This window comes from Ochrovirga pacifica (assembly GCF_000220525.1).
Lineage (GTDB): Bacteria > Bacteroidota > Bacteroidia > Flavobacteriales > Flavobacteriaceae > Ochrovirga > Ochrovirga pacifica.
On record NZ_AFPK01000046.1, the window covers coordinates 1 to 50,487 of the forward strand.

46 protein-coding genes are annotated in these 50,487 nt (G+C 35.2%); 22 read left to right on the plus strand and 24 right to left on the minus strand.

Annotated elements, in window-relative coordinates; genetic code table 11:
* Positions 1-214 precede the first annotated feature (214 nt).
* Genes FS85_RS0110145 through FS85_RS0110175 form a run of 7 tightly spaced genes read right to left on the minus strand, consistent with a single transcriptional unit; the run spans position 215 to position 7,873 of the window.
* Complete coding sequence (locus FS85_RS0110145) at positions 215-1,519, minus strand: TRAP transporter large permease (RefSeq protein WP_010136148.1); 1,305 nt, start codon at positions 1,517-1,519, stop codon at positions 215-217.
* On the minus strand, positions 1,516-2,022 hold the full coding sequence (locus FS85_RS0110150) for a TRAP transporter small permease (RefSeq protein WP_010136149.1): 507 nt from the start codon (positions 2,020-2,022) through the stop codon (positions 1,516-1,518). The genes FS85_RS0110145 and FS85_RS0110150 overlap by 4 nt, the downstream gene beginning before the upstream one ends.
* 1 nt (position 2,023) lies before the next feature.
* Positions 2,024-2,989 (minus strand): TRAP transporter substrate-binding protein, encoded by a 966-nt coding sequence (locus FS85_RS0110155; protein WP_010136150.1) that lies wholly within the window; start codon positions 2,987-2,989, stop codon positions 2,024-2,026.
* A 50-nt stretch (positions 2,990-3,039) separates the two neighbouring features.
* Positions 3,040-4,452 (minus strand): glucuronate isomerase, encoded by a 1,413-nt coding sequence (gene uxaC, locus FS85_RS0110160; protein ID WP_010136151.1) that lies wholly within the window; start codon positions 4,450-4,452, stop codon positions 3,040-3,042.
* Position 4,453: 1 nt separating this feature from the next.
* Entirely contained in the window at positions 4,454-5,614 is a 1,161-nt protein-coding gene (uxuA, locus tag FS85_RS0110165; RefSeq protein WP_010136152.1) for a mannonate dehydratase, read from the minus strand.
* A 1-nt stretch (position 5,615) separates the two neighbouring features.
* Positions 5,616-7,055, minus strand: a complete 1,440-nt coding sequence (locus FS85_RS0110170; RefSeq protein WP_010136153.1) for a sulfatase — start codon at positions 7,053-7,055, stop codon at positions 5,616-5,618.
* Between the two features lie 2 nt (positions 7,056-7,057).
* Positions 7,058-7,873, minus strand: a complete 816-nt coding sequence (locus tag FS85_RS0110175; protein ID WP_010136154.1) for an SDR family oxidoreductase — start codon at positions 7,871-7,873, stop codon at positions 7,058-7,060.
* A 129-nt stretch (positions 7,874-8,002) separates the two neighbouring features.
* Between FS85_RS0110175 and FS85_RS0110180 the strand changes: the two genes are divergently transcribed.
* The 6 genes from FS85_RS0110180 to FS85_RS15490 all read left to right on the plus strand — a co-directional run bounded on the left by FS85_RS0110180 (position 8,003) and on the right by FS85_RS15490 (position 13,733).
* Positions 8,003-9,043, plus strand: coding sequence for a LacI family DNA-binding transcriptional regulator (locus tag FS85_RS0110180; RefSeq protein WP_010136156.1), 1,041 nt, complete (start codon positions 8,003-8,005; stop codon positions 9,041-9,043).
* Positions 9,044-9,124: 81 nt separating this feature from the next.
* Positions 9,125-10,291: a tetrahydrodipicolinate N-succinyltransferase N-terminal domain-containing protein gene (locus FS85_RS0110185; RefSeq protein WP_010136157.1), complete on the plus strand. Its 1,167-nt coding sequence runs from the start codon at positions 9,125-9,127 to the stop codon at positions 10,289-10,291.
* 139 nt (positions 10,292-10,430) lie between these two features.
* Entirely contained in the window at positions 10,431-10,685 is a 255-nt protein-coding gene (locus FS85_RS0110190) for a GlsB/YeaQ/YmgE family stress response membrane protein (protein ID WP_010136158.1), read from the plus strand.
* A gap of 78 nt (positions 10,686-10,763) precedes the next feature.
* Positions 10,764-11,027 carry a GlsB/YeaQ/YmgE family stress response membrane protein gene (locus FS85_RS15485; RefSeq protein ID WP_010136159.1) on the plus strand — a complete coding sequence of 88 codons (264 nt, stop codon included), beginning with the start codon at positions 10,764-10,766 and terminating at the stop codon, positions 11,025-11,027.
* Between the two features lie 58 nt (positions 11,028-11,085).
* Entirely contained in the window at positions 11,086-12,645 is a 1,560-nt protein-coding gene (locus FS85_RS0110200; protein ID WP_010136160.1) for an NAD(P)/FAD-dependent oxidoreductase, read from the plus strand.
* A gap of 152 nt (positions 12,646-12,797) precedes the next feature.
* Positions 12,798-13,733 carry a DMT family transporter gene (locus FS85_RS15490; protein ID WP_010136161.1) on the plus strand — a complete coding sequence of 312 codons (936 nt, stop codon included), beginning with the start codon at positions 12,798-12,800 and terminating at the stop codon, positions 13,731-13,733.
* 9 nt (positions 13,734-13,742) lie between these two features.
* On the opposite strand, the gene FS85_RS0110210 is transcribed toward FS85_RS15490, so the two are convergent.
* The 11 genes from FS85_RS0110210 to FS85_RS0110260 all read right to left on the minus strand — a co-directional run bounded on the left by FS85_RS0110210 (position 13,743) and on the right by FS85_RS0110260 (position 23,941).
* The gene (locus FS85_RS0110210; protein WP_010136162.1) at positions 13,743-14,804 is read right to left on the minus strand and encodes a CNNM domain-containing protein; all 1,062 of its coding nucleotides are present in this window, start codon (positions 14,802-14,804) and stop codon (positions 13,743-13,745) included.
* Between the two features lie 95 nt (positions 14,805-14,899).
* Entirely contained in the window at positions 14,900-15,952 is a 1,053-nt protein-coding gene (locus tag FS85_RS0110215; protein ID WP_010136163.1) for an NAD(P)/FAD-dependent oxidoreductase, read from the minus strand.
* 81 nt (positions 15,953-16,033) lie between these two features.
* Positions 16,034-16,630, minus strand: a complete 597-nt coding sequence (locus tag FS85_RS0110220; protein ID WP_010136164.1) for a precorrin-2 dehydrogenase/sirohydrochlorin ferrochelatase family protein — start codon at positions 16,628-16,630, stop codon at positions 16,034-16,036.
* A 1-nt stretch (position 16,631) separates the two neighbouring features.
* The gene (gene cobA, locus FS85_RS0110225) at positions 16,632-17,387 is read right to left on the minus strand and encodes a uroporphyrinogen-III C-methyltransferase (protein WP_010136165.1); all 756 of its coding nucleotides are present in this window, start codon (positions 17,385-17,387) and stop codon (positions 16,632-16,634) included.
* A 145-nt stretch (positions 17,388-17,532) separates the two neighbouring features.
* On the minus strand, positions 17,533-19,632 hold the full coding sequence (locus FS85_RS0110230; protein ID WP_010136166.1) for a HEPN domain-containing protein: 2,100 nt from the start codon (positions 19,630-19,632) through the stop codon (positions 17,533-17,535).
* A gap of 143 nt (positions 19,633-19,775) precedes the next feature.
* Positions 19,776-21,017, minus strand: a complete 1,242-nt coding sequence (locus FS85_RS0110235) for a sulfate adenylyltransferase subunit 1 (protein WP_010136167.1) — start codon at positions 21,015-21,017, stop codon at positions 19,776-19,778.
* Positions 21,018-21,193: 176 nt separating this feature from the next.
* A complete protein-coding gene (gene cysD, locus FS85_RS0110240) occupies positions 21,194-22,093 on the minus strand; it encodes a sulfate adenylyltransferase subunit CysD (protein WP_010136168.1) in 900 nt (299 codons plus the stop codon).
* A gap of 116 nt (positions 22,094-22,209) precedes the next feature.
* On the minus strand, positions 22,210-22,836 hold the full coding sequence (locus FS85_RS0110245) for a phosphoadenosine phosphosulfate reductase domain-containing protein (protein WP_010136169.1): 627 nt from the start codon (positions 22,834-22,836) through the stop codon (positions 22,210-22,212).
* Entirely contained in the window at positions 22,833-23,093 is a 261-nt protein-coding gene (locus tag FS85_RS0110250; protein ID WP_010136170.1) for a DUF2061 domain-containing protein, read from the minus strand. The genes FS85_RS0110245 and FS85_RS0110250 overlap by 4 nt, the downstream gene beginning before the upstream one ends.
* A gap of 163 nt (positions 23,094-23,256) precedes the next feature.
* Positions 23,257-23,463 (minus strand): putative signal transducing protein, encoded by a 207-nt coding sequence (locus FS85_RS0110255; RefSeq protein ID WP_010136171.1) that lies wholly within the window; start codon positions 23,461-23,463, stop codon positions 23,257-23,259.
* Between the two features lie 61 nt (positions 23,464-23,524).
* On the minus strand, positions 23,525-23,941 hold the full coding sequence (locus tag FS85_RS0110260; RefSeq protein ID WP_010136172.1) for an RrF2 family transcriptional regulator: 417 nt from the start codon (positions 23,939-23,941) through the stop codon (positions 23,525-23,527).
* 207 nt (positions 23,942-24,148) lie between these two features.
* Between FS85_RS0110260 and FS85_RS16735 the strand changes: the two genes are divergently transcribed.
* The gene (locus tag FS85_RS16735; protein WP_160162395.1) at positions 24,149-24,304 is read left to right on the plus strand and encodes a hypothetical protein; all 156 of its coding nucleotides are present in this window, start codon (positions 24,149-24,151) and stop codon (positions 24,302-24,304) included.
* 128 nt (positions 24,305-24,432) lie between these two features.
* On the opposite strand, the gene nirD is transcribed toward FS85_RS16735, so the two are convergent.
* Both nirD and nirB read right to left on the minus strand, forming a co-directional pair.
* Positions 24,433-24,807: a nitrite reductase small subunit NirD gene (gene nirD / locus FS85_RS0110270; protein WP_010136173.1), complete on the minus strand. Its 375-nt coding sequence runs from the start codon at positions 24,805-24,807 to the stop codon at positions 24,433-24,435.
* A 31-nt stretch (positions 24,808-24,838) separates the two neighbouring features.
* Positions 24,839-27,358, minus strand: a complete 2,520-nt coding sequence (nirB, locus tag FS85_RS0110275; protein ID WP_029489401.1) for a nitrite reductase large subunit NirB — start codon at positions 27,356-27,358, stop codon at positions 24,839-24,841.
* 102 nt (positions 27,359-27,460) lie between these two features.
* Between nirB and FS85_RS0110280 the strand changes: the two genes are divergently transcribed.
* The 14 genes from FS85_RS0110280 (at position 27,461) to moaCB (ending at position 43,322) form a co-directional block, all read left to right on the plus strand.
* A complete protein-coding gene (locus FS85_RS0110280) occupies positions 27,461-28,174 on the plus strand; it encodes a Crp/Fnr family transcriptional regulator (protein ID WP_029489402.1) in 714 nt (237 codons plus the stop codon).
* 165 nt (positions 28,175-28,339) lie between these two features.
* Entirely contained in the window at positions 28,340-29,713 is a 1,374-nt protein-coding gene (locus FS85_RS0110285) for a CmpA/NrtA family ABC transporter substrate-binding protein (RefSeq protein WP_010136176.1), read from the plus strand.
* A gap of 109 nt (positions 29,714-29,822) precedes the next feature.
* A complete protein-coding gene (locus tag FS85_RS0110290) occupies positions 29,823-31,058 on the plus strand; it encodes an ABC transporter permease (RefSeq protein ID WP_010136177.1) in 1,236 nt (411 codons plus the stop codon).
* Between the two features lie 20 nt (positions 31,059-31,078).
* Positions 31,079-31,930, plus strand: coding sequence for an ABC transporter ATP-binding protein (locus tag FS85_RS0110295; RefSeq protein ID WP_010136178.1), 852 nt, complete (start codon positions 31,079-31,081; stop codon positions 31,928-31,930).
* A 14-nt stretch (positions 31,931-31,944) separates the two neighbouring features.
* Positions 31,945-32,751, plus strand: a complete 807-nt coding sequence (locus FS85_RS0110300; RefSeq protein ID WP_010136179.1) for an ABC transporter ATP-binding protein — start codon at positions 31,945-31,947, stop codon at positions 32,749-32,751.
* 80 nt (positions 32,752-32,831) lie between these two features.
* Complete coding sequence (locus FS85_RS0110305) at positions 32,832-34,106, plus strand: alginate export family protein (protein ID WP_010136180.1); 1,275 nt, start codon at positions 32,832-32,834, stop codon at positions 34,104-34,106.
* 192 nt (positions 34,107-34,298) lie between these two features.
* Positions 34,299-34,772, plus strand: a complete 474-nt coding sequence (locus tag FS85_RS0110310; protein ID WP_010136182.1) for a globin domain-containing protein — start codon at positions 34,299-34,301, stop codon at positions 34,770-34,772.
* Between the two features lie 105 nt (positions 34,773-34,877).
* Positions 34,878-38,405 carry a nitrate reductase gene (locus FS85_RS0110315; protein WP_010136184.1) on the plus strand — a complete coding sequence of 1,176 codons (3,528 nt, stop codon included), beginning with the start codon at positions 34,878-34,880 and terminating at the stop codon, positions 38,403-38,405.
* Between the two features lie 6 nt (positions 38,406-38,411).
* Entirely contained in the window at positions 38,412-39,848 is a 1,437-nt protein-coding gene (locus tag FS85_RS0110320; protein ID WP_010136185.1) for a rubredoxin, read from the plus strand.
* Positions 39,849-39,883: 35 nt separating this feature from the next.
* The gene (locus FS85_RS0110325; protein WP_010136186.1) at positions 39,884-41,077 is read left to right on the plus strand and encodes a molybdopterin molybdotransferase MoeA; all 1,194 of its coding nucleotides are present in this window, start codon (positions 39,884-39,886) and stop codon (positions 41,075-41,077) included.
* A gap of 3 nt (positions 41,078-41,080) precedes the next feature.
* Positions 41,081-41,647 carry a molybdenum cofactor guanylyltransferase gene (mobA, locus tag FS85_RS15495; protein WP_010136187.1) on the plus strand — a complete coding sequence of 189 codons (567 nt, stop codon included), beginning with the start codon at positions 41,081-41,083 and terminating at the stop codon, positions 41,645-41,647.
* A complete protein-coding gene (locus FS85_RS15500) occupies positions 41,644-41,883 on the plus strand; it encodes a MoaD/ThiS family protein (protein ID WP_010136188.1) in 240 nt (79 codons plus the stop codon). Before mobA ends, FS85_RS15500 begins: the two co-directional genes overlap by 4 nt.
* 70 nt (positions 41,884-41,953) lie before the next feature.
* Complete coding sequence (locus tag FS85_RS0110340; RefSeq protein WP_010136189.1) at positions 41,954-42,382, plus strand: molybdenum cofactor biosynthesis protein MoaE; 429 nt, start codon at positions 41,954-41,956, stop codon at positions 42,380-42,382.
* Positions 42,383-42,413: 31 nt separating this feature from the next.
* The gene (gene moaCB, locus FS85_RS0110345) at positions 42,414-43,322 is read left to right on the plus strand and encodes a bifunctional molybdenum cofactor biosynthesis protein MoaC/MoaB (protein WP_010136191.1); all 909 of its coding nucleotides are present in this window, start codon (positions 42,414-42,416) and stop codon (positions 43,320-43,322) included.
* Positions 43,323-43,349: 27 nt separating this feature from the next.
* Here moaCB and FS85_RS0110350 read toward each other — a convergent pair whose 3' ends face one another.
* From FS85_RS0110350 to FS85_RS0110365, 4 genes are all read right to left on the minus strand, one after another.
* A complete protein-coding gene (locus FS85_RS0110350; RefSeq protein ID WP_010136193.1) occupies positions 43,350-44,870 on the minus strand; it encodes a sulfatase family protein in 1,521 nt (506 codons plus the stop codon).
* A 16-nt stretch (positions 44,871-44,886) separates the two neighbouring features.
* Positions 44,887-46,647: an arylsulfatase gene (locus FS85_RS0110355; RefSeq protein WP_010136194.1), complete on the minus strand. Its 1,761-nt coding sequence runs from the start codon at positions 46,645-46,647 to the stop codon at positions 44,887-44,889.
* A 255-nt stretch (positions 46,648-46,902) separates the two neighbouring features.
* The gene (locus tag FS85_RS0110360; RefSeq protein WP_010136195.1) at positions 46,903-48,312 is read right to left on the minus strand and encodes a glycoside hydrolase family 28 protein; all 1,410 of its coding nucleotides are present in this window, start codon (positions 48,310-48,312) and stop codon (positions 46,903-46,905) included.
* A 108-nt stretch (positions 48,313-48,420) separates the two neighbouring features.
* Entirely contained in the window at positions 48,421-49,845 is a 1,425-nt protein-coding gene (locus FS85_RS0110365; protein WP_010136196.1) for a sulfatase family protein, read from the minus strand.
* 71 nt (positions 49,846-49,916) lie between these two features.
* Between FS85_RS0110365 and FS85_RS0110370 the strand changes: the two genes are divergently transcribed.
* Positions 49,917-50,165, plus strand: a complete 249-nt coding sequence (locus FS85_RS0110370) for a hypothetical protein (RefSeq protein WP_010136197.1) — start codon at positions 49,917-49,919, stop codon at positions 50,163-50,165.
* Positions 50,166-50,487 lie beyond the last annotated feature (322 nt).

Genomic DNA, 50,487 nt, shown 5'->3' on the forward strand with positions numbered 1-50,487 from the left:
TTTGATAGCATACAACACGCCAAAAAAGCAACAAAAAGTGCTATTAATCTATACAACCAAATAATATTACACGCATTTTTAGATTATAAAACACCAAATAGGATGTGTTTAAAAACAGCCTAAATTCAATTTTAACCTGTAGCCATATTTTAGGACTAGACATTATGAGGCTGAACTTTAGTCCTCTTTTTATTCACAATAAAAGCCCTCTGTACTATTTCCCCATCAAACCGGGTAAAAACATGCTTATTTGTGGAATAAAAGTAACTAAGAGTAAAACAATAACCATAACCGCTAAAAAAGGCAATAAGGGCTTAATAACTTTACTCACTTCTACACCAGCAACTCCACTACCAATAAACAGCAGGGTTCCCACTGGAGGAGTACATAGGCCAATACATAAATTAAGTACCATTACAATACCAAAATGTACAGGATCCATCCCTATTTCTGTAACAATTGGCAAAAAGATAGGTGTAAAAATTAACACCGCTGGAGTCATGTCCATAAAAGTTCCTACAATTAGCAAAGTAATATTAATGGCCACCAGCATCATAACAGGATTGTCAAAACTAGAAAGCATAAATCTTGATATCATTTGCGGAATTTCATTATAAGCAAATAGCCAAGACAAAGCCATAGAAGTACTAATTAAAAACATGACAACAGCTACGGTTTTAGAACTTTTTACAATAACAGTTCCCAAATCCTTTATTTTCATTTCTTTGTAAGCAAAACTCAACACCAAAGCATAAACTACGGCAATTACTGCACCTTCTGTAGCTGTAAACACACCAAATACAATTCCGCCAACTACCACAATAATCATTAAAATACTTAAAATAGCTTTTCTAAAATCTTCCCATAATTGAGAAAAAGGTACACGATCTTCTTTAGGAAATTTGTTTTTTACAGCTACCATAGCAGCCCAAACAATAAAAGCCAACCCTAATAAAATCCCTGGCAAATATCCTGCTAAAAACAGGGCTTCTACAGAGGCTGTTCCTGCACTTGCCAAAGCAAAAACAATCAACACATTACTTGGTGGAATAATCAGTCCTACCGTAGAAGAAGTAATATTTAACGAAGCACTAAAAGGCTTTGGATAGTTTTCTTTTTCCATTCGTTTAGACAAAATACCTCCAATAGCCGAAGCCGATGCTGCTGCTGAACCTGAAACAGCACCAAAGAACATGGCCGAAATAATATTTACATACAGCAATCCTCCGGGAAAACTTCCTACCAAAGATTTGGAAAAATTCACCAAACGATTGGCAATACCTCCACTATTCATTATATCCCCTGCCAATATAAAAAAAGGAATAGCTAACAAAGCAAAACTATCAATACCTGTAGTCATTTGTTGCATAATAGTAGTAACAGCAGGCAACCAAGGCAAACTAATTAACAAAGTAATGGTGGTGGCAATACCTACACTATAAGAAACAGGTACTTTTAACATCAATAAGGCAAACAATATCACAAATAAAGTGATAACTCCTACAACGGCAATACTCATAATGATCTATTTTTTGGGTTAGAAATCTCTTTCTTATGATTTCTTGTATAATGAATAATATGGAAACTACTAAAGAATAATATTACGAAGCCACAAATAGGCACTATGCTATACACATAACCTACTGGTAAACCTAACGATGGTGATAACTGACCTAATTTAAGTGTAATGTTTACCAAATTGACCCCTCCTATCACCATTACAAACAAAGCAAAAAACATAATGCTAAACTCAATAAACAAACTCAACACATATTTGCCTTTAACACTAAACTTTTCATAAAAAAAATCTATCGCCATTTGTCCTTTGTAACTTCTAGAATAGGCCGTAGCAATAACTGCCAACCAAATAAGTAAAAAACGAGATAGCTCTTCTGTAAATCCAGAGCTAATTTTTGCATAACGAGCAATAACTTGCCATACCACATCTATAACCAAAACAATGAATATAGCTACCAATAGCAGTTCCAATACTCTTTTTATTCCGTTAAATAACTTTTCCATTTTACTTTGTGTTTTGAATTGCTTCTACCAGGTTTCCAAAAGATTTCTTTTTAAACTCTTCAATAATTAATTGAGTTTTTTCTCTAAACGGTGCTTTGTCTGGTCGATAAATATGCACCCCGGCTTTTTCTATGATGCTTAGCCCTTGGTTTACGGATGCTTCCCAAAATTTCTTTTGCGCTTGAGCTGATGTATTTGCTGCTTTATACACCCATCGTTTTTCTTGCTCAGACAATCTTTCTAAGGTTTTAGTTCCTATAATTAACACATCGGGTATGTAAGTGTGCTCATCATAACTGTAATGCTTACACACCTCAAAATGACGAGACGTAACGAAGGAAGGAATATTGTTCTCTGCACCATCTACCACCCCTTGTTGCAAAGCCGTATAAAGCTCTCCATAAGCCATTGGGGTAGGCGAAGCATTTAATGCACTTACCATTTTTACCGCTGTAGGGTCATTCATTACTCTAATTTTTAACCCTTTTACATCTTCTGCCGAGTTTAAAGGTTTGTTTACCGTATAAAAACTTCGAGCTCCAGCATCGTAAAAACACAAACCTCTTAACCATCTATCATCACCTTTAGCTAAAAGTGTTTTGCCTATATCACCTTCTAATACTTTAAAGCAATGTTCTTTGTCTCTAAAAATGTAGGGAATACTTACAGCTCCGTATTCTGGCACAAAGTTGGCCATGGTAGCAGCACTTACTTTAGTCATGGCAATACTTCCTATTTGAAGTAACTCTAACGCTTCTCGTTCTCCTCCTAATTGTCCATCAGGATAAATTTTTACCGTTAACTTACCCTTTGAAGCTTTGGCTAATTCTTGTTGAAAAACCACAATTCCTTTGTGTACAGGGTGCGAAATCGGTAAACTGTGAGCTAAGGTCAGCGTTTTGGTATCTTTTAGCTCCGAACAGGAGACCAAAAAAAACACACAAATCAAATAAAAATATACTCTCATAACTATGTTTTAAGTAGCTGCATGGGCAACTTTTTTGAATATTTATACTCTTAAAATTTAAAATAATTTACAGCGTTGTTAAAGCAAATATCTTCAACCATTTTTCCTAAAAACTCCATGTCATTTGGCAATTCTCCATTGATAACATCTTGGCCTATTAGTTGACATAAAATTCTTCTAAAATATTCGTGCCTAGGAAAAGATAAAAAACTTCTACTATCGGTCAACATCCCAACAAAGCGACTTAACAAACCAATATCTGATAAAACTTGTAATTGTTTTTCCATTCCGTTTTTCTGATCTAAAAACCACCAAGCTGCTCCCCATTGCATTTTACCCGGCACATCACTGCTTTGAAAATTCCCCATCATGGTTGCAAAAACCTCGTTATGTGCTGGGTTTAGATTGTAAGTAATAGTTTTAGCCAATTGATTTTCACTATCCAACCGATTAAAAAATTTAGATAATTGACTGGCAAAATTGTAATCTCCTATAGAATCACATCCAGCATCGGCTCCAAAAGAAGCTATCAATCTAGAGTTGTTATTTCTGATAGGCCCCAAATGAAATTGTTGTGTCCAATCTTTATCAGCATACATTACAGACAAGCTGTATAAGATACAAGAACGATACTGGTTGTTTTCTTCTGTTGATAAGTTTTCTCCTTTGATTCTTTTTAAAATAGCATCATTTACAATAGCTTCATCAAAATCATCAAAGATCAAAGGGCCTGTTAGTCCAAAATCTGACAAACGACATCCTACCTCAGCAAAAAAGTCTACTCTTTGTTGTAATGCTTCTTTTAAAGAAACCAAATCATTAATCTCAACTCCTGATATTTTCGCTAATTTCTGAATGTAAGCAACAAATCCATCTCCTTCAATATTTACGATATTGTCTGCTCTAAAGGTTGGCAATACCTTGGTGTCAAAATCATTTTCTGCAATGTAGATATGCCATTTTAAATCATCTGTAGGATCATCTGTAGTACAAACCACTTTTACATCCGCTTGATTTAACAAGTCTTGCGGAGTTGTGCTTTGAAGTTTTTTGCTGGTTTGTTCATAAATAGCTTTACAAGTAGAGGGTTGCAAAATATCGGTAATACCAAAATACTTTTTCAACTCTAAGTGTGTCCAATGAAACAAAGGGTTTCGTAAGGTATAAGGTACGGTTTCTGCCCATTTTTCAAACTTCTCATATGCACTAGCATTTCCAGTAATGTATTTTTCTTCTACTCCATTGGCACGCATACCTCTCCATTTGTAATGATCTTCTGCCAACCAGGCTTCTGTTATATTGGTAAAAGGTTGATTTTTGGCAATCATTTCTGCCGAAAGGTGATTGTGATAATCAACAATAGGCATTTGGGCTGCGTGGTTATGATATAATATTTTTGCGGGTTCATTATGCAGCAAAAAATCGTCGTTCATAAAATTTGGATCGTTCTTTATACTGCTCATCTTACAAACTTCTTTTGATTCCTAATTCCAAACCTCTTAATTCTGCCAACCCTTTCATTCTACCCAAAGCTGTATAACCACAATACGCTTTGTTATTGATAAGATCATCAATTATTTGGTGTCCATGATCGGGTCTCATCGGCAACTCAATCCCTCTTTTGGCTTCTATTTTAGCCACTGCTTTTACCACCTGATACATATCACTAGATCCGCCCAAATGCTCATCTTCAAAAAAGCTTCCATCTGCTTCTCTACGCACATTTCTTAAATGTAAAAAGTGAATTCTGTCTCCAAACTTCTCTATCATTTTAGGCAAATCGTTGTTCGGATTTGCTCCTAAAGAACCTGTACAAAAAGTAATTCCATTAGAAGGGCTATTAACAAACCCTACCAAATCATCCAAATCTGCTTCAGATTTAATAATTCTTGGCAAACCTAATATATCCATTGGTGGGTCGTCTGGATGGATAGCCATAACAACACCATTTTCTTCGGCTACAGGAATTACTTCATTCAAGAAAAAAGACAAATTGTTTTTTAAATCTTGATGAGAGTAACCATCGTACTGAGCAATCATGGCTTTAAATTCGTCCATTGACAAGTCATCTACTGTACCTGGCAATCCCTTTAATATACAATCCGACAAACGTTTTTTTTCTTCTGATGACATCTGTTTAAAATAAGTTTCTGCCTTTGCTAAAACCTCAGCAGTATAATCATTCTCTGCTCCTTTGCGCTCCATCAAATACATCTCAAAAACGGCCATTTCTACTTTGTCAAAACGTAAAGCTGTAGCCCCATTTGGCAATGTCCAAAACAATTGTGTACGTGTCCAGTCTAACACTGGCATAAAATTGTAGCAAATGTTTTTTACACCACAAGCCGCTACATTTTTTATGCTTTGTTTGTAATTTTCTATGCGTTGCAAATAGTCTCCCTTTTGCAACTTTATATTTTCATGAATGGGAATACTTTCAATAAAATCCCATGTAAGACCTGCTGCTTCTATGGTATTTTTAACTTTCTGAATTTCTTCAATTCCCCATACTTCTCCATTTTTAATATGATGCAATGCTGTTACTACTCCTGTAGCACCTGCTTGTTTAATATGAGCTAACTGAACAGAGTCAGTTTCTCCAAACCATCTAAATGTTTGTTTCATTTTAATTTCTTTTTAAATCTTTTAATTTAACCAATTGCAACAATTCTTTGACAACCTTTGGGTGTTGAGCAATCACATTATTTGTTTCAAAAGGGTCTTTTTTATGATTAAATAACTCTATGGGCTTATTGGCTTTAAGCGTTAACCGGTACGTATGATTTCGAATACTACAGGCATCATTTCTATAAGCAAAAGCCACGTGACCTTTTTCTTTTGGATTTCTCAACAAGGGTTTCAAAGATACTCCGTCTGCAAAAGCAGGTATTGGCAAATCTGTCAAGTCACATAGCGTTGGAAAAATATCTACCGTTTCAACAATAGCTTTTGTTCCTTTTCCTTTTTTACGTACTGATTTATCGACAATAATTAATGGTGAATGCAAAGCTTCATCAAACAAGCTATGTTTTCCCCATATGGCATGATCCCCTAAACTCCAACCATGATCTCCCCACAATACAATAACTGTGTTCTTATCTAGTCCTGTTTCCTTTAGTTTATCTAATACTTTACCTACCTGTGCATCTGTATAGGTAACGCAAGCAGCGTAATGCTTTTTAACCTCGTTGGCAAAATTCTTATCATCTCTTGGGTCTTTATCCAATCGATTGTATTTCATGAATTCACCTGAGGCATGCCATGTAGAATTCCAAACTGGTTTTTCAGGAAACGGAGCATCGGGAATCTGAACTCCGTTGTAAATATCGTAATATTTTTTGGGAGCACCAAAAGGTAAATGAGGTCTGATAAAACCCACAGCAAAAAAGAATGGCTGCTTATTTTCTCTTAGTTTTTCTAGTGTTTGGATAGCTGCATTGGCAATATGACCATCAGGATAGGTCGTATCGTCCCCTTCTTTGGATTGAAATACAGCCATATTGCTTGCATTTTTTCTTGTTTCTCCGTTTGCAAGTCCATGCATTGCTCCTTGTGGACTCTTCCATTGTGCGTAAGGAATCCAACTTTTATCCCAAGCACCTGGCATTTCAATCTCATTAGGATCGTTCCAGCCTTTTCCACCTCTTCCTCCAGGATGGTGAGACACTTTTCCGAGAGCTAGCGTTGTATATCCGTGTTGTTTAAACCAATCTGGCATACTTGGTAAAACAGTATTCGGATTTTCTTTCATCTTTTTCTGTCTTCTAAACAACGCTGCATTTGCATTTTTAAAAGTTCCAGTAGTTTCGTACAAGCCTGTAAGCATGGTATAACGGGACGGTCCGCAACTTGGAGCATTTACATAATGATTGTAAAAAGCTCTTCCATTTTTAGCCAAAGCATCCATATTTGGAGAAACTATATAATCTGCTCCAAACGATTTAAGCTCAGGGCGTAAATCATCCACACAAATTAACAACACATTCTTTTTTTGCTGTCCGGATATAGACGAAAAAGATAAGATTGTTACAATAGCAATAACTATTTTATTCGTTTTAAGTCTCATCTTTATACACCGCTAAACGCACTAAAACCACCATCTATAGGCACCACAATTCCAGTTACAAAACTTGCTGCATCGCTTAACAACCACTGTACGGTTCCATTAAGTTCTTCCGATTTTCCAAAACGTTTCATAGGTGTGTTTTGTATAATGGTATTTCCTCTATCGGTATAAGAACCATCTTCATTTGTTAGCAAACGTAAGTTTTGTTTCCCTATAAAAAATCCAGGAGCAATGGCATTTACACGAATTTGGTCTCCGTGTCTTAAAGCAAATTCGGTTGCCAACCATTTGGTAAAATTGTCTATTGCCGCTTTAGAAGCAGAATATCCTACAACTCGGGTTAAAGCTTGAGCAGCTGCCATAGAGGATACATTGATAATGCTCCCTTTTCCCCCTGCAACAATTTCCTTTCCAAAAACCATACAAGGCAAAACAGTTCCGTCCAAATTCAGTTCAGAAACTTTTCTAAAATCTTTCATTTGCAAATCAAAGATAGATTTGTCTGGACCAATAGTTGCTCCAGGCATATTCCCTCCTGCTGCATTAATCAAACTATCTATTTTCCCCCATTGTTTTATGATTTTATTTTTGACTGTAACCAAAGCTTCTTCATTTAACACATCGCAAGCAAAACCAATTACCTGATCACTTATTTGCCTAAGTTCTAACAACTTATCAGCAACGGTTTGTTCACTTCTACTAATAATTACCACTTTAGCGTTTTCTTTTAACAAGTGTGCTGCAATACTCCCCCCTAGTACTCCTGCACCACCAGTAACAACAATTACCTGATGTTGGATATTAAATAATTCTGTCATTTTTTGTTTTGTTTTTTTCGTGTACGTACACGAAATTAATCATTTATTTAAATAAATTACAAATTTCGTGTTTTTTTTAAATTACTTTTGTAGTTTATGTTGCGCTAATAAACCTTTAATAATAAGCTTTTGAATAGAATTAAAGACATTGCAAAAAAAGCAAACGTATCGGCAGGAACTGTAGATAGAGTAATCCATAATCGAGGAGGAGTTTCTGAAAAAACACGTGTTAAAATTTTAAAAATAATTGAAGAAAATAATTATACTGTTAACCCAATAGCAAGTATTTTAGCTTCTAAAAAAAAGTTTACCATTGCAACTTTGCTTCCAAGAGCTACATCCAATAACGATTTTTGGCAGAGTCCTAAAGAAGGCGTTATAGCTTCTGCTGATGAAATTCATAGTTTGGGAATAGACGTTCTTCATTTTGAATTTGATCAGTTTCGTCCTGAAAGTTATATAGAAGCATTTTACAAATTGTTAGAAAGCGACCCCAGTGCAGTTCTACTTGCTCCTGTTTTACACAAAGAAACCATAGAAATTATACACTTATTAGACCAAAAAAAGATTCCGTACGTTACCATTAATGCCGAAACTGAGGGTCTTAATAACCTATCGTATATAGGACAAAACTCTTACAAAGGTGGCTACCTTGCTGGTAAGTTAATGAATTGGGTACTGCCACCAAACGCTACTATTTTGATTGTGGAAATAAGAAAAAACATAGACAACCACAAGGCTATCACCAATAGAATTAAAGGATTTAAAGCCTATTTTGATGAACATAAAAAAAAGAAAAGCATTCAACATATTACCATAGACCAGCTAGACAATGAGAATTTCGTAAATCAATCTTTAGCTACTTTTTTAGAAGAGTATCCGCAAACAAAAGGTATTTTTGTTCCTTCTAGTAAAGCGCATCATATTGCTAAAAGTATTCAAATTTTAAAACGTAAGGATATAGAAATTGGAGGCTTTGATACTACGCCCCAAAATATAGATTTTTTAAAAAACGAACATATCGATTTTCTAATCAGTCAAAAACCCTATCAACAAGGCTACGAAGGAATTAAGTTATTATTCAATTACTTAATTCATAAAAAAGAACCTTTAAAAAATTACTTCCTTCCTATAGAAATTGTATTAAAAGAAAATGTAGACTACCACTAAAAAAGAGTTTCTGCAATCTGTTTTTATAGCTAAATGTAATGCTTTATATTTGCCCGATTACTTTTTAGAAAACAGATAATTATGAACACTATAGAAAATTTTAAAGCATACGTTGCGCAAGTAGAAGCAACAGAAGGGTATACAAAACCATTGGCATTTGGGTTGGGAATTCGCCGCTCTAAAGGAGACAAGGTATTGGATGTTAACTTTCCTGGAATTAACTGGAATACTGCTTTTGGAACTGCTGCCTTGTTACAAGATGTAGTAAATTATAAAGGAAGCGATAACGGATATGTAACCGTATCTAAAGAACAACTACAAAAAGCGTTTGATAATTTTGCAGCGTTTCATGGGGAAATAGAAAAACATCCAAACATTATCTTAATTCAGCAACTGCTAGAAAACTACAATCAACCTACTACTACGTATCAGGAAATTGATGTAGTAGCTTACTTTTTGTTTGACAAAGATCAGCCTGTAGCCGATGCTGTAGAAGGTTATTTTAAATTGCAATGTTTGTCGCAATTACACGTGCAACCTCATGGATTGTCTTTAGAGGGTGTGTTTGGAAAACTAAACAACATTGCCTGGACCAACCATGGACCTATTTTGCCAGAGGATATTAGTGCAGAAAGAATAAAAGCAACTTTTAAAGGAGAAAACATTGTTGTTTCTCATGTAGATAAATTCCCTTACATGGTAAACTACCACGTACCTAACGGAGTTCGTATTGCTAGCGGATCTCAAGTAAGATTAGGAGCTCACTGTGCCGTAGGAACTACAGTAATGCCAGCAGGATATATTAATTTTAACGCAGGTACCAAAGGAAATGCCATGATTGAAGGTCGTGTTTCTGCTGGAGTCGTAGTAGGTCATGATTCTGATTTAGGAGGAGGAGTTTCTATTATGGGAACTTTGTCTGGTGGTAATAAAAATGTAATTTCTATTGGAGATAAATGTTTGTTAGGAGCTAACTCTGGTACTGGTATTTCATTAGGTTTTGGATGTACAATTGCTGCAGGGGTTTATGTAACTGCCGCTGCAAAAGTATGGATGTACAATGCTGATAAATTACCCATAGATATTGATGGAAACATTGTTGAAGAAGGTGAAAACATTGTTAAGGGAGCAGAGTTAAACGGTAAAGAAAAATTATTATTCTTATTAAACTCAACCAACGGACACTTAGAATGCCGTCCCAACCCAAAAACAATTGAGTTGAACGAAGCTTTGCACGTAAAAAACTAGTTCAATTTTTAACCCCATTATACAAATCCCTATTTTTGAGAAACTCAAAAATAGGGATTTTCTATTCTACCTGTTTTTCAACAACTTAATGGGTAAAATATAATTATATTTGTGTAACTACTAACTAAATTACACACTTATGGATTTTTTAATTGATTTGGCTATAGCAGCAGCTGCAGGATGGGCCGCTAGTTTTTTATTTAAGAAAGATCAATTTGGCTTTTTAGGTTATTTAGCCATAGGAATTATTGGAGGTTTTATAGGTCAGTTTACTTTTAAGTACTTTAGAATTAACATTATTGGAGGTTTTTTTGGGCAATTTTTATATGCTTTGGCAGGGGCTTTGCTACTACTATTTGTAATGAGCTTGTTTAGGGGCAAAAGCAAAAAATAACATTCCTAAAGTAAAAACCAAGAATTATCTTGATGATATTTATCATTATCCTTAAATTAGCATAAAAAATTAAATGTTATGGACTTTTTTATTACAATCTTACTAGCAGGGCTAGCAGGATGGCTGGCTAATTTACTATATACAGATATAGAATTATCTCCTATTGTCTATTTTTTTATAGGTATAATCGGGGGGGTTGTTCTTAGCTCTATTTTTAAATTATTCGACATCCCTTTTTTAAACGGTTATTTTGGCGATTTTGTTTTTTCTTTTTTAGGTGCATTACTGGTTTTTCTTGCCATTAATGTTTCTGCAAGATTTAGAAAAAACGAAGACGAGTAAATTAACTTAACCTACCCTTTTTTACCTTTTGCTTATACAAATACAGTATTTTTGTTGTATGGTAAAAGAAATTCAACTACGTGTTAAGCTGCAAGAAGAAAACAAATCTAATATTTTAGAAATAAAAGCAGCACAGTGGCTAAGCATTGCAGTAAAAGATATTACTGCTGTTAAAGTTTTACGAAAGTCTATAGATGCTCGTAAGCCACAAATCTATTTTAACTATAAAGTATCTGTATATATAAAAGAACCAGCTCCTAAGCAGTCTGAATACAAATTCAATTACCAAGACGTATCTAACAAGCCCAAAGTACATATTGTAGGCTTTGGTCCAGCGGGTATGTATGCAGCTCTTAGATGTATTGAGTTAGGATACAAACCCATAGTACTAGAAAGAGGAAAAAACGTTCAAGATAGACGTAGAGATTTACGTCAAATCAATCAGTTTCATCAAGTTAATGAAGATTCTAATTACTGTTTTGGTGAAGGAGGTGCTGGAACCTATTCTGATGGGAAACTATACACCCGAAGCTTAAAACGTGGTGATGTTCGTAGAATTTTTGAAAACTTAGTGTATCACGGTGCTACAGCGCAAATTCTAATCGATGCACATCCGCATATAGGAACTAATAAGTTGCCTAAAATTATAGCACAAATTAGAGAAAATATTATACACTATGGTGGTGAAGTCCACTTTGAAAGCCGTGTTATTGACATCGTAACCAAAAATGATAAAGTACAAGCAATTCGCTTACAAAATGGTAAAGAAATGAGTTGTCGAGCGTTGATTTTAGCTACAGGTCATTCTGCCAGAGATATTTATGAATTACTACATCAAAAAGAAATTGCTTTGCAAGCTAAATCTTTTGCAATGGGAGTTCGTGTAGAACATCCACAAGAAATTATTGATACCATACAATACCATTGTAACGGACAAAGGCATGAACTACTACCTGCTGCTGCATATAGTTGGGTAGAACAAGTACGTGAACGTGGTGTATATTCTTTTTGTATGTGCCCTGGTGGTTTTATAGTTCCTGCCGCTACCGCCAATGGAGAGGTGGTTGTAAATGGTATGTCTCCTTCTAAACGAAATAATATTTATGCTAATTCTGGTATAGTAGTAGAAATTAATGCAGAGAAAGATTTGCTTAAGTACGAAAAGTATGGACCTCTAAAAGGATTGCAATATCAAAGAGATTTAGAGCGTTTGGCTTTTACATCTGGAGGAAGAACCCAAACAGCACCTGCACAGAGATTGACAGATTTTATTGATGGTAAATTGTCTCCTGAATTGAATCCAACATCGTATCAACCTGGACTAAACTCTGCACCTTTACACTCTTTATTGCCTAAAGGAATTGGTGGGAAATTAAGAAAAGGATTTGCACAAATTGGAGCAAAAATGCATGGATACAACACCAATTTCGCGAATATTGTGGGAGTAGAATCAAGAACGTCATCTCCTGTAAACATTCCTAGAAAATGCAACTTAGAACATCCCGAAATACAAGGTTTGTTTCCTTGTGGTGAAGGAGGGGGATATGCAGGAGGAATTATTTCTGCAGCCATGGATGGTGAACGTTGTGCTGAAGCCGCTATTGAAAGCTTACGATAGACCTTATAGCTACATTTTTTTTGATTATTATCAATTAGTAGTATTCCTAAACATAGGTTCCCTTTTTTAACAGCTTTTATTAAACTGGAATGCCTTAATTTGTGTAGTAAATAGCAAGATTGCTATTCTATTGTAAGTTTCAAATTGTTAACATGAAAACCAAAACAACATCACAGAAAGAAAAATGGCTTTTAATTGCAATGATTTTGAGTATGTGTACTTGGGGAACTAGCTGGACAAGCGCTAAAATTTTAGGAAACTATACTTCCTCTATCAACCTATCTTTCTTACGTTTTTTATTAGTTCCCCTGTCATTACTACCCATTGCTTTTTTCACCAACACTCCTTTAAAAGTAAAACAAAAAGGATGGTTTCATGTTATTGGAGCTTCTCTATTTATTCTCCTATATACCTTGTTTTTCTTTAAAGGTGTTCATGTAGGTTTTCCAGGAGCTGGTGGAGTACTAGTAACCACTATCAATCCAATTTTTGCTTATATAATTGGCTTATTTTTAAGTAAAGTATTTCCCAAAAAGCAAGAATATTTGGGATTAGGTCTAGGATTTATTGCTGGTTTGGTTTTACTTAAAATTTGGTCTAATACCCAGCAAATTTTTGATTTAGGCAATGTATTTTTTTTACTTGCAGCTTTAGTATGGGCATTAATGAGCAAAATTAGTTCGCATGCCAATAAATTTGGGAATGCTGTTGGTTTCAGTTTTTGGGTGCATTTATTTACCCTATTTGTACTTTGTTTTATTATTGATTTTAAAGTATTATTTCGTGATTTAAATAATGCTGATAACATTTTCTGGTTCAATGTTATCTATTTTGGAGTTGTAAACTCTGCAATAGCTACTACTTGTTTTCTATTTGTATCTGCTAGAATTGGTGCCGAAAAAGCTAGTACATATATTTTTATTGTACCAAGTACTGCTGTATTAACTTCTTGGTTTTTTACTGGTGAAACTATTTTATGGAATACAATTGTAGGTGGAATTCTGGGGATTTTTGCAGTATTTATTATCAATGGAAAATTTAGGAAAAAGAAAACCAAAGTGAATCTAACTAGAAATATCGCCCGCTAATGTTAGTATTTATTTTGTAAAAATCCCCATTCTTTCGGCTCTTTTCTCCCAGCTTTTTCTGGCTAGACTTTGCAAGTCTGCTATTTGATCGCTCTCGTCCATAATTTCTAAACCTAACAAAGTTTCTATCACATCCTCTTGTGTTACTAAACCACTTACCGTACCGTATTCATCTACTACCAAAGCAATGTGCTCTCTTTGTTCAATTAGTTTTTCAAACAGGTTAGGAATTGGCAAATCTCTATTGGTTATCATAATACTTCTCTGAATACTAGCTATGGTTTCTTCTCCTTTTCCATCAATAATGGCTCTTAGTAATTGATCCTTTAAAAAATATCCAGTAATGTTGTCTGGGTGATCTGTATAAATAGGAATTCTAGAAAATATGATGTTCTTATTCTCATCAAAAAAAGACTGAATTGTTTGCGATGCATCTGCCGTTTTTATTACAATTCTGGGAGTCATAATATGCCTTGCTTTTACTTCTTTAAACCCTAAAAGATTGCGTATAACTCTGCTTTCATTTTCTAAAAAAACACCTTCTTGTTCTGCAATATCTGTCATTGCCGAAAAATCTTCTCGGCTTAACACACTTTCTCCGTGTGCTCCTTTTCCAAACATTTTGGTAAACAGTTGTAGCATCCAAATAATTCCTGTGTATTTACAAATAAAAATTAATAGATTTAAAGCTTTGGTAGTAAATCCTGCTAAAGATTTCCAATAAGTCGCTCCAATTGTTTTGGGTATAATTTCTGAAGCTACCAAAATTAAAATTGTCATAATTGCAGAAACAACAAACACACCATTTCCTTGGTCATTAAATATTTTTTTGGCTTGTGCTCCTACCAAAATTGCACCTACAGTATGTGCAATGGTGTTAATGGTCAGAATGGCTATTAACGGTTTGTCTACATCATTTTTTAGTACTTCTAAATCTTGTGCATAAGATTTATTTTCACTTTTTTGAACGTTGATGAATGTTGGAGTAACACTTAACAATACGGCTTCTAAAATTGAACATAAAAAGGAAAAAAAAACGGACAAAAGTGCGTAAATAATAAGTAATGTCATATGGATGGTTTTGGTAAAAATAAAAAAACCTCAAGAGAATTCTTGAGGTTTTTAATACGAATTTTAATGCAAATCTATTGCTAACTATTTCTGTATTAAATACTAGTTACAGTCGCTTTTTTTGCTTCTTTCTTCTCTCCATCAAATCCTTCTACTCCGTTTACCGTGGTATATTTCATCACATAACGTTTTCCTGGATTGATGATATTGTATGCGTATTGCACAGCAATGGTAGCTTCGTGGAAACCACACAAAATTAACTTTAATTTACCTGGATAAGTATTTACATCACCAATAGCAAAAATTCCTGGAATGTTGGTTTGGTAATCCAAAGCATTGTTTACTACAATGGCATTTTTTTCAATCTCTAACCCCCAGTTGGCTATAGGACCTAATTTTGGAGACAATCCAAATAATGGAATAAAATGGTCGGTTTCTTTGGTAAATTCACCGTCTTTTTTGTGTTTAATGGTAACAGACTCTACCTTTCCATCCCCTTGAATTCCTTTTACCTCAGCATCAGTAATCAGGTTTATTTTCCCTGCTTTAGAAAGCTCTGCTACTTTTTCTACAGAATCTAAAGCTCCACGGAATTCGTTTCTACGGTGTACCAAAGATACTTCGCTAGCTACATCTGACAAGAAAATAGACCAGTCTAAGGCTGAGTCTCCTCCTCCTGAAATAACCACACGTTTGTTGCGGTAAAATTCTGGGTCACGGATAATATATTCTACTCCTTTGTCTTCGTATTCTGATAATTCTTTGATTGGTGGCTTACGTGGCTCAAAAGACCCTAATCCTCCTGCAATAAATACTGTAGGTGCAAAGTGCTCTGTTCCTTTATTGGTTACTACTTTAAAAGTACCGTCTTCTAATTTTTCAATAGTTTCAGCTCTTTCTCCTAAAGTATAACCTGGTTCAAAAGGAGCAATTTGCTCTGCCAAATTATCAATTAAATCTCCTGCTAATACTTCTGGGTACGCGGGAATATCATATATAGGTTTTTTAGGATAAATTTCTGAACACTGTCCTCCTGGCTGAGGCAACGCATCAATTAAGTGACAACGTAACTTTAACAACCCTGCTTCGAATACCGCAAACATACCTACAGGTCCTGCTCCGATGATTAAGATATCTGTTTTAATCATTATCTACTATTTTTATTTATTATCGTTTTAAATAACGGTTTGTAAATTTAATACAAAAAACTAAGTTCCCGTTATCTTTTGTTATTCTTTTATCTTGTTCTGAATGTCCTTAACTAAGCCTTTGGTAAATTCATTCATTTTTTCTACTTTTTCTTCAAAATCACCTTTAATGGTATCTCGATATTCATTTAAATAATCTGCTAAATCATCTATGTTTTCTGGCAATACTGTTTCAAAAAACTGACGTAAACGTTTGGCCATTGTAGGTGATTTTCCGTTGGTAGAAATTCCTATTTTAACATTCCCTTTAGTCACAATTCCGCCCATATAAAAATCACAATATGTAGGATTGTCTGCCAAATTCACTAAAATAGATCGTTCTTTACAATCGTTGTAAACCTTTAAGTTTACACTAGGAACATCCGTAGTAGCTATTACAATATGTTTTCCTTCTAACATACTTGCATCGTACTTCCCTACTACCATTCGTACATTGTGCTGATTTGCTTTAGCAATAGTTTCTTCTCTATAAAAAGGAGAAATCATGGTTACTTTTGCATCAGGACTCGATTTTAACAAAAAAGTCAACTTCTCCAATGCCACATTCCCTCCTCCTACGATTAACGTATTTAAAGCTGTAACTTTTAAAAAAACCGGATACAATTGATTTTTCTCCATCTTAGATTGTTTTTCCTTTTTGAGTTAAAAATTGTTGATACAACACTTGGCTTTGTTTTACTGTTTCTCCTATCACAATAATGGATGGATTGCTCATCTCTTTTTTATTGATGACAGCCAATATGGTATCTATTTGTCCGACAGCTAAACGCTCTTGCTGTTTGGTTCCATTTTCAATCACCGCTACAGGAATGGTATTTTTTCCTTTTTCAATAAAAGTATTGATAATTTTTTCTAGCTTACTCATCCCCATCAGCACCACAATCGTTACGTTAGAATTCGCAGCAGCTTCTACATCTTCACTCAACTCTTCATCCGAAGTAGTCCCTGTAATGACTCTAAAACTTTCATTAACTCCTCTTTGTGTTAACGATATTCCAAAGCTTGCAGGTGCGGCAATTGCTGAGGTAACTCCAGACACAATATCAATTTCCACTCCGTGCTCTAGCACATACTTTAGTTCTTCTGCTCCACGACCAAACACAAACGGATCTCCTCCTTTTAAACGAACAACGTGTTTTCCTTGTTGTGCATGCTCCAAAATCAATTGATGAATTTTCTCTTGAATGAATTTGTGCATTCCTTTACGCTTTCCTACAAATATTTTCTCTGCTTTAACTGCGTATTGTAACAATTCAGGGTTCGCCAATGCATCGTACAATACTACATCTGCCTCTTTCAATGCTCTTACACCTTTTAGTGTAATTAGCTCTGGATCTCCTGGACCTGCTCCTACTATTGTTAATTTACCACTCATACTTTTTAGGTAGTTAAGGAGTTAAGGAGCTAGCAAACAGCAAAGCTGTTTTAGGAGTTAAGAAGTCCACAATAAACTTCTTAACTTCTGCTTGCAAAGCAAGCTATAACTTCTCAACTACTTAAATTCTTATACGTAACTACGCTTAAGCCAACTCAGCAGCTCTATATGCATCTACCAAATTATAAAACTTGTCAGCATCTGCAATGTATGCGTTTGCAAATTCTTCTGATTGTTCGTTTTTATTGATTTGATATACAAAATCCTCAAAATCAGTTCCTAATTCAATTTTTCCTGCCTTGACAAAAATATCATTGAAATCAGTAATAATTTTGTTGTGTGTATTGGTCTTAGTTCCTTCTGATGTTAACAATGCTTTTGCCGTATGCACCATAGAACTGTATGCAAAATAAATTGCATCGTTTAATTTTCCTTCAGACAAAGCTACTTTTGCACTATCTAACTTCTCTTTAGAATCGTACAACAAAGTCGCTACCAAATCAATCACAACACCAGCACACTCTCCAACTCCTACTGCTTTTTCGTACTTTTCTTCGTTACCCCAGTCAATAAAATCTGACTCTACTAAATCGTCAGTACTAGACAAAGGTTTTAAGAAATCATAAAAATATTTTTGTCCTCCTTTGGATTCGTAGTACTCGATAAAATCTACACCTCCAGAGTTTTCTATATAATCATTTAAAATCAATCTTAATGCTTCTGGCCCTCTCTTAGATGGTACTTTAATTACTTTATCAGCAATTCTAGCTTCACCATTTCCTAAAGTTCCACCTCCTAACAATACTTGCAATGCTGGAGCTACGTATTGACCTGCTTTTACAGACATTCCTTGGAAACCAATGTTACATAGGTTATGCTGTCCACAAGCATTCATACAACCAGAAATTTTAATCACTAAGTCAGAATCGTTGGCAAACTCAGGGTATTCCTCTCTTAACACTCTACCCATTTCTTGGGCTGCTCCTGTAGATGAAGCAATTCCTAAGTTACAAGTATCTGTTCCAGGACAAGCTGTAATATCTACCACAGACTCATATCCTAAATCAGTAAATCCTAATGCTTTTAGTTGTGTATAAAAGAATGGTAACAAGTCTTCGCGTACATGACGTACTAATATGTTTTGACGTAGTGTAAACCTCAACTCATCTGCTGCATAATCTCTAATCAAAGCTGCCAAAGCTCTTGCTTCTGGCAAGTAGAAATCACCAATATTTATTTTAATACCAATAGCATATAAGCCTTCTTGTTTTTGAGCAAACACATTGTTAGTTTTCCATGCTTCATAAGCTTCTGTATCCTCTATAGTTACTTCTGGTGCTACGATTGCTGACAAATCTGGTTCGTTATCAAACCCTTCTGTACTGATAGGAAATGTTTGATATGCCAAAGCTTTTTGCTCATTTGCTACCAATTCATTAAAAGCTTCTAGACCTAAATCTTTTACTAAGAATTTTAATCTTGCTTTGGCTCTTTTAGATCGTTCTCCATAACGATCAAAAATACGTAAAATCGATTCCATATAAGGAATAATTTTGTCTGCTTCTAAAAACTCATGAGCTACATCTGCTAAGCGAGGTTGAGAACCCAATCCTCCTGCCAACATCACCTTAAACCCTAAAACGGGTTTTCCTTCTACAACTTTTATTTTCGCTATAAAACCTATATCATGCATGTAAGACAAGGCTGAATCATCGTCTGCAGAAGAAAAAGAAACTTTAAATTTACGACCTAATTCTTGACAAATTGGGTTTCTTAAAAAGAATTGAAAAACAGCATGTGCATACGGAGAGACATCAAAGGGTTCTTCTGGGTTGATTCCTGCATCAGGTGATGCTGTTACGTTACGCACTGCGTTTCCACAAGCTTCACGAATAGTTACATCACTTTTTTCTAATTCTGCCCACAACTCTGGTGTTCTGTCTAAACTTACGTAGTGAATTTGAATATCTTGACGAGTAGTAATATGCAAACGTCCTCTAGAATATTCTTCAGAAACATCACAAATTCTTAATAATTGATCAGAAGTTACTTTTCCGTATGGCAATTTGATACGGATCATTTGTACTCCAAACTGACGTTGACCGTACACTCCACGAGCCAAACGTAAACTTCTAAATTTTTCTTCATCAATTTTACCTTCATGAAATTGTTGAATTTTATCTGCCAATTCAATAATGTCCTTTTGAACAATTGGATTTTCTATTTCTGATCTAAAACTTTGCATTTTATTTTAAGTTTTAAGGTTTGAAAGTTACAAGTTTGTCAAGTTAACTTTTGAACTTTGCTTTATAATACTTTTTATCTATAAGGGTTATAAATTCTAAAACTAACTTTTAAACTTTACAACCTTCAACTTTATGAACTCGTTTACTGAATAAACCCTACTCCGGATGTATTGTTAGTTTGTGGATCGATTAAAATAAAAGACCCAGTTGTTTTATTTTCTTCAAAAGTATCGTAGAATAAAGTCTTAGCCAATTTTAACGATACATTTCCAATTTCGTTTAGTTTTAATTCTGTTGCTGGAGTTTCTCCTGAGAAATCTGTAGCAATTACAGAGTCAATACCCGCTACTTTTGCAGCGATTACATTTGCTCCTTGCTGAATTAAATATTTTTTACCAACTACTAAGTTGTTTGCATCCATCCAACAAATCTTTGTATCGATTTGCTTTGCTTCTTTTGGTAATTCTGATGACTTTACAATGATATCTCCACGTGAAATATTAATATCATTCTCTAAAGTCACATTGATAGAAGTTCCTCTTGCAGCCTCTTGGTATTTTTTATCAAAAAAGTAAATATCCTTTACTTTAGATGCTGTTTTTGATGGCAACACGGTTACTTCATCTCCTACAGCCAAAGAACCTCCGTATAATTTACCAGCATAACCTCTAAAATCGTGAAATTCATCTGTTTTTGGACGAATAACTGTTTGCACTGGCAAACGTGCTACAGATTCTTCATAAACATCTTGTGCCTCTAAACCTTCTAAGTGTGCTAACAAGGTTTGACCGTTATACCATGGTGTGTTGCTAGAAGCATCTACTACATTATCTCCATTTAGTGCACTTACAGGAATGTAGGTAATGTTTTGTTTAGATCCTGCTCTGGTTGCCAATTCAGAAATTTCTGTTTTGATGGCATCGAATTTTTCTTGAGCAAAATCTACCAAGTCCATTTTATTTACGGCAACAATGATATCTTTTACTTTTAGCAAATTGTTGATAAAAAAGTGTCTATATGTTTGTTCTATTACACCATTACGTGCATCTACCAAAATAATAGCTGCTTGAGATGTTGAAGCTCCTGTAACCATGTTACGAGTATATTCTACGTGACCTGGAGTATCGGCAATAATGTAACTTTTTTTAGCTGTTGAAAAGTAAATATGTGCTACATCAATGGTAATTCCTTGTTCTCTTTCCGCTACCAAACCATCTGTTGCTAAAGAGAAATCTAAGTAATCAAATCCTTTTTGTTTACTGGTTCGCTCTATGGCTTCTAATTTATCGTCGGTTAATGAACGTGTATCATATAATATACGACCGATTAATGTACTCTTTCCGTCGTCAACACTTCCTGCAGTTGCTATTTTTAAAACTTCCATGTTTTGTTATAGTATTAAGTACTGAGTACTGAGTATTTAGATTCAGTGGCTACGCGTACTTTATGTGTTTTTATTAATAGTGTTTAAGTATAGGGTACTAAGTCTTTAGTTTCAGTACTGCATATACTTTTATGTATTTTTTAATCTATGTACTTCGTACTAACTACTCTGTACTATTAAAAATACCCTTGTTGCTTACGTTTTTCCATAGCAGCTTCAGAACGTTTGTCGTCTATTCGAGCTCCCCTTTCAGAAATGGTAGATTTTCTTATTTCATCTACTACTTTGGTGATTGTTGCTGCATCCGAAGGGACAGCTGCTGTACAGCTCATGTCTCCTACAGTTCTAAAACGCACCTCCATCTCTACTACTTCTTCATCTTCTTCGCGATACACGATATCATCTTGTGCTGACCAAATCATTCCGTCACGTAAAAATACATTTCTTTTGTGAGCAAAGTAAATCGAAGGGATTTCGATATCTTCTTTTTCTATGTATGACCATACATCTAATTCTGTCCAGTTAGAAATTGGAAATACACGTACGTTTTGTCCTAATTCTATTTTTCCGTTTAACAAGTCAAACAACTCTGGACGTTGGTTTTTCTCATCCCATTCTCCAAAATCACTTCTTACAGAGAAAATACGTTCTTTAGCTCTTGCTTTTTCTTCATCTCTACGAGCACCACCAATACAAGCATCAAAACCAAATTCTTCTATAGCATCTAACAATGTTTCTGTTTGTAACATGTTACGAGATGCATACTTTCCTGTTTCTTCTATTACCTTTCCTGCATCGATATTGTCTTGTACGTTACGCACTATCAATTCAATCCCTAACTCTTCTGCCAATCGATCTCTAAATTCAATTGTTTCTGGAAAGTTATGTCCTGTATCTACATGTAAAAATGGAAAGGGAATTTTGGCAGGCCAGAATGCTTTTTGAGCCAATCTTACCAACGTAATAGAGTCTTTTCCTCCAGAGAACAATAAAACTGGTTTCTCAAACTGTGCTGCTACCTCTCTCATGATGTAGATTGCTTCACTCTCTAATGTATTTACTCTTAAATCGTTCATTTTTTTATTTAGTATAAAGTAGTTAGTATTAAGTACAAAGTACTTATCAACTACATTTTATATTTTGTTTTATCTTCTCAAAACTCAATACTTTGTACTCTGTGCTTAGTACTAAATTAATTATGCAATCCACACTCTCTGTTTCCTAACACTTTTGTAGGATCAAAGTATTTATGTTCGTTTGGGATGTTATTTTTTTCTAAGTATTGATCTAAATCCTCATCAGAAAAATCGTAAAACGGACTTACTTTTAACACTCCGTTCGCATCTTGAGAAACGACCTCAATTGAATCTCTAAAAGCTGTTTGTCCTTTTCTTAAATTCGTAAACCATACATCTGGTTGATGTGCAGCCATGGCTCTTCTAAAAGGCTCTAACTTTACTTGCTCTGTAAACACCTTGTGCATTGGATCTTCAATCTGAGGAATTCCCATCACTGCATCTCTATGAGCAGAAGTTTGCTTTGGCACATACAAATCGATGTTTAAGCCAAGTAAAGCTATCAATTCCTCGGCATGCTTGTAAGTATTGCGAGTATTGTATCCTGTGTCACACCAAATTACATCAATATCAGACTTTACTTTGGTTACCAAATGTAATATTGCCCCTTCGTAAGGTCTAAAATTAGTAGTAACTACTGGCTTTTTCGCTTTTATGATTGCCCATGTTACAATTTCTTCAGGTGATTTACCCGCTAACTCAGCATTGAATGCTGCAATTTCTTGTTCTGTATATTTACTCATTTTTTTCCCCATTTTACAGCGTTCCAAATACGCTCGTGAAAAAAGTACAATATCATTTTGGTTACAAAATCTATGGATGCAATTGAAGATGCCGTGTTTAAATCTCCTGTAGCAAACCAAGAAACTAATAAGGTATCTAAAGTTCCTACAATTCTCCAACTAACTGCTTTAACAACACTACGAACGGGTTTTTCCGTTGCTGCAGACTTGCTAAAACTTTGTTCTGATTTGTTTCCTATGATTCTTTCCGTTATCATTACTTTTCTTTTCCCTGATTAATTACCCTACTTAACAAGTAGGAAATTATTACAAGATAGGTCGCAAAGATAAATGCTTTATTACAACTGACCAAAAAAAATCCTACCAAAAAAGTAGGATTATAAATTTGCGTGATAAAAATCAACAATAAAACGGAACTAATTATAGCCTTAGGAGTTCATTTGCCTTCATCAATTCGTCTTGATGTACGTACAATTCTCTGTAGTCTGGCGTAAGATCACCAAAACCAGCTAGTAAAGAAGATTGAGTTCTATCTTTAAGTATCGGCTCTATACCATGTTCTTGTAAAAGCTGTTTGCGATGCAAAGTATCTACTATACTTCCCGAAAAAATTTTCACATAACTCATAAACAATTTTATCTTAACAAAAATTCAACATTTATAAGTTCGTAAAAATCCATCAAATACACTAAGTAAAAGAAATTAAATCTTGCAAAGAAGTGTTACGAAAAACCTCTAAAGTCTTGTCTCTTACTTGTATCATTAACTTGCTTACCGCACACGTTTTTTCATCTACACAATCATCACACTTTTCGTAAAAATTTAATGAAACACACGGAACCATAGCAATTGGCCCTTCTAAAGTTCTAATCACATCTGTCATAGCAATATCCTGTGGTGTTTTGGCCAAAAAATATCCTCCTCCTTTTCCCTTTTTTGAATCTAACACTCCTGATTTTCTGAGCTCTAACAAGATTCTTTCTAGAAATTTAAGCGATATATTTTCTTGTGCTGAAATTTCTGATATTTGCACAGGACACTCTCTATTTTGCTTTGCCAAATACGTTAAAGCCTTAATTCCGTATTTTGTTTTTTTGGATAACATAACTACAAAGATACACATCCTACTTAAATAGTAGAATTCTAATCTTTAAACTTAACAAAAACATCTGTCAAATTACAGCAAGGCAATCACAAGTAAACAGATTAAAAAAAGGACTTAAACTGCTAAAAAACAGCCACAAAAAAACATTAAGCTCTTACATTTGTAACATACCCCAAAGTATTTCTTAACTTTAAAAATCATAGCCATATGAAAAACACCAATTACACACATTATTACCAAATGATTCAAAAAGTAAAGAGCACCAACCCCGATTTGTACGTAGCTACTTATAATGAAGCCAAACGAAATTTGGTTCCTGAACAGTTTTTATTACTCCAGCAGAAAATTACAACCGCCATATAAAACGCAAAACCCTGTTAATCACAGGGTTTTATTTTGCCTATACACTAATACTTTTCATCAAAAAACCCAATGCTTACACATTGGGCTTACTGGTTGTAAAACAAACTTAATTAATAAAAACTATTTTATTAACTAATGCCGATATAAACAAAGCCGTCTTTTACTTTAACTGGATATACAGCTATCGCATAATCTTCTCCGTTTAAATCCTCTCCTGTTTTAAGAGAAAATGTTTTTTTATGTAATGGACAAGCAATTTTTGGTGTTCCACAATCTTCCCCAATCATCCCTCTAGACAAAACCATTTCCATTTTATGAGGGCAAACGTTTTGTGAAGCATACCACTTACCTTCAGCAGTAAAATTAAACACTGCTATTTGCTTATCATCTATTTTAACACAAGCTCCGCCGTTTTCCGGAAATTTAGCTACTGGGGCTGCTTTGAACCAAGTCTTTACTTCAGCCTCTGTTACTGTTTTATAGGTTTCTAATATCGCACTCATTTTTGATGTTTTTTTAAAATTTTAATAAAAATTAAGCCCACAGTTTTGGCATTTTTTGATCTCTTAACGAAACAAACTCTATGTTGTTATCTGTTTCTTCAGAATTGATAAAATGTGTAAAGCGATTGTTTTGTCCATCTATGTTTTCAATTGCTTGTTTCCACTCACATTTGTAGGAATCTATCAACTTAGCCATGTCTTTTTCCAACATTTCGCAAATCCCTAAACTATCGTTTACAACTACATCTTTTACATGTGCAATTCCTCCTTCAATTTTATCTAACCAAGCCGCAGTACGCACCAAAGGACCAGCTGTTTTTATATAATACATAATAAAACGGTCGGTGTACTTTAGTACTGTTTCATTATCAATCTTTTCTGCTAGTAATTCGGCATGTCTCGGATTAGCCCCTCCATTTCCACATACATACAAGTTCCAACCTCCTTCAACAGCTATTACACCAAAATCTTTACACCTAGCCTCTGCACATTCGCGAATACATCCTGAAACACCTCCTTTAAATTTATGCGGAGACCTGATTCCTTTGTATCTATTTTCCATTTCAATAGCAAAAGAAACAGACTCATCCATTCCGTAACGACACCAAGTAGATCCAACACAAGACTTTACGGTACGTAAAGATTTTCCATAAGCATGACCGCTTTCAAAGCCATAATCAATTAATTCTTTCCAAATCAGTGGCAATTCGTGCAGCTGTGCTCCAAACATATCAATACGCTGCCCCCCTGTTATTTTGGTATATAAATCGTATTTTTTAGCAATCTCTCCTATCTGAATAAGCTGTGTAGGAGTAATCTCTCCCCCCGCAACTCTGGGCACTACTGAATATGTTCCGTTACGCTGAATATTTGCCAAGAATTTATCATTAGAATCTTGAATAACATTGTGTTCGTTTGCTGTATCGTTGTAAATGCTCGCAAATAAAGAAGCCGCTACGGGTTTACAAACTTCACAACCCAACTTACCTTTACCATAAGTAGCTAGCAAATCTTCATAACTTTTTATTTGTTTTAGCTTGATCAAATCATACAATTCTTGACGAGAATAATCAAAATGCTCACAAACAGTTTCTTTTACAGTGATTCCTTGCGACTTTAAGGTTTCATTAATTAAATCTGTAACCATAGGCTTACACCCCCCACAACCTGTAGTTGCTTTGTTAGCAGCCGCCATCTCTTTTACCGTAGTTACACCTTCTTCTACCTTACAGCAAATACCTCCTTTGGTAACAGCCTCACAAGAACAAACTACAGCAGTGTCAGGCAAATCTAACACCGATCCAAACGAAGCTTCCTCACCCCCTCTAGCTCCTAGAATTAAATCTTCGGGATTTTCAGGAATTGCCATTCCGTTCAGAAATATTTGATGCAACATATTGTAATCAGAAGCATCTCCTACTAGAATTCCTCCTAACAAAGATTTCCCATCTTTAGACACATTGATTTTTTTATAAATTCCTTGAAACTTATTTTCATAAACAATTGTTTCAGATTTTTTTGTCTCGTTTAAAGCATCTCCAAAACTCGCCACATCAATTCCCGATAACTTTAACTTTGTTGACATATCGATATGCTTAGGCATTGCAGTCTCTACTTCTCCTAAAATTTGATCAACAGCTACTGCTGCCATATCATAACCAGGAGCCACCAAGCCATAAATCATCTGATTCAATAAAGCACACTCCCCAATAGCAAAAATAGATTCATCAGAAGTTTTCATAAAATTGTTTACCACAACACCTCCTCTAGTTCCAACCTCCAGGCCACACGTTTTTGCCAATTCATCTCTTGGTCTAATTCCTGCTGAAACCAACAACATATCTACTTCCAAAACATCATTATTTCCAAAATCCATCCCTGTGATGTACTCATCACCCAAAACCTGTTTTGTAGCCTTATTTAATAAAATTTCAATTCCAATATCTTCTAACTTTCCTTGCAATACTTTACTAGCGTCGTTATCTAGCTGTCTGGGCATTAATCTCGGTGCAAACTCTACCACAGAAGCAGATAAATTCATATCTAAAATAGCTTTACCTGCCTCTAGCCCTAGCAAACCACCTCCTAAGATCGCAGCTTTACCGTTGGCTTTTCTAGCTTTAATTTCTTCTGCATAAGCCATTGTTGCATCTAAATCTTCAATTGTTCTGTAAACAAACACTCCTTTTTTTTCTACCCCAGGAATAGGAGGCACAAAAGGAGACGAACCTGTGGCTAATACTAAGAAATCATACGTATATTCCTTATCTGTTATGGTTGTAATTGTTTTCGAGTCTCGATGAACGTCGGTTACACGTTCATTAGTGATTAGCTGAATGTTATACTCTTGATACCAAGATCTTGGAGCCATACTTAAACGTTCTGCATCTTGATCTGCAAAATACTCACTTAGATGCACACGATCATATGCAGGCCTTGGCTCTTCACCAAACACAATTACATTAAACGCATCATTTCCAGCCTTTGCTACAAGCTTCTCACAAAACTTGTATCCAACCATTCCGTTACCTATTACTAAAATTGTTTTCATATATAAAGAAGTTTGTTTTACTTTGTAGTACGATGCAAACATACGTATTTATACTTAGACAAACAAGTATATACGTAATTTAGAACCAAATACGTAGAAAAAATGAGTTACAATTGTGCGAGTTGCGAAAATGACAGCTGTCTAATCAAAAAAAACCTAAACTACATTAACAATCTAGACCCTAATATTACTGATCAAAAACACACAATTCAGTGTAAAAAATCAAGACAGTTTATTATGGAGGGTGCCCCTGTTAACGGCCTTTACTTTATTTATAGCGGTAAGGTAAAAGTAATTAAAACAGGATATAATGGTAAAGAACAAATATTACGATTATCTAAAGACGGAGAAGTTATAGGCCATCGCGGATTTGGTATGGGAGAAACTTATAAAATTGGTGCTACCGCCATAGAAGACACTATATTATGTAATTTCTCCTCCTCTTTATTAAAAGAAATTTTACTATCCGAACCCAAGGTTACTTTTGACTTTATGCACTTTTACGCAAACGAACTCAACAGAAGTGAAACCAAGGTAAAAACTATGTCGCAAATGACTGTAAGAGAAAAAGTTATTGACATGATTCTTTATATATACAGAAAGTTTGGAAATCATGATGATGGCACTATTGGCTTAGAATTGTCAAGAAAAGAATTAGCCGATTACGCAGGTACCACCGACGAACAAGTAATACGTATTTTGTCTGCATTAAAAAAAGAACAACTTATATACACCAAGGCCAAACTCATTAAAATACTAGACTTAAGCAAGTTAAAGAAAGAAATTGCAGAACACAACTTCTTCTTAGACAGCTAAAAAAGAAATCAAATACAAAACACGAATTAAAAAACTGCTTTTAAGCAGTTTTTTTTATGATAAAAAACTAAATCATACATGCTTTTACAACAACTACGTAAATAAATTACGTACTTAACTTTGCTAAAACTAAGTATCAATACTTAAAAACTAAATCAGCAAAAAATGAAAATTACATCTCTAAACATCATCACACTGTTTGCTTCCGCTGTTTTTATCACCTCATGCGGAGGAAAAAAGAAAAAAACCACAACAGAAACTACTGCTCCCGCAACAACTACAAGTCTAGAAATTGAAAAACCGCAATTAACTTTTGGTTTTATCAAATTAACAGACATGGCACCATTGGCAATTGCTAAGGAAAAAGGTTTTTTTGAAGAAGAAGGTTTGTTTGTTTCTGTAGAAGCACAATCTAACTGGAAAAACATCTTAGACAGAGTTATTGACGGACAATTAGACGGATCACACATGCTTGCAGGACAACCAATTGCTGCTGGCGCTGGATTTGGTCGTCAGGCAGAACTGGTAACTCCATTTTCAATGGACTTAAACGGAAACGGAATCACAGTATCTAACAAAGTATGGGAAGGCATGAAACCCCACGTAAAAAAAGATAGTGATGGCAAACCCGTACATCCAATTAGTGCAGATGCCTTGAAACCTGTAATTACAGCTTACAAAAACGAAGGTAAACCTTTTAAAATGGGAATGGTATTTCCAGTATCAACACACAACTATGAAATTAGATACTGGTTAGCTGCTTCTGGAATTCACCCTGGTATGTATTCAGCAGACAACATTCAAGGACAAATTGATGCTGAAGTGTTACTCTCTGTAACGCCACCACCACAAATGCCTGCTACTTTAGAAGCAGGGACCATTTACGGATACTGTGTGGGAGAACCATGGAACCAACAAGCAGTAGCCAAAGGAATTGGAGTGCCCGTAACCACTAATTACGATATCTGGAAAAACAACCCAGAAAAAGTATTTGTTATGACTAAAAAGTTTGTAGAAGAAAACCCTAACACTGCCGTAGCTGTTACCAAAGCATTGATTAGAGCTGGTAAATGGTTAGATACTCCAGGAAACAGACAAGAAGCTGTAGAAATATTATCTAAACCAGAATATGTGGGTGCTCCTGTAAACGTACTAGCCAACTCTATGACAGGAACTTTTGAGTTTGAAAAAGGAGACAAACGTGAAATGCCAGACTTTAACGTTTTCTACCGCTACAACGCAACATATCCTTTTTATTCTGATGCAGTATGGTTCTTAACCCAAATGAGAAGATGGGGACAAATTCCTACAGAAAAACCTGCTGACTGGTACGATACCAAAGCTAAAGAAATTTACAGACCTGACATCTGGATAAAAGCTGCAAAGTTATTAGCTGAAGAAGGAAAAATTCCAACATCAGACATCCCAGAAACAGATGGATACAAACCAGCTACGACCGATTTCATTGACGGAAACAAGTATGACGGTAAAGATCCTATTGGATACATCAACTCTTTTGAAATAGGAAACAAAAACTAATCTAACTTTTAGATTCATTATTCAAAAGCAACAGAGCTAACAAAACTCTGTTGCTTTTACTACAACGCACTGAACTTATTAAGGATACAAAAGGAAAAAACAAAATACAATGAAAGATTCAATTATTAGAATAACCAAAATGATTGGCTTGGGATTTTTAGAACCCGTTATCAGACTAATTCATAAAGAAGATCCACAAAAAAACATTAGAGAGATTTTTAGAAAAATCATTGCTCCTATTGCCTCTATCATCATTTTTGTTTTTTTATGGAACTCTGGAGCCAATGCATTATTCAACAGTCTTTCAACATCAAAAATAGAAAAAGCTAGAGACGTTGGAGGAGACAAAGAAGCCGAACGCGTTGCTAAATTAATTCAATCAGCTAAAGAAAAACTGAATGGAGAATTTATCATTTCAGAAGATCCTGCTGATTTAAAAGCACTTGAAAACAATAATGTTTACGCCGTAGCCATTGCCAAAGAAGATGGTTCTTACGACATTAAAAGCGGATTGACTCCGGCAGAAAAAAAAGAAGTTCCCGTTACGTTGCCCTCACCTTTTCAAACTAAAAATGCTTTTTACACTTTATTAATAGACTATAAAGTTGTACGCGCTAACAAAGCATCGTTTAAAGAAAAAACTTTTGAAATGAACAAAAAGCGTGTTGCTAATGGTAAAAAAGCAATTACCTACACAGGTAGACCTTCTTTTGTAGACCAAATTAAAACAAGTTTAAAAACGGTTTTTGCTGGTTTTCTACTTGCGTTGTTCATTGCTGTTCCCATCGGAATTATTGTAGGGCTTAGTAAAACACTAAGAGGTTCTATTAGCTGGATTATACAAATTTTTAAACCCGTTTCCCCCGTAGTATGGCTATTATTAGTTACTATGATTGTTACTACTTTATTAAGAAACTCAGATAGTGATAGTTCTTTTATCATTTCTTTTATCTCGGTTGGACTATGTTCTATGTGGGCAACCTTAGTAAACACAGCTATGGGAGTTGCTTCTGTAAACACAGATTACATTAATGTAGCAGAAGTTTTAAAACTAAAACCTTTACAAAAAATAACCAAAGTAGTTCTACCTGCTTCTTTACCTCTAATTTTTACCGGATTAAGAATTACACTTTCTGTTGCTTGGATGGTATTAATTGCAATCGAACTATTAGCTCAATCGCCAGGTTTAGGTTCTTTTGTTTGGGAAGAATTTCAAAATGGAGCCAATGATTCTAACTCCAAAATTATCGTAGCCATGTTTGTTATTGGTTTGATTGGTTTTGCACTAGATCGTATTATGCTTTTTATACAAGGACTCATCTCTTTTGAAAAAGAAACCATTTAACAAAGTAAAAACTAGAACCTATGGCAATACTTGAACTAAAAAACATATACAAAACCTACAATCACACTAAAGAATACAAAGGTGAAATTTTAGACAACATCAACCTTAGTATAGAAGAAGGAGAATTTGTAGCAATTGTAGGATTCTCGGGTAGCGGAAAAACCACTTTAGTAAACATGGTAAATGGTTTGCTAAAACCCACCGAAGGAGAAGTACTATTTAAACAAAAACCTGTTACAGGAACAAGCCACGAAAGGGGAGTTATTTTCCAGAACTACTCACTACTCCCTTGGCTTACTGTATATCAAAATATTGATGTAGCCATTCAACAAGCTTTTCCAAAAGCCTCTAAACAAGAAAAAGATGTTCGTGTAAAAGAACACATCGAAATGGTAGGACTTACACACGCCACTAACAAAAGACCTAAAGAACTTTCTGGTGGTATGAGACAACGCGTATCGGTAGCAAGAGCCTTAAGCATGAATCCAGAAATGATTATTATGGACGAACCTCTAGGTGCTCTGGATGCCTTAACTCGCGGAAACCTTCAAGACGAAATTTTGCGAATTTGGGAAACTAGCAAAAGAACAGCTTTACTTATCACCAACGACGTTGATGAAGCAATCTACATGGCCGACAGAATTATTCCCTTAAACCCTGGACCAAAAGCAACATTAGGACCAGAATTTAAAGTAAATATTGAAAGACCCAGAGATAAAACTAGCTTAAACGACAACCCTGAATACAAAAAAACTCGTAATCAAATTATGGAGTATTTAATGGATCTTGGTGAACAACAAGCAGCACAAAGCACCGTAGAATACGAGCTACCAGAAATTCAACCCAAAGATTTTAGATGGCATAGCAAATAAAAAAACTAACGATTATGTTTACAGGACACAAAGAAATGGAACGCTTTCCTTCTAACGAAGTGATGCTAGATTTAATAGACTTAAAAAAAGTATACCCAACTCCCAAAGGAGATTATGTAGTATTAGAAAACCTAAACCTACAAATAAAAAAAGAAGAATTTATTACCATTATTGGACACTCCGGATGTGGAAAAACCACCATGCTATCGATGATTGCTGGTTTGAACGAAATTTCAGGTGGTAAAATATCAGTACTAGGAAGCAGTATTAAAGGACCAGGCCCAGACAGAGGAGTTATTTTTCAAGCTCCTAGCCTAATGCCTTGGCTAACCACACTAGAAAACGTAATGCTAGGGGTAAAAAAAGTATACCCACACGCCACCAAAAAACAAAAACTTGACATTTGCAAATACTACCTTCACAAAGTAGGAATGGACAATGCCATCAACAAAAGAGCTTCTGACATTTCTCAAGGAGAACAACAACGTGTTGGAATTGCCAGAGCGTTTGCTATTAAACCTAAAGTTTTATTATTAGACGAACCTTTTGGAATGCTAGACTCCCTAACCAGAGGTCAACTACAAGATGTTTTGATTGACGTTTGGAACAAAGAAAAAATTACCGCTGTAATGATTACACACGACGTAGACGAAGCTATTTTTTTAGCCGATAGAGTGGTAATGATGACAAGCGGACCTAGAGCCAAAATTGGCGATGTGCTTTCTATAGATTTTGAAAGACCCAGAACACGAAAAGCTATTTTAGAACATGACGATTACTACAACTACCGAAAGCATTTGATTGACTTTTTAGAACACTAACCCTACTATTTTACAAACAAAAACTAACACTAAAAATTACACATTATCAATCTAAATAAAACCTAAAACAATCACTTCTTATGAAACTAAAACAAATCTTACTAACCACCGTATTAGCAACAACAGCTATTGCAAATGCACAAGAAAAATCTTCTTTTTCTTTAAGCGGAGAATTTAGACCTAGAACAGAATGGAGAGACGGATTTAACTACAGGTATCAACCCAACGCTGCAGGAGGAAACACCGCAGGTAGAAAAGGAACCGAAGGGTATGTTCTAACTGATGCAAGGGTAGCTCTTAAATCTTCTTACACCACAGATAGCTATACGGTTTTTACAAGCATTCAATCTGTAATTACTAGCGGAGAACGAAGACAAATTATTGCTACCGGAAACAACAAAATTAGATTTCAAGAGGCTTGGGCAGACATCAACCTTAGCGAATCTTTAAGCTTAAAAATAGGACGTCAACCATTGTCTTATGACGATCAAAGAATTCTTGGTGGACTCGGATGGGCACAACAAGCAAGAACTCATGATGTGGGAGTTTTTAAATACAAAAAAGACGGATATTCATTAGACTTAGGATATGGTTTTAACACCGAAACAAACTCTAACAGCTCTAGCGACAACACCTACGATCTTTCAGGATTCTTTTCTTACAGAAAAATAGCATTTGCCCGTGCTAATAAAAAATACGGAAAGCTAAATATTAGTGCCTTAGCATTATACAATGATTTTCAAGACGAAAATGGAACAGGAACTGATGCCATTTCTTCTTTATTAACTGCTGGTTTACACCTAGACTACAAAACAGGAGCTTTATCTCTTAGTGCAAATGGATTTATTCAAGATGGAGATAGAATTTTTGGAGGAAACCATCAAGAAATCAACAATGCGTTTTTAGCTAGCTTAGATGCAACCTATAAAGTATCAGACAAAGTATCTGTACTTGCAGGTGGAGAAGTAATTTCTGGAGCAAACAGCGATTCTCAAGCATTCTTCCCTTTGTTTGGAACCAATCATAAATTTAACGGTTTAATGGATCGTTTTTATGTAGGAAACCATGCAGTAGGTCAAGGATTGGTAGATCTAAACGTTGGTGTTTCTACCAAAATAGCAGGAGCGGCTGTATCTTTAAAAGGACACCATTTTACCTCTGAATCTTCTAGCGATGATTTTGGTCAAGAAGTAGATTTAGTGATTGCAAAAGGATTTAAAGGATTTAAAGTTGTTGGAGGATACTCTCAATTTTTTGAAGACGATAAATATCCTAATCCTGCAGGAAATGCATTGGGGAAAGACACACAAAACTGGGCTTGGTTAATGTTAATCATTGCTCCTAAATTTTTATAAGAAAAAAGACCTTCCTTAGTCTTTAGTATTCAGTGCGTAAGCCCAAACATATTGTTTGGGCTTTTACCTTTAAAACAACCTTTTCACAATAGAACTACCAACATAAAACAAGTTTACTGTTGCCTAACTCCTACAACTAACCAAACTACATACTCCTAATTTTGTTTCACACTACTTAAAAGAGCTAGACCTATGGCATTTTTTAAAAAACTTAGAAAAAAAGAAGCTACCCCAAACCACAGCAACCTACTACCCAAAAACACCATTTTACAGGTACAGACTTCACTACAAAAGGTTTTGCAAACCACAAAAACAATAAGCCCTATATTTTACGCACAATTATTTGAAATAGACCCTAGTACAAGACCTCTTTTCTCTACAGAAAACGACCAACAATTAAAACAACAAGAAACTAAATTCACCCTAATGCTTTCTGCAATTGTAAACAGCCTTACAAACCTAGACAGTCTAATACCCGTACTGCAAGACTTAGGTAAAAAACATCTAAATTACAAAGTTCAAAAATCGCATTACGAAACTTTTGGCATTGCATTATTAAGTACCTTTGCACTAATCCTTGCGGATGATTTTACACAAGAAACCAAAAAAGCTTGGGAAGACACTTACGGATTAATTGCCTCCATTATTACAGAATCCAGCTATTAAAACTAAAACCTCTTAATATAAAACTCAAAATAAATTACGTATAAATACTTAAAAAATACGTATTTTTAGTATATTTGCGTTAGATAATACTTAAAAATCTACCGCATGTCAACGTATCAATCCTACAAATCAACCTGTTCTTATTGCGGAGTAGGTTGCGGAATAATAGTAGACAAAGACCCACACGGCACTCTAAAAGTAAAAGGAGATCCAGACCATCCTGTAAACAAAGGAATGTTATGCTCCAAAGGGATGAACCTACATTACGTAGCCCAAGACACTACAGACAGAATTCTATACCCTGAAATGAAATGGAGTAAAAACCACCCATTAAAAAAGGTTTCGTGGGACACAGCTTTTGACAGAGCTGCTGCTGTCTTTAACTCTATTATAAAAAAATACGGCCCTGATAGCATAGGTTTTTATGTTTCAGGACAATGCTTAACAGAAGAATATTACCTTGTTAACAAGCTTACCAAAGGATTTATTGGCACAAACAACATAGATACCAATTCTAGACTTTGTATGAGCTCTGCAGTAGTGGGCTATAAAAAAGCTTTGGGTGATGATGCCGTACCTATTGCCTACGCAGACATAGAGCTAGCAGATGTTTTTTTAATTACAGGAGCCAACCCTGCATGGTGTCATCCTATTTTATTCAGACGACTAGAAGCTCATAAAGAACAAAATCCTGAAACAAAAATTATTGTTGTAGATCCAAGAAAAACACAAACAGCAATGATGGCCGATTTACATTTGCAAATTCAACAAGGAACCGATGTAGTTCTTAACAACGCTTTGGTTCGTTTGCTAATTGAAACAGGAAAAGTTGACTGGAATTTCATAGAAAACCACACCAATAATTTTGAAGCCGTTAAACAACAAGTTTTTGAAACCTCTATAGAAAATGCTGCAAAAATCTGTGATATTAATGTAGCAGATTTAAAACTTGCAGCCCAATACATTGGTGATGCCAAAGGTTTTATTAGCATGTGGACTATGGGGTTGAATCAAAGTATTATTGGTGTAGACAAAAACGTATCACTTTTAAACATCTCTTTAGTAACTGGGCAAATAGGAAAACCTGGATCAGGTCCTTTTTCCCTTACAGGACAACCCAACGCTATGGGAGGAAGAGAAGTTGGTGGAATGGCCAATCTGCTTGCCGTACACAAAGACTTAAACAATCCTGAGCATCGTAAAGAGGTTTCCGATTTTTGGAACAGCAAGCCCATCAATCCAAAACCAGGTTATACAGCCACACAAATGTTTGATGCTTTAGACAAAGGAGAGTTAAAAGCAATTTGGATTATCTGCACAAATCCTGTAGTAAGCTTACCTAATTCTAATAAGGTAGAACGTGCTCTAAAAAAAGCCAAATTTGTAGTAGTCCAAGACATATCTCATAATTCTGAAACAACAAAATTCGCAGACTTATTACTCCCAGCAGCTGGATGGCTAGAAAAAGAAGGAACCATGACCAATTCTGAAAGAAGAATTTCTTATTTAGAAAAAGGAATAGAACCTCCTGGAGAATCCCTACCTGATGCAGAGATACTTTGGAGATTTGGACAAGCCATGCACTACAAAGGATTTGATTTTAAAAACTCAGAAGAAGTATATGCAGAATACTGTCAAATGACCAAAGGTACTCAGATTGATATTTCAGAATTATCTTACGACACCTTAAAGAAAAAAGGAACAGTGCAATGGCCTTATCAAAAAAATACAGCAGGAACCGAACGATTGTTTACAGACAAAAAATTCTACACTGCAAACGGAAAAGCAAACTTTACTGTTGCTACACAAATTCACAACCAATCCGAACAGCCTACTCGTGAATTTCCTCTTATACTAAACACTGGAAGAATTAGAGACCAATGGCATACAAGAACCAAAACAGGAAAGGTAAAACGTCTTTTAACCCACATTGATGGACCTTATGTAGAAATGCATCAAGAAGATGCAAAAGAAAGAAACATTACCGAAGGAAGCATCGTAACTGTTAGTAACTCTAGAGGACACACAAGAGTAAAAGCAGTAATTAACAAAGACATCAAAAAAGGAAGCATCTTTATGCCGATGCATTTTGGAAAAATTTCTGACAATGACTTTGGGCGTGCTAACAATTTAACCAATGAGTTGATTGACCCTACTTCTAAAGAACCCGATTTTAAACATGCAGTAGCACAGGTTACTCCCTATGTAAAACTAAACCAAAAAATTTGCATTATTGGTGCTGGTTCAGCAGCTTATCGATTTATACAAACCTATAGAGATTCTAATACCACTGATAAAATTGATGTATTTTCTTTAGAACCTTACCCTTTTTACAACCGTGTTATGTTGCCCGAATATATTAATGAGGAGATGACTTGGGAGCAATTACAAAAAATAAAAAAGGGCGAGCTAGACAAACTAAAAGTTACACTACATGCTAGCTGCGGAATTGAAAAAATAGACAATGAACACAAACAAATTATAGACAGCAAAGGACACACACACTCGTACGATTTGTTACTAATTGCTACAGGTAGCAGTGCTTTTGTTCCCAAAGACTATAGAATGGATTTGGCAGGAGCATTTACCATGAGAACTAAAAAAGATGCCGATACTTTAAAACAACATCTTACCAAAACAGGGCTTCCAGAAAACGAGCAACACGTAACAATTGTTGGTGGCGGGTTGTTAGGGTTAGAACTTGCAGCTTCACTTTCTAAAATCAACATAAAATCTAGTATTGTACAAAGAGGAAACCGCTTAATGGAACGACAGCTAGATTTAATTTCTAGCAAATTATTGGCACAAGATGTTTTAGAAAGAAATATTGATATTTTCTTTAACAATCAAGTAGATACTGTTTTTGAAACCTCTACCGATACACATTTAGAAGTTCAATTAAAAACAGGAAAAGTCATCAACACCAACGCCATTGTGTACGCTATTGGAACCGTACCAAATATTGATTTAGCCAAAGCTATCCACTTAAAATGTGGTAGAGGAATAGAAGTAAACCAACATTTACAAACAAGTGATCCTAGTATTTTTGCTTTGGGTGAGGTAGCCCAATTTCAAGGAAAACTTTTTGGAATTACTTCTGCAGCAGAACAACAAGCCGATGTGGCTGCTAAATATATTTTAGGTGATTTAGGCAGCATTTACAATGGTTCTGTATTAATGAACATTCTAAAATTTGAAAATTTAGATTTGTGTAGTATTGGAAACTTAGAAATTCCCAAAGGCAATCCTTCTTACGAACAAATTGTACTTACAGATGAACGCAAACGCTATTACAAAAAATGTATTGTTAGAGACGATGTATTGGTAGGAGCTATATTGATGGGAGACAAAAAGGAATTTGCTGAATTTAAATCTCTAATTGAAGATCGAGTAGAATTATCTGACAAAAGAAACGAACTTTTACGTGGTAGTGGTGGCGGAGAACCTGTTTTAGGAAAACTGATTTGTTCTTGTAGCCAAATTGGTGAAGGAAACTTACAAAAAGCCATTGACAGCGGCTGCACCGACTTTACAGAGCTTTGCAAAACAACAGGAGCAGGAATGGGTTGTGGTAGTTGCAAACCAGAAGTAAGAGATCTTTTAAACGAATCGCTATCTTTAGCTAATGCTTAGACCCATATGAAAACATTAAAACGCATATTTATTCACGGAGGCGTTACCACTCCCAACGAATTAAAACACATTATACAACTTGCCAAGGCCTTAAACCTTAACAGCATTCACTTTGGCTCTAGACAAGACATTTTATTGCCTGTAAAAACCAAGCAAGAACATTTGTTTAAAACATATTTTCCTGAATACAAACAAGATATAGAAGAAAATCATAAATTTCAAAACATTGTTTCGTCATACGTTGCTGCAGATATCCTTCCTCAAACCTCTTGGCTACGTGCCACTACATACCTGTATATACACGAAGATTTTAAATACAATCCTACCTTAAAAATTAATTTAGTAGATCCACAACAAAATTTGGTACCTATTTACAATGGACAACTGAATTTTATTGCATCTAAAACTGAAGATTATTGGTATTTAAACCTCAACCTTCCTGGATGGAAGAAAGATATTGATTATCCAGTACTTGTTTATACTTGGAACATTGCTAAAATTGCCAAAGCCATTGAACAAGAATATCAGAATTCTAGTAATATTAACGAACTTTATAATCGTGTAAATCAACTGGTAGACACCAACAACAAAACCATTACTGAGCCCTTATCTATTCCTTACAGACCCTTTCCCTATTACGAGGGAATGAATAAAATGGGAATTCAACAATACTGGCTTGGCTTATATTGGCGAAACAACCAGTACGATTTAAAGTTTTTAGAAGAATTTTGTGATTTTTGCATGGATTATAAGATTAGTAGAATCTGTATCACTCCTTGGAAATCTTTTATTGTTAAGGGAATTGATAAAGAATATAAATTTATGTTAGAAAAGTTTTTAGGGCAACGTGGAATCAACATCCGACATTCGTCCCTAGAGCTTAACTGGCACTTACCTGTTGCTAACAAAGAAGCCTTAAAACTTAAACGTTTTATTGTTAAATCTTTTGATCAAAACGATATTAGTACCTACGGACTTACATTAGGATATCATGAAAGAAAATCAGAAACCTCTTATTTTACTTCTTTAATTATTGAAAAAAACCCTGCACCAACGCAAGTACAAGATTTTGAAAACATCCCTACCTACAATCTTTTATATGGTAAAAACTTTAATCCCAACACCAAATCGTACATTACCTATGCTCAGTATGTAGAGCAAATAGAACTACCTGGCTTATTGATGGAACTCAGTCAGCAATACTTTGCTCAGCTAGACAACAGCATCGAAAACATTGCAAAACCAAGTAGCAACATTAAAAATAAAACGACACAAGAAGTATATCAGTGTAGTGAGTGTTTTACTATTTACGACCCTGCTCTAGGTGATGTTACAGCCAATATTGCCCCTAATACTGCTTTTGAGCAATTGCCTGAAAGTTACACTTGTCATTTATGTGAAGCTCCTAAAAGCGAGTTTAAATCTATCGTATTACAAGATTAATTTTCTAATTTCGTCTGTAATTTTTAGACAAGACTATGGATCGTAATTTTATGGTAAGTATAGAGCAGGCAATGCAACTGGTAGATGAATATACTAGTACAGGAACAAAAACAATAACAACATTACAACTAGCCCGCAATCAGTATTTAGCTGACAGCGTAAGTTCCCCTATACACATGCCTCCTTTTCATCAATCTGCAATGGATGGCTATGCTGTACATTTTAATCAAGACCATCAAAACAACTTTGTATTGATTGATGAGATAAAAGCAGGAGATGCTAAAAACCCATCACTGGAACCAGGTGAGGCTGTAAGAATTTTTACCGGAGCTCCTGTACCCAACAATACCAACGCAGTAATTATGCAAGAGAATTGCAACGTACAAAACAATATTTTAATCATTGAAGATCAACTGACCCCAAACAAAAACATTCGTAAACAAGGAGAACAAATTCAGAAAGGAGCCACTGCCTTAGAAAAAGGAGCTTTGCTTAACCCTGCTGCCATTGGTTTTTTGGCCACCTTGGGAATTACAGAAGTAGCTGTTTACAAAATGCCAAAAATCTGCATTGTTGTTACAGGAAATGAGTTGGTTTCCCCTGGAACTCCTTTAAAACATGGACAAATTTACGAAAGCAATGCCATAATGCTACAAACAGCCTTGGCTGAAAAAGGTTTTACAGATGTTGCTATTCTAAAAGTTAAGGATGATTACACCGCTACCAAAGACAGTTTAAAAAACGCCTTAGAAAATTGCAATTTTCTTTTGATTTCTGGAGGAATCTCTGTTGGAGATTACGATTTTGTAGGCAAGGCTTTGTTAGAATTAAATACAGAACAGGTATTTTACAAAATAAAACAAAAACCAGGAAAACCAATGTTTTTTGGAATCAATCAACAAACATTAATTTTTGCTTTGCCTGGAAATCCTGCATCTGCACTTACTTGTTTTTATATTTATATTGATGCAGCTTTGCAAAAACACATCGGAAACCCCAACCACCAAAAACAAACGGTAACCGCCAACTTAAAAAACGATTACGACAAAAAAGGAATCCGAGGAGAATTTCTAAAAGCTACATTGCACCAAAATCAGGTAGAAATTTTACCCAACCAAAGTTCTGCCATGTTAAATAGTTACGCTAAAGCCAATGCTTTAATTTATTTAGAAGAAGGTGTACAAATCTATAATAAAGGAACCAAAGTAACTGTATTCCCCATAGCATAGTTTATGAAAAAGAATATTAGCGGAATTATTTTAGCTGGTGGAAACAGCAAAAGAATGGGAACAGACAAAAGTTTTTTACCCATTAATGGAACTAGCTTTGTAAATCATTTAATACTACAACTTTTTCCTTTTGTTGATGAAATAATTTTGGTAAGCAATCACTCAGAACACGATCAGTTTGCTGCAAGAAGAGTTCTAGATAGCCATGTTAATTTTGGACCTGTAGCAGGTGTATACTCAGGACTAAAAGCCAGTAAATCGGACTTTAATATCGTTATTAGTTGTGATGCTCCCCTAGTTGATTTTCAGGTTTTAGAATATCTTTTTAAACAACGTCGTCAAAAATACGATTTGGTCCAATTCTCTATCCACCATCAACCTACTCCGTTAATTGCTATGTACCATAAAAAGAGTATCTTCTATTTTAGAAAAGCTTTTAAAAACAATACTAGAAGATTAATTTTAGTTACAAAAAAAATGCAGGTAAAAACCATTATAACTCCTAAAAAAATACAGTCAAAATTAGTGAATATTAACCGTCCTGAGGACTTAAAACACATTCCATCATGAAAATTACAGTCAAATATTTTGGCATGTTGCTAGAGCAAACTCAATCCGAAACGGAAGTATTGCACTGTACTGAAGGAAGTACCATTGCCTCGGTTGAAAAAATAGTTTTAGAAAAATATCCTTCATTGCAAAACTTTAGCTACAATATTGCACACAACCGTACGCTTAAAAAAAAGCAACAATCTGTAACCGATGGAGACGAACTTGCCTTTTTGCCTCCCTTTGCAGGAGGATGATTATATTTGTGTATTAGAAAACACAACACTAAAAACAAGAAGTATCACAACTTCTTAAACTTTCCATAAAATGAAAAATGTATTTGTACAAGGAGCCATTACTCCAAGTTTTATTGCCAATTCTATAGAAAAACATCAAACAAAAACCAACATAGGTGCTCACGATATCTTTTTAGGTCAGGTTAGGGCTGATGTAATTGATGGAAAAACCGTTGCCGCTATAGACTATACTGCTTATGAAGAGATGGCCAATGAAAAATTTCACGAAATTAGAGAAACTACGTTTGAGAAATTTGATCTTACCTGTATGCATATTTACCATAGTTTAGGTACAGTAAAAACAGGGGAAATATGCTTGTTTGTTTTTGTATCCTCTCCCAAAAGAAAAGAAGCCATCAAAGCTTTAGAGTATTTGGTGGAAACCATTAAAGCAGAGAGTCCAATTTTTGGAAAAGAGATTTTTGAAGACACATCTCATCAATGGAAAGTAAATAGCTAATTCCTTTTTTATAATTTGTAAATTCTGTAAAATGGTAGACATTACCCACAAAAACGTAACCTTAAGAACCGCTACTGCACAGGCCATTGTAAAAGTAAGTAAGCAAGAAACCATAGAGGCTATTAAAAACAAAACAGTTCCTAAAGGAGATGTTTTTGAAATGAGTCGTGCAGCGGGTTTACTTGGAATTAAACAAACCCCCTACTTGCTACCTGATTGTCATCCATTACCTATAGAGTTTACTGGAGTTGAGTATCAGATTAATGGCTTGGAAATTACCATTTTAATGACCGTAAAAACACTCTACAAAACAGGTGTAGAAGTTGAAGCCATGCATGGAGCAAGTGTAGTTGCCTTAAACTTATACGACATGCTAAAACCTATTGACAAAAAAGTGGAAATAGGAAGCATTAAACTTTTAGAAAAAAGAGGTGGAAAATCTACATATCATAAAAAATCGGGAACAGGACTAAAAGCTGCAGTTATTGTTTGTTCTGATACTATTTCTGCGGGTGATAAAGAAGACAAAGCAGGAAAGGCTATTATTCATAAACTTAAAGAATGTGAAGTTGGAATTGCAGAATACACCATTATTCCGGACGAATCTAATTTAATTCAAGAAAAAGCCATTACGAACAGTGAAAAAAACATCGATCTTATTATCTACACAGGAGGAACTGGATTGTCTCCTAGAGATGTAACTCCAGAAGCATTGCTCCCTATAATTGAAAGACGAATTCCTGGAATTGAAGAAGCCATCCGAAGCTACGGACAAGAAAGAACCCCTTATGCAATGCTGTCTAGAAGTGTAGCAGGTGTCTTAAAAAAATCTTTGGTTTTGGCTTTACCGGGCTCTACCAACGGAGCTAAAGAGTCTATGGAAGCAATATTCCCCGCAGTTTTACACATATACGGAGTATTAAAAGGGGAAAGACATTAGTCTTTCCCTCTTTACTTTTTTACATTTCTAAGCAGGCTCTTTACCTACTTTGTATTGCTGTTTTAATCGTTGCAATTCCTTTTTTAACTTTTTAACCAGAGATGAATGTTGTTTTTTGGGGTAGACATTCTGCATTTCTTTAGGATCTTTTTTCAAATCGTACAGTTCCCACTCTTCTCCATTCGGTACATCTTGGCCATAAAATCGGATAAGCTTGTAACGTTTGTTTGCCACTCCTTCATGTCGACGAACAGAATGCGGTCCTGGATATTCGTAGTAATGGTAATACAATGAACTTCTCCAATCTTTAGGTGTTTTTCCCTTAAGCAAAGGCACTACGCTTTTACCTTGCATATCTTTTGGGATTGGAGCTCCTGCCAAATCTAAAAAAGTCTCTGCAAAATCTATATTCTGTACCAAATCATGGTTTACACTTCCTGCCTTTACAACCCCTGGCCATTTTACAATTAGCGGAGTTCTAAAAGACTCTTCGTACATAAATCGTTTGTCAAACCAACCGTGTTCCCCCATGTAAAACCCTTGATCTGAGGAGTACATAACAATGGTATTTTTATCCAAGCCAGTAGCTTTTAAATAATCCATTAGACGACCAATATTTTCATCAACAGACCAGATACATCGTAAATAATCTTTCATGTACAATTGGTATTTTAATTTAGTTAACTCTTTACCTGTTAACTTTAGATGTTTATATTTTTCAATTCGGTCTGCAAAACGGTCGTCTATTCCTACTTTAATAAAGCGTTCAGGTCTAAAAGTTAAAGGTTTTATTTTTAAATCAGAATCGTCTCTAAACGACGTATTCATATTTAAATCCTGTTCTCTTGCAGCGGTGGTGCGAGTTGCATAGTCGTCAAACAAATTGTCTGGTTCGGGTATATTTACATCTTTGTACAATTGCATATGTTCACGTTTAGGCACCCAAGGTCTGTGTGGTGCTTTTTGATGCACCATTAACATAAATGGCTTTTCTTTATTTCTACCTTTCTCTAACCATCCTAAAGCTTTGTTTGTTACAATATCTGTTACATATCCCTTTTCATTCTTTATCCCTTTTGAAGATAAAAAGTCAGGATTTTTGTATTCTCCTTGTCCCAATAACACCTCCCAATAATCAAAACCCTGCATGTTCCCATCGATATGAATTTTACCAATCATAGCTGTTTGGTATCCATTTTTTCGTAATATTTTTTGAAATTGTTGCTGATTATGATCAAATTTTACTTTGGCTTTGTTGTTATATTTTCCGTGCATATGGCTCATCTTACCTGTTAGCAAAGTAGCCCTACTTGGTGCACAAATAGAGTTTTCAACATATGCTTTTTCAAAACGCATACCCTCTGCTGCCAACTTATCTAAATTGGGTGTTGGATTGATGGATTGCAACCTACCACCATAAGCCCCAATGGTTTGATACGAATGATCGTCTGTAAAAATCCAAATAATGTTTGGCTTTTGTTGTGCATTAATTTTAAAAAAAGTGAACCATACGAATGCTACACAGCAAATAGAATTTATTTTTTTCATTTTATTTGTTTTGCAATTATTTTAAAGGAGTTATGTACGTATAATACACTCCGTATTTTTGTTTTCCTTGAATAAAATCATTCACTAAAAAGGTTTTTCCTTTTTCTAAATTGACTGTAAAAACAACAGCTTCATCTGCTGGCATGATTTGTTTTTCCAACATTTGATTGGCTATTTGTATGCGTACCTTTTCAGGTTGAATGGTTTTGTAATCGAACCATTTTTTGGGGTTTTCTGAAGGAATCCCTAAAATAGGTCCTGGACATTCTTTAGGCCATCTTCTACATTCAATTTGATAGGTTCCATTTTTGGCAATTTCAATAGCATGGGTGTTGTTGGTGTTTTTTAGCCCAGCAGCTACTTGTTCACTCTTCCAAATTCCTTTATCTTCTCCAATGGCATGTTGTATGGTTAGCTTGGTTGTTGTTTGTTCTTTTGTCCCTACAATACTTACAGGCATTTGAGCATATTCTGGATTTTGTTTGCTACGTTGTAAAAACAAAGCGTTTTCTTTTAGCATTTGCGCTACCAATTCGGGATGGTCTTTGGCAACATTGTGCAACTGTTTTCGATCTTTGGCCACATTGTACAGCTCTTTTCCATTTAACAATCTCCAATTGCCTTTTACAATACAAGTTTGTTTTACATCATGCGGTGGTCTCCAATCTTGCCTGTGATGAATAAAAATACTTCTATTGTTAACAACTGGCTTTTTTTTATAGAGATAAGGAGTTAAATCTATTCCATCTAAATTTAGATCTTGTTCTGTTTTTAGATTACACAAACTTATCAATGTAGGAAAAATATCTACGTGAGAACTTGGAATTGAAAGATCTTTCCCTCCTTTAATTTTTCCATCCTTCCACCTAATAAAAAACGGTACTCTATGTCCGCCTTCTGTTTTATATCCCTTTTTGCCACGAAAGCCCATATTGTAGCCTATTTTTAAATCTCCACTCACTCCATTTCCAGTACCATTATCAGTCATAAAAATAAGAATGGTGTTGTCTGCCAATTTTTTCTTTTTTAAATAAGCTTCTAACTTTCCAAAATTCTCATCAATATTGGTTATCATTCCATAAAACTCGGCACTGTAAATTTCTTTCCCCTCCATAGGTTTGTAGGGGTTGCTGTATTTCTGATCTACATATAAAGGACTGTGAGGTGCGTTGGTAGGTAAGTATATAAAAAAGGGCTGATCTTTAGTATCCTCAATAAACTTGATGCTTTCTTGAAACCAAACATCTGTGCAATACCCCTGAAACTGTTTGGGTTGATTGTTGACAAAATATACATCGTTAAAATAATTATTACCCCAGTAGTCAGAAAGTTCGCCTAACCCACCTGCTTTGTGTTGTACTACATGGTTAAAACCAGAATCGGTAGGACGTACAGGATAGTTGTCTCCTAAATGCCATTTTCCAAACATTCCGGTTCTGTATCCGTTTTGTTGAAAAACAGCAGCTATTGTTTGACTTGCTTGTGCTAATGCATCTCTTCCTTTATAAGTTGCCCAAACTCCATTGTTTATGGGATACTGCCCTGTTACAATGGCACTACGCGTAGGTGCACAAAGTGGACTTACATGAAAATCGGTAAAACGAACTGACTTTTTGTAGAATTTGTCTATATGGGGAGTTTTGATATAAGGATTGCCATGACAGCCTAAATCTCCAATTCCTTGATCATCGGTAAGGATAAGGATCACATTAGGTTTTTGCTGTCCATAAAATAGTTGACTGAATGCAAAAAGTAAAAAAGTAAGTATGGATTTCATTTGGTTGATTCTTTAATTGTTTTTAAGACTTGTGGAATTAAACAGCGTTTAAATTAAAAATTCTATCACTTTTAACCTTATTTGTTACTTTTTTTAAAAAGATAAAATCACCTTTATAAAACACTACCACAGCTCTTAAAAAACACCTAAAAACCAAACACTTACCCTATTTAACTAGCCTTTTTTACTTTTTGCATTTAGAAAACTTTTATGTTTGTAAAAATTACTTTTTTTTCGGAATCCTTTCCGAAAAACTTAGTTTACATCTACTAAAACAACCTCTTCCCTTTGGTCTTTTGCTTTTAGATGAAAGCGAATGTTTTTTGTTTTTAGTTGTTTTATATGTCTAGCATACATTCCGTAGGCAGGTGTAGCTCCTAACTTGGTAAACTCTGGGTATTGGGTTTCGTTTTCTGGAACCACAATTTTAGCATCTTCTGCAGTTCCTTTTCCAGATAAGGTAATTTGAATGTCTTCTAACTCGATGCTGCCTATTTTATGATTTGGTGTTCCTGTAAAAAAGAAACCTGTAGAAGGGTTTACTCTGCTGTTTTCTATAGATCTTGTAGTGGCTTTTACGTTTCGTATGGTTACGTTGTTAATAGTACCTACGGGCTGTCTTTTTGCATCTCTGTACACCAACCTTCTTTCTCCTAGGCGAATAAAAATAGGCATTTCTACGTTTGTCATTTCTATGTTTTCTATACATACATTGTTGATGTTAGCACCATCGACACTTAGAATTTTAATTCCACCACCGCGGGTATCGTGAATAAAACAATCTTTTATAGTAATGTTGGTAAAATCTCCCATAGATTCGGTTCCGAATTTAATGGCACCCCATTCGCTTTTAATTTTACATTTTTTTACAACCACATCGCTAGAAGGCTTTGGACTTGTTGATTTAAAGCAGATGGCATCGTCTCCTGAATCGATGGTACAGTTTTTTATTTCTCCGTGTGTACTAGAGTCAATATCAATAGCATCGTTGTTTTTGTTGGCATGGCTGTGAATGTCGATTCCATCTACCAAAAAGTTTGTACATTGAAAAAAGTGCACTGTCCATGCTGCAGGTTGACGTAAATGAATGTCTTTTAACTGTACGCCATTGACACGTACTAAGCGAAGTAGAAAAGGACGGTCAAAATTTCCTACTTTTCCGCCTGCGTATAGTGCTTTGTTATTGTTGGTTTTTACCTCATCGACCTTTTCTTTTTGTCCCAACTTTTTTAATGTTTCTTTTACCTTTGCACGTGTAAACAGGTGGCCTTGACCATCGATAGTTCCTTTGCCTGTAATGGCTACGTTTTTTGCATCTATGGCACCTACAAGGCATTTTCCTCTTAACTGACCTGTGGCATCGACAAAAGCATCTATACTTTGGTAATCGTTGGGATTGCTGCTACCCAGCAAGGTGCTATTTTCTTTTATATGCAAGGTTACATGATCTTTTAGCAACAAAGTTCCGCTTACAAAGGTTCCTCCTTCTAAAACTACAGTCCCCCCACCTGCTTTGGCACAAGCATCAATAGTGTTTTGAATGGCTTTGGTGTTTACAGTTTTTCCATCGGCTAGAGCACCGTAATCGTTAACATTCCACTTGGTTTGTTTACCACAAGAGACTGATAAAGTAATAAAAACAACAGCGATTAATTTTTTTAACATGATTTGATTTTTTGGTTTATTCGTTTTCGTGTACGCACACAAATATAGGAATCTACCAATTAAGTGGTTCTAACAAATGTTTTTTTAGCTTGTTCTTATGGTTTTGTTTTACTTCTTTTTAGAGTTGCTTTTATCACCAGCAGTTGCTTTGTTTATATATGCTTGACGTTTGTTTTCTTCTCTATCGCAGTTAAATAAATGGGCATCTTGCCATAGGGGATCTACATTATTTTTTGCCCATTGATCGTACATTTTGGCCAATTGTGTTACTTTTTCTGGATGTTTGTGTGCTAGGTTGTTTTGTTCGTATGGGTCTTTTTTGATATTGAACAAAAAGGTTTTCTTTTTATAGTAAGAGTATATCAATTTAAAGTCTTTGTGTCTAACAGCAAACCCTTTTCCTCCTGAATATTGCCAGTACATGGGTCTTTCTTTTAGGGTTTTGCTTTTTTTAGTTAGTATGGGTAGTAAATTAACACCGTCTATGTTTTTACTAGCAGGTACTTGGGTGTTGGTGGCTGCTAGGATTGTAGGAAAAATATCTAGGGCAATGATGGGCTCTTTGTAGGTTCTGTTTCCTTTGATTTTGTTAGGCCAACTGATGACAAAGGGTTCGCGTATTCCGCCCTCGAACAGCATTCCTTTGTGACCTCTATAAGGAGCGCTGCTTGCCCCGTGAGAATGTCCTCCGTTGTCTGAATAAAATACAATTAAGGTATTGTTGTATACTCCTGTTTCTTTTAATTTTTGAATGACCTTTCCGATTCCTGCATCCATCCCTGCAACCATGGCTGCGTAGGCTGCTCTTTCTCCGTTTTCTATATGTGTTACTAAATTGGTGTACTCTTTAGTAGCTTGGATGGGTGCATGAGGTGCGTTGTAGGCTAAGTACATAAAAAATGGCTGTTCTGTTTTACTGTATTGGTCTATGTAGTTTATGGCTTGGTTAGAAAAATCGTCCGTAAGGTAAGTTAATGTGTTTTCTGGAACTGGTTTTCCGTTTTTCATAACTCCCAATTCTTTGTTTTTGGGTGTGGTTTTTCCCCAGTAATTGAAACCACCACCGCTAAAGCCAAACCAATCTTTGAACCCCCTTTGGTTGGGTAAAAACTTGTGAGCATTTCCTAGGTGCCATTTTCCGATGGCACAAGTGTGGTAGTTGTTTTGTTGTAAAACTTCGGAAATCATGAGTTCGTTTAGTGGCAAACCAATAACGGTATCTTCGTTTTGTTTTTCGTTTTCTGGGTTGTTTTCGTGGCCGAACTTTTGTTGGTATCTACCTGTTAACAATCCGGCACGGCTGGGGCTACAATATGGATGAGACGAGTATCCTTGGCTAAAAATAACTCCGTCTTTGGCTAAAGCGTTTAAGTTAGGGGTAGGAATATCGGTTGCTCCGTTAAAGCCTACATCGCCCCATCCTTGGTCGTCTGACAAAATAATTAATATGTTGGGTTGTTTGCTTTTTTGAGCTTGTAAAGTAGTGCAGCAGAAAGCTAACAGTAGCGTAAGGTATCCGTAGTATTTTTTCATTTTAATGTATTTGTATTTTTACTCTAAAATTATAGGATTGATTTTTCTCTAATTTATACAAATGTTTTTTGATGAGACATATATGTTCTTTCTCTGTTACTACATTGGCTTGTTTTTACTGGTATTTTATGGATGTTTGGTTGTTCTTGTTTTGTATTGTGTATATAGATTACAGACATTATTGGTATGCATACTGTATTTTGCAACTAGATATGCTTATTGTTTTACAAGAACACAAAAATGTTGCTACAGAACAGCAGAATGTTACACAAGGGTTAGAAGATTTTGATTGGGAACAGCAACATGTTATAACAGGATAGCATAATGTTATGCAAGTATAGAATAATGTTGAATGGGCATAGCAAAATGTTACAACAGGATAGCATAATGTTATGCAAGTATAGAATAATGTTGAATGGGCATAGCAAAATGTTACAACAGGATAGCATAATGTTATGCAAGTATAGAATAATATTGAATGGGCATAGCAACATGTTACAACAGGATAGCATAATGTTATGAAAGGGTAAGATATTATTAAATGATGACTAATAATAAGTGCTACTGTATCTGTTCTTTACTATGTTGGATGATAAAATTTGCTTGCATTGAACTCAACTTTTTTTTGAGCACTTACAAACT

Coding starts and splice junctions, on each gene's coding strand:
- FS85_RS0110145 (WP_010136148.1), bottom strand. CDS start 1,519: ATGAGTATTGCCGTTGTAGGAGTTATCACTTTATTTGTGATATTGTTT.
- FS85_RS0110150 (WP_010136149.1), bottom strand. CDS start 2,022: ATGGAAAAGTTATTTAACGGAATAAAAAGAGTATTGGAACTGCTATTG.
- FS85_RS0110155 (WP_010136150.1), bottom strand. CDS start 2,989: ATGAGAGTATATTTTTATTTGATTTGTGTGTTTTTTTTGGTCTCCTGT.
- uxaC (WP_010136151.1), bottom strand. CDS start 4,452: ATGAGCAGTATAAAGAACGATCCAAATTTTATGAACGACGATTTTTTG.
- uxuA (WP_010136152.1), bottom strand. CDS start 5,614: ATGAAACAAACATTTAGATGGTTTGGAGAAACTGACTCTGTTCAGTTA.
- FS85_RS0110170 (WP_010136153.1), bottom strand. CDS start 7,055: ATGAGACTTAAAACGAATAAAATAGTTATTGCTATTGTAACAATCTTA.
- FS85_RS0110175 (WP_010136154.1), bottom strand. CDS start 7,873: ATGACAGAATTATTTAATATCCAACATCAGGTAATTGTTGTTACTGGT.
- FS85_RS0110185 (WP_010136157.1), top strand. CDS start 9,125: ATGAACACTATAGAAAATTTTAAAGCATACGTTGCGCAAGTAGAAGCA.
- FS85_RS0110190 (WP_010136158.1), top strand. CDS start 10,431: ATGGATTTTTTAATTGATTTGGCTATAGCAGCAGCTGCAGGATGGGCC.
- FS85_RS15485 (WP_010136159.1), top strand. CDS start 10,764: ATGGACTTTTTTATTACAATCTTACTAGCAGGGCTAGCAGGATGGCTG.
- FS85_RS0110200 (WP_010136160.1), top strand. CDS start 11,086: ATGGTAAAAGAAATTCAACTACGTGTTAAGCTGCAAGAAGAAAACAAA.
- FS85_RS15490 (WP_010136161.1), top strand. CDS start 12,798: ATGAAAACCAAAACAACATCACAGAAAGAAAAATGGCTTTTAATTGCA.
- FS85_RS0110210 (WP_010136162.1), bottom strand. CDS start 14,804: ATGACATTACTTATTATTTACGCACTTTTGTCCGTTTTTTTTTCCTTT.
- FS85_RS0110215 (WP_010136163.1), bottom strand. CDS start 15,952: ATGATTAAAACAGATATCTTAATCATCGGAGCAGGACCTGTAGGTATG.
- FS85_RS0110220 (WP_010136164.1), bottom strand. CDS start 16,630: ATGGAGAAAAATCAATTGTATCCGGTTTTTTTAAAAGTTACAGCTTTA.
- cobA (WP_010136165.1), bottom strand. CDS start 17,387: ATGAGTGGTAAATTAACAATAGTAGGAGCAGGTCCAGGAGATCCAGAG.
- FS85_RS0110230 (WP_010136166.1), bottom strand. CDS start 19,632: ATGCAAAGTTTTAGATCAGAAATAGAAAATCCAATTGTTCAAAAGGAC.
- FS85_RS0110235 (WP_010136167.1), bottom strand. CDS start 21,017: ATGGAAGTTTTAAAAATAGCAACTGCAGGAAGTGTTGACGACGGAAAG.
- cysD (WP_010136168.1), bottom strand. CDS start 22,093: ATGAACGATTTAAGAGTAAATACATTAGAGAGTGAAGCAATCTACATC.
- FS85_RS0110245 (WP_010136169.1), bottom strand. CDS start 22,836: ATGAGTAAATATACAGAACAAGAAATTGCAGCATTCAATGCTGAGTTA.
- FS85_RS0110250 (WP_010136170.1), bottom strand. CDS start 23,093: ATGATAACGGAAAGAATCATAGGAAACAAATCAGAACAAAGTTTTAGC.
- FS85_RS0110255 (WP_010136171.1), bottom strand. CDS start 23,463: ATGAGTTATGTGAAAATTTTTTCGGGAAGTATAGTAGATACTTTGCAT.
- FS85_RS0110260 (WP_010136172.1), bottom strand. CDS start 23,941: ATGTTATCCAAAAAAACAAAATACGGAATTAAGGCTTTAACGTATTTG.
- FS85_RS16735 (WP_160162395.1), top strand. CDS start 24,149: ATGAAAAACACCAATTACACACATTATTACCAAATGATTCAAAAAGTA.
- nirD (WP_010136173.1), bottom strand. CDS start 24,807: ATGAGTGCGATATTAGAAACCTATAAAACAGTAACAGAGGCTGAAGTA.
- nirB (WP_029489401.1), bottom strand. CDS start 27,358: ATGAAAACAATTTTAGTAATAGGTAACGGAATGGTTGGATACAAGTTT.
- FS85_RS0110280 (WP_029489402.1), top strand. CDS start 27,461: ATGAGTTACAATTGTGCGAGTTGCGAAAATGACAGCTGTCTAATCAAA.
- FS85_RS0110285 (WP_010136176.1), top strand. CDS start 28,340: ATGAAAATTACATCTCTAAACATCATCACACTGTTTGCTTCCGCTGTT.
- FS85_RS0110290 (WP_010136177.1), top strand. CDS start 29,823: ATGAAAGATTCAATTATTAGAATAACCAAAATGATTGGCTTGGGATTT.
- FS85_RS0110295 (WP_010136178.1), top strand. CDS start 31,079: ATGGCAATACTTGAACTAAAAAACATATACAAAACCTACAATCACACT.
- FS85_RS0110300 (WP_010136179.1), top strand. CDS start 31,945: ATGTTTACAGGACACAAAGAAATGGAACGCTTTCCTTCTAACGAAGTG.
- FS85_RS0110305 (WP_010136180.1), top strand. CDS start 32,832: ATGAAACTAAAACAAATCTTACTAACCACCGTATTAGCAACAACAGCT.
- FS85_RS0110310 (WP_010136182.1), top strand. CDS start 34,299: ATGGCATTTTTTAAAAAACTTAGAAAAAAAGAAGCTACCCCAAACCAC.
- FS85_RS0110315 (WP_010136184.1), top strand. CDS start 34,878: ATGTCAACGTATCAATCCTACAAATCAACCTGTTCTTATTGCGGAGTA.
- FS85_RS0110320 (WP_010136185.1), top strand. CDS start 38,412: ATGAAAACATTAAAACGCATATTTATTCACGGAGGCGTTACCACTCCC.
- FS85_RS0110325 (WP_010136186.1), top strand. CDS start 39,884: ATGGATCGTAATTTTATGGTAAGTATAGAGCAGGCAATGCAACTGGTA.
- mobA (WP_010136187.1), top strand. CDS start 41,081: ATGAAAAAGAATATTAGCGGAATTATTTTAGCTGGTGGAAACAGCAAA.
- FS85_RS15500 (WP_010136188.1), top strand. CDS start 41,644: ATGAAAATTACAGTCAAATATTTTGGCATGTTGCTAGAGCAAACTCAA.
- FS85_RS0110340 (WP_010136189.1), top strand. CDS start 41,954: ATGAAAAATGTATTTGTACAAGGAGCCATTACTCCAAGTTTTATTGCC.
- moaCB (WP_010136191.1), top strand. CDS start 42,414: ATGGTAGACATTACCCACAAAAACGTAACCTTAAGAACCGCTACTGCA.
- FS85_RS0110350 (WP_010136193.1), bottom strand. CDS start 44,870: ATGAAAAAAATAAATTCTATTTGCTGTGTAGCATTCGTATGGTTCACT.
- FS85_RS0110355 (WP_010136194.1), bottom strand. CDS start 46,647: ATGAAATCCATACTTACTTTTTTACTTTTTGCATTCAGTCAACTATTT.
- FS85_RS0110360 (WP_010136195.1), bottom strand. CDS start 48,312: ATGTTAAAAAAATTAATCGCTGTTGTTTTTATTACTTTATCAGTCTCT.
- FS85_RS0110365 (WP_010136196.1), bottom strand. CDS start 49,845: ATGAAAAAATACTACGGATACCTTACGCTACTGTTAGCTTTCTGCTGC.
- FS85_RS0110370 (WP_010136197.1), top strand. CDS start 49,917: ATGAGACATATATGTTCTTTCTCTGTTACTACATTGGCTTGTTTTTAC.